Here is a 57,671-nt window from a genome sequence, read left to right as displayed (position 1 = left end):
TATGCTTGATAATGTTTGTTCGGGACGCTTCAAGTATTTATAATAGAAAGTAATAGCAAAGCGAAAGTGGGATTAGTTATGGAATATGTGCATCTTCGTGTCTACAGTGAATATAGTCTTCTCGACAGCCCTAGTCGAATTGAATCTCTAGTTAGGTCTGCGAAAGAGAAGGGGTATGAATCACTTGCTTTAACAGATAAAGGAACGATGTTTGGAACGATCCCTTTCTATAAAGCATGTAAAAAGCATGGGATAAAGCCGATTATTGGTCTGGATGTACGCGTAGGAACTGGCGATCTTGCTTTATATCAACAGGAGAGAAAATATGACAACCTTGTATTACTTGCTCAAAACAGTGAAGGATACGAGAATCTATTGAAAATAAGTACAAATATGCAGCATGCAGAAGGCCGAACGCCATACATAAAAGAAACAGAGTTATTGGAATTAACAAATGGGATAATTGCATTGTCGGGAACAGTGGATAGTAGAATTGGACAGCTTCTACTCAATGGAGAAGAAGCGATTGCACATCAAATTGCAACTAACTATCAAAATGCTTTCTCACAAGGATTCTATTTAGAGATGCAGGATCATTCCTTACGAGAAGAAAGACAGCTTAACCACTTAATCTCTAAATTCGCAGCTAAAGAGACTATCCCCCTTGCAGTGTCCAACGCCGTTCATTATATAAATAAATCAGATGGGGAGGCTCATGACTGCTTACGATGCATTGATGCAGGCCAGCGTTATGAGGAGAAAGACCAGGTTGCTCTTCCTAATCACGAATTTTATTTAACATCACAAGATGAAATGAAGAGTCGCTTTAAAGGATACGAAGTGGCGCTAGAAACCACTGTACATATCGCAGCGCAGTGTAAGTTGGATCTTGCATTTGGGGATACTCATTTGCCAGTTTACCCTGTTCCAATGGACTTAACTGCATTTGCCTATCTCGAAAAAATTTGTCGAGAGAATCTTTCACGCCGATATGAAATTCCTACTGCCCAAATCGTAAATCGATTGGAGTATGAACTCTCCATTATTAACGAAATGGGATTCAACGATTACTTTCTAATTGTTTGGGATTTTATGAAATATGCACACGACAATCAGATGATTACTGGTCCTGGGAGAGGGTCTGCTGCTGGTTCACTTGTCGCCTACCTACTGAACATTACGAACGTGGATCCGATTGAGCATAACCTTCTATTCGAGCGATTTTTAAACCCTGAACGTGTGACGATGCCTGATATTGATATTGATTTTCCAGACGTAAGACGTGATGAAGTTATCGATTACGTGCATAAGAAGTATGGTCACAATCGAGTGGCGCAAATTGTAACATTCGGAACACTTGCGGCGAAGGCGGCAATCCGGGATGTAGGGCGAGTATTAGAAGTAGATAATAAAGTTCTTGATACAATGTCTAAAGCAATTCCTTCAAGACCTGGGATGACACTACAGCAGGCATTAGAGGAGTCAAAAAATCTAGCGAACCTTCTATCCTCATCCGAGGAGGCCAAACGAGTTTTTGACATTGCTAGCACAATTGAAGGTTTGCCACGTCATACATCTACTCATGCAGCAGGTGTTGTAATTTCAGCAGAACCGCTGACGCAACATGTCCCATTACTCGGAGGACATTCGATAAGCTTGACGCAATTTCCGATGAACGATCTTGAAGAAATCGGCTTACTTAAAATGGATTTTCTTGGACTGAGAAATTTAACTTTAATTGAAGGCATTTTAAATGATATCGAAGAGCAAAGTGGGAAGCGGCCAACCCTCTCGGATATACCGATGGATGATGAAGTAACATTCCAAATTCTTCAGCAGGGTGATACTACAGGTGTTTTTCAACTAGAATCAGACGGCATGCGCCAGGTGCTACGCAGACTAAAGCCAACTGAATTTGAAGACATCGTAGCAGTCAATGCACTCTATCGTCCTGGTCCAATGGAGAATATCCCATTATTTATTTCTGGAAAGCATGGAGAGAGAGCTGTAGAATACCTTCACCCTGACCTTGAGCCGATTCTGAGATCAACATACGGTGTTATTGTATATCAAGAACAAATTATGCAAATTGCTTCGAAACTAGCGGGCTTTTCACTTGGAGAAGCAGATCTTTTAAGGCGCGCAGTTTCAAAGAAAAAGAGAGAGGTACTTGAATCAGAAAGGGAGCACTTCGTAAATGGCAGCATAGCAAAAGGGTATCCAAGGGAAACAGCTCTAAAAGTGTATGAGTATATCGTACGTTTTGCGGATTATGGATTTAACAGAAGTCATGCTGTTGCTTATAGTGTGATTGCTTATCAACTTGCGTATTTAAAAGCCAACTATTCACGCTACTTCTTCTCTAGTCTTTTAACTTCAGCGATTGGGAATCAAGACAAACTGGCGGTCTACTTAACTGAGTCAAGGCAGAAAGGAATTACTATCCTACCACCATCTATAAATCGAAGCTTCGAGACTTTTGCTGTTGAAGAAGATGGTCTACGTTTTGGATTGCTACCTATTAAAAACGTTGGCAGAAATGCTATTGAAGAAGTCGTTGCCAAACGGAGTGAATCTTCCTACAAAAGTTTATTTGATTTATGTGCAAGAATTTCATTGAAAATCGTCAACAAGCGAGCATTAGAATCTATGATTTTCGCCGGTTGTATGGATGAATTTAACGTAAGTCGCTCCTCAATGCTTGCATCGCTTGAAAGTGCAATGAACTATGGTGCTGAGCAGAATGAACAAGCTGGATTTTTTCTTGACCGGGAAGTTGAACCTGGATATGAAAGTGTTCCTCCCTTTGAAGAAAAGGAGATGCTTGCCTTTGAGCAAGAAGCCATTGGATTTTATTTAACAGCACACCCGATCGATCCTTATTTAGAAAACCTTAAAGGGTATCAACGAAACTTAATTGTAGATGCGTTAAAGACTCCAGATCGTGAACCATTAAGAATTGCAGCACAGGTACTGAAGGCTAGAAGTATTCGTACGAAAAACGGGCAAATGATGGCGTTCGTCACGTTTGGAGATGAAACAGAAGAAATTGAAGGTGTAGTGTTTCCAGATGTTTGGGAGAAAACGTCCAGTATTCTACTAAAAGGCGAGTTCGTTTACGTTGATGGTACGTCTCAAAAAAGAAATGATCAAACGAATATTATCGTTTTAAGGGCTATGAAATTAGAAGATATTTCACCGAAAGTAACGAAACAAACGCTATTTCTTAAAATAGAGCCAGAGCACCAAGAAAAAGGTATTCTGAACCATGTTAAACAACTGCTGAAGGAAACACCTGGTGATACGCCAGTCGTAATATATTACAGCGATTCTGAAAAAACAGTAAAGCTAGGCAAAGAGTGGCTTGTAGACGCTGATTATTCGTGCATATCCAAGTTGAAAGAGTTACTTGGTGAGGGGAATGTTGTAAAAAAGACGTCATGAAAATCTTTACAGCAAATGGTGGTTTGTTATAATGGTGAAAATAGAGTGGTCTGACCACTGCCCAAATGTGCTAGGGAAATTACCATAATCTAATAATGCTTCTGGAAAAAGGAGAGTGGGTTTATTGTCCATTACGAGAGAAGAAGCTCTACATATTCATCGCGTGAGACAGGGAAAGCTTGAATCAAAATCTAAGGTGCCAGTTCGAAATGCAACAGATTTATCCCTTGCTTATTCACCAGGAGTAGCAGAGCCGTGTAAAGAAATTTATGATGATAAGAACAAAGTATACGAATATACAATGAAAGGGAACATGGTGGCTGTCGTATCCGACGGTACAGCTGTTCTAGGACTTGGAAATATTGGCCCAGAGGCAGCACTCCCAGTAATGGAAGGAAAAGCAGTTCTTTTTAAAAGCTTTGCAGGTGTAGATGCATTTCCAATCTGCTTGAATACAACTGATGTTGATCAAATTGTTCAAACTGTTAAGTTGATGGAGCCTACTTTTGGTGGGATCAACCTTGAAGATATTGCTGCGCCAAATTGCTTTGTCATTGAGGAACGCCTTAAAAAAGAAACCAATATACCAATCTTCCACGATGATCAACATGGAACGGCAATTGTAACCGTTGCAGGTCTTGTTAATGCTCTTAAATTATCTGATAAAAAAATGAGCGAAATAAAGGTTGTTATTAACGGGGCAGGAGCTGCAGGTATTGCTATTATTAAACTATTGAATCGTTTTGGTGTGAAAGATATTATCATGTGCGATTCAAAGGGTGCTATTTATGAAGGTCGTTCTTACGGAATGAATGACGTAAAAGCTGAAGTTGCAAAGTATACAAACCGAGATAAAGCAGAGGGGTCATTAAAAGAAGTGATCGCTGACATGGATGTGTTTATTGGTGTTTCTGTTGAAGGAGCACTAACGAAGGAAATGGTCCAATCAATGAATGTGGAACCAATCATTTTCGCCATGGCAAATCCGAATCCTGAAATAATGCCTGATGATGCACGAGAAGCAGGTGCTAGAGTTATTGGAACAGGACGTTCCGACTTCCCGAACCAAATTAATAATGTTCTTGCATTCCCAGGTATATTCAGAGGTGCGCTAGATGTTCGTGCGACACATATTAATGAAGATATGAAAGTGGCTGCTGTACATGCTATCGCAGGATTAGTAGCAGAAGAAGACCTTAATGCGGATTATGTAATCCCTGCTCCATTTGATCCACGTGTAGCGCCTGCTGTTGCAGCGAGCGTAGCGAAGGCAGCAATGGAAACCGGAGTAGCACGTATAAACGTTGACCCTGAAGCTGTTAAAGAAAAAACGCGTTCTCTTGCTATCATTGAAGAAGATAACGAGTAAGTGGGGAAGAGTTTGACTTTCTCACTTTTTTCTTGCGGTTCAACCAACGCTAGCCCTGATCTAGAGCCAGCTAATAATCGAATAAAGGCTCTGTTAGGAATTAAGAAGGCAAATGATTGGTCAGGGTTAGGGAAGGGTGTTGATTTTCTATGACAACCCAAAGAAAAGTTTATCAGGATATCCTTCAGAAGATTAAAGCGATTATATACAATGATGGTTTGCAGACAGGTGATAAGCTCCCTTCAGAAAGGGAGCTTTCTGAGCGCTTAAATGCTGGAAGATCGTCTGTCAGGGAAGCATTGAGATCAATGGAAATGCTTGGCCTTATTGAGACAAGACGAGGTGAAGGAACATTTATAGCGAATGCAAAAGATCATCGATTAGTTGAAGTAATCGCTTCTTTTATTCTTAAAGACACAAAGTCTAGAGAGGATTTACTAGAAACTAGAAAACTAATCGAAAAAGATATTCTAAGAGTGGCGTGTGAACGGATATCCGATGAATATCTTTTGCGTTTAAGAACTATGATGGAACATAAGGACAACTCTTCAGAGGGAGATATTTTCTCTACTGAGTTTGATACAGCTTTCTTTCGAATCATTGTTTCATCAACAGGAAACTATTTGTTAATGAGATTATGGGGCGAGCTTGCAGACTATCACCAGACAATCTGGCATCATTTAACGTTTCGTCCCTCTGTATATTATGAAGAACTCATTGAAGCACTTTCTATGAAAGACCAGGAGAAAGCAATTCTGCTACTGGATCAATATGAAATGAAGAGAATGGAAGAATAAACAACTTGATTTATAAGGTGAAAGGGATGGTCAACATTGTTAAAGGATCTATTCAACAAGAAGAAAAAATATGCGACGGTTCCCTCAGATAAAATAAAACAGGATGTTCCTGAAGGTATTATGACGAAATGTCCTGGCTGTAAAAGTATTATTTATACAAAGGAACTGGAGAAATCACATAAAGTATGTGTGAGGTGTGGGTATCATCACCAAATGTCCGCTCCTGAACGGCTAAAGAATACGCTTGATGAGGGATCGTTCAAGGAATTGGATGCTGATATGATATCTGAGAATCCACTTTCTTTTCCTGACTACGTCGAACGTCTTGAGAAAGATCAAAAGAAATCTTCCCTTAATGAAGCTGTTGTTACAGGTGAAGGAACGATCGACGGCCAGCGAACGGCAATCGCTGTGATGGATGCTCGCTTTCGGATGGGTAGTATGGGGTCAGTAGTTGGAGAGAAAATCACAAGAGCTATTGAACATGCGGATAAGGAAAAGATTCCTTTCATTATCTTTACTGCATCCGGAGGTGCTCGCATGCAGGAAGGTGTCTTAAGCCTAATGCAAATGGCAAAATCAAGTGTTGCCCTGAAACGATTTAGCGACCATGGAGGACTGTTCATTTCAATTATGACACATCCTACAACTGGGGGAGTTTCTGCTAGTTTTGCTTCAGTTGGTGATTTTAATTTTGCAGAGCCAAAAGCCTTAATTGGTTTTGCTGGTAGACGTATAATTGAGCAAACAATTCGAGAAGATCTCCCAGAGGATTTTCAAACGGCAGAATTTCTATTGCATCACGGACAACTTGATCGCGTCATTCACCGTGCTGATATGAGGAAGACGCTTAGTAAAGTATTAATGATTCACGGAAACAGGGGTGAGAGATAATGGCACAGCGCCTTGATTTTGAAAGACCACTTCAAGAGCTTGAAGACAAAATTACAGAACTGAATGCCTTTATGGAAGAGAAGAACGTTGATTTGACTGATGAGGTTTCGCGTTTACAGAAAAGACTTTCCAAAATGGAAGAAGAAATATATGAGAATCTCACGGCATGGAACCGTGTACAACTTGCTCGTCATCCAGAACGTCCGACTACCTATGACTATATTGACCGTGTTTTTCAAGACTTTCTTGAGCTCCACGGCGATCGTCTCTTCGGTGACGATGAAGCGATAGTTGGAGGTATTGCAACGTTTGAAGGAAAGCCTGTGACTGTGATTGGTCATCAGAGAGGTAAAGATACGAAGGAAAATTTACGAAGGAATTTTGGTATGCCTCACCCAGAAGGTTATCGTAAGGCACTGCGCCTTATGAAACAGGCGGAGAAATTCAATCGTCCAGTCGTATTCTTGTTAGATACGAAAGGAGCATTCCCCGGGAAAGCAGCAGAGGAAAGAGGACAAAGTGAAGCGATTGCACGCAATTTGATAGAAATGGCTGGATTAACTGTACCGATTATTTGCATCGTTATAGGAGAAGGTGCAAGTGGAGGGGCTCTAGCTATCGGTGTAGGGAATCACGTTCATATGCTTGAGAATTCTTGGTACTCTGTTATATCTCCAGAAGGAGCAGCAGCACTTTTATGGAAAGATTCAGGACTTGCACAGCAGGCTGCAGATACGATGAAAATTACAGCACCTGATTTGAAAGAGCTTAATGTAATCGATGAGATCATCCCTGAAGTAAAAGGCGGCGCGCACAGAAACATTGAAGAGCAAGCCACGTCGATCCACCAAGCACTTTCCAAATCCCTTGAAGAATTGACACAACTTACCAAAGAAGAACTTGTTGAGCATCGCTATGAAAAATACAGAAATATTGGACAATATACGTTTGTAACCGATACCATTGGCTTAAAATAAGGAAAGTGCTTTCTCAATAAAGAGAAAGCACTTTTTTACGAGCTAGCTTAGCTATTGTATTCAACGGTTGTATTTGATATTTTAGTAACACAAAGAATTAATGAGGTGAACAGGTATGAAACGTATTGGTGTTTTAACCAGCGGAGGAGACTCACCGGGAATGAACGCGGCCATCCGTGCTGTTGTTCGTAAGGCGATCTACCATGATATTGAAGTATACGGCATCTATCACGGGTACACCGGGTTGATGAATGGAAATATAAAGAAAATGGAAATCGGCTCTGTAGCTGATATTATTCACCGTGGCGGGACAATGCTTTATTCGGCCCGTTGTCCTGAATTTAAGACACTTGAAGGACAATTAAAAGGTGTAGAGAATCTGAAGAAATTCGGAATCGAAGGACTAGTAGTTATTGGAGGAGACGGTTCATACCGTGGAGCTCAGAAGCTAACTGGTCACGGCTTTCCAACTATCGGAATTCCTGGTACGATCGACAACGACATTCCAGGAACTGATTTTACTATTGGCTTTGATACAGCTCTAAACACTGTTATTCAAGCTATTGATAAAATTCGTGATACAGCGACCTCTCATGAGCGTACATATGTGATTGAAGTTATGGGTCGCGATGCAGGTGACATTGCTCTATGGTCGGGACTCGCTGACGGTGCAGAATCGATTCTAATCCCTGAAGAGAAGTTCGAAATGGCTGATATATTGAGCCGATTGAAGCGAGGACATGATCGTGGTAAACGCCACAGCATCATAGTAGTTGCTGAAGGTGTTGGAAGCGGAGTTGAAATTGGTAAACAAATTCAAGAAGAAATGAATATGGAGACCCGTGTAACTGTGCTTGGTCACGTACAACGTGGTGGTTCTCCGACAGCTGCTGACCGAGTGCTTGCAAGCCGCCTTGGTGCGAGAGCTGTGGAACTGCTTCTTGAAGGAGCAGAAGGTAGAACGGTTGGCATTCAGAACAATGAGATTGTTGATCTTGATATAAACGAAGCGCTTGCACTGCCACATGAAGTGAATCAAAAAATGTGTCAACTTGCGAAAGAATTATCTATTTAACATCTAGATGGTTGGTTCACCCCTTCATATAAGGGGTGTATCGTAATGTCTAAAATATAGTGCATAACAGTCAAGTATTGATGAAAACTAAGCGAAGAATAGCTTTTAGGAGGAGACAGGCCCATGCGTAAAACGAAAATTGTCTGTACGATAGGACCAGCAAGTGAGGACGAACAAACATTAGAAAAATTAATTCAAGCAGGTATGAACGTTGCTCGTCTTAATTTCTCACACGGTGATTTTGAAGAACACGGCGCACGTATTAAAACGATTCGCACTGTAGCTGAAAAGCTAGGTAAGAACGTTGCGATTCTTCTAGATACAAAAGGACCGGAAATCCGTACGAATAACATGGAAAATGGTGGAATTGATCTTGTAGCTGGTCAACAGCTAATTGTTTCTATGGAAGAAGTGCTTGGAACAACTGAAAAGATCTCTGTTACGTATCCAGACCTTGTTAACGATGTTCATGTAGGATCTAAGATTCTACTAGACGATGGTTTGATTGAGCTTGAAGTTAAGCAAGTAGAAAAGAATGAACTTTATACAGAAGTACTTAATAACGGTACTCTAAAAAACAAAAAAGGTGTTAACGTACCAAACGTGAGCGTTAATCTTCCTGGTATTACTGATAAAGATGCAGCTGATATTGAATTTGGGATTGAACAGGGTGTTGATTTCATTGCAGCATCTTTCGTTCGTCGCGTTTCAGATGTTCTTGATATTCGTAAGCTTTTAGAAAAGCATAAAGCAACTGACATCCAGATTGTTCCTAAGATCGAAAACCGTGAAGGTGTAGATAATATTGATTCAATCCTTGAAATTTCTGACGGATTGATGGTAGCTCGTGGAGACCTTGGTGTTGAGATTCCAGCTGAAGAAGTACCGCTTGTACAGAAGCAGCTTATTAAAAAATGTAATGCACTAGGTAAACCTGTTATCACAGCAACACAAATGCTTGATTCTATGCAGCGTAACCCACGCCCGACACGTGCAGAGGCGAGTGATGTGGCAAACGCTATTCTTGATGGCACAGATGCAATTATGCTTTCAGGTGAAACAGCAGCAGGTTCTTATCCTGTTGAAGCAGTTCAAACGATGCATAACATTGCTTCTTACACTGAAAAATCGCTTAACTTCCGTGAGCTTCTTTCTGTAAGAAGTAAGGAGACTGAAACAAACACAACAAACGCAATCAGTGAATCTGTAGCTCATACAGCTTACAACTTGAATGTACCAGCAATCATTACGGCTACTGAGAGCGGTCATACAGCTCGTATGATCTCTAAATACCGCCCGAAGGCACCGATTGTTGCTGTTACAAATACTGCTAGTGTATGCCGCAAGCTTGCTCTTGTGTGGGGTGTACATGCTCAAGAAGGTCACAAAGTGAAAACGACAGATGAGATGCTTGAAGTAGCAGTTGATGCTTCTATTCAATCTGGTATCGTAAACCACGGGGACACTGTTGTGATTACAGCAGGAGTACCGGTTGGAGAATCAGGTACAACAAACTTGATGAAAGTACATGTGATTGGTGACATTCTTGCAAAAGCACAGGGAATCGGTAGAACATCGACTTCTGGAAGAATTGCTATCGCAAGAACAGCTGAAGAAGCGATTGAAAAAGCAGACGCAGATACTATTCTTGTGACAATCGGTTCTGACAAAGATATGGTTCCTGCGCTAGAGAAAGCAGCTGGACTTATCACAGAAGAAGGCGGTCTTACTTGCCATGCAGCTGTTGTCGGTCTAAGCCTTGGTCTACCAGTTGTAGTTGGCCTTGAAAATGCAACTACTCTCTTTGAAGAAGGTCAGCAAGTTACACTGGATGCTTCAACAGGTATTATTTATAACGGCAAAACGAGTATTTTATAAAATAGAACTGCTTAAAAGGCTGTCGATTAATCGACAGTCTTTTGTATTAAAGAAATTCATAGGATAACCAACTAATATGTCTTATAATTGCCACTTAAAGCGTGATGGTTCGAAAAGGAGTATAAATCGCGTATAATAGATGTAACGGGAAGATGTCCCGATTATGATTGAGGGAGCTTTCATCATGTTTCGTATTTTATTACTATTTATTATTATAGTGCCAGCTTTAGAGATAGCACTTTTGCTGTTATCTGGGAGAACGCTGGGTCTTATTCCAACGGTTCTACTCATTATCAGCACCGGAGTACTTGGTGCTTGGCTTGCTCGAAGAGAAGGATCAGAAGCTATTCAGAAAGTGAATAGACAAATGCAAACGGGCCAGATGCCTGGTGATGCCATTCTTGATGGGTTATGTATCCTTATCGGTGGTGTTGTGTTACTAACTCCCGGCTTTATTACAGATGCAGTAGGCTTCTTGCTTCTCATTCCAGCTACTAGAAAACCATTTAAACGCTGGATGTTGACATTCATTGAACGCAAAATGAAGAATGGGCAGTTTATGTTTATAAAAAGATAGGGATTTTTACTATAGAAATAGTGGTTGATTTCCGCTCCATTCAGCTTTTAGTAGACCTGAATGTAGTTAATCATAGCTTCAAGTCGTATTAGTTGATCGTGTTTCAAATCTGTATTATATTAATTGACGAGTCAACTATTGACCCGTCAATTGATTTGAGGAGGAAAGTTTTTGTCGAATCTATTTTCAGATGAAGGTAAGATATTATATCAGTTGAATGAGATATTTAAGCAGATTAGTCCTAAATTCGAAAGATGCACTGGTATCAGCCAGTCTCGCTTAGATCTTCTTCATAAGCTGTTTGAAGTGGACGAAACTAGCCAGTCGGCGTTGCAGAAGGAAGTGAATATTGACTCTGCCGCTGTAACAAGACACATAAAGCAACTTGAGGGAAAAGGCATGGTGACTCGTAGGAAAAACCCGAATGATAATCGATTCACCTTTGTAAGCTTAACGGATGAAGGTCGTGAAAGGATTGTTTCATTTCGAAAAGAAAAAGAGCAGTTTATCACAAAAGTATTAAGAGACTTTAGTGAAGAAGAACAAACTTCACTATCAAATATGCTTTCTCGTATTCAAAAGAATGTAAAAGACATTCAATACTAACTAGAATTTTTCAGAAGGAGATTTTAAGAATGAATGCAACAAAAATTAATGATTTTAATGAAATTATCACTGGTCGCCGTTCAATCCGCCACTATGATCCATCAGTGAAAATTAGCAAAGATGAAATGACGGAAATATTAACAGAAGCTACTCTTGCTCCATCTTCAGTTAATCTTCAACCATGGCGTTTTGTGGTTATTGATAGTGACGAAGGGAAAGCTACATTAGCACCACTTGCTAAATTTAATCAGACTCAGGTCGAAACTTCTTCAGCAATGATTGCTGTTTTTGTTGACATGAATAGCTTGGACTACGCAGATGAGATCTACGATTCTGCTGTAGAAAAAGGGTACATGCCTGCAGAAGTAAGAGATCGACAGCTTCCTGCTATTAAAGGTTTATTAGAAACCATGTCACCAGACCAATTCAAAGAAATGAATGTAATTGATGGTGGTTTGGTTTCGATGCAATTAATGCTTGCAGCACGTGCACATGGTTATGATACAAATCCGATCGGTGGTTATGAAAAAGATCAAATTGCTGAAGCTTATGGTATGGACAAAGACCGCTATTATCCAGTTATGTTGATTTCGATTGGTAAAGCTGCAAATGAGGGTTATCAATCCGTTCGCTTACCAATTGAGTCTATTACAGAATGGAAATAAAACAATAGAATTGAGGAATGAAACGATGATTATTACACATGCAGGATTACAAATTAACAAAGCTAAAGAAGAAGCATTTCTTGAAGAAGTTCGCACTCTTGTTGAAGAGTCTAGAAAAGAAAAAGGTAACATCTCTTACACTCTTATGAAAGATGTTGAACAAGAAAATGCATATACTATGGTAGAAATTTGGGAGAGCCTTGATGCAGTAGAGGAACATGGTCAAAGCCAGCACTTCAGAGCTTTCGTTGAGAGAGCACCAGAATATTTGGTTGCTCCTTTAGAAGTGAAAAGCTATGATGGTAATGAAGTAAAAAGATAATGTTAAGTTAAAAAGCTTGTAGGTATAGTTTAGACATATACCTACAAGCTTTTTATTTTGTCTACCGCAACTTCATCTACTTCATAATAAACCGCCAAACATCTTTAAATACATTAGCGTGGTATAGGGTTTTAACAACTACGAGTAAAACAGGGCCAATGATTAAGCCGAGAAAACCCAAGACCTGAAACCCTACAAATAAAGCGATTAACGTAGCAAGAGGGTCTAGACCAATGTTAGATGACAGTACCTTTGGTTCCATTACTTGTCGTTGTATAACCACAACTCCGTATAAAATCGATAGGCCAATGGTTAATCCGTAATTTCCTGTAAGGAAAGAATAAATCATCCAGGGAACAAAAATTGCACCAGTTCCAAGATACGGAAGAAGATCCACGAAACCTATGATTATCGCAATAGTAATTGCGTAATCTACTCTTAATATAAGTAAACCAACGAGAACGATAACTGCTGTCATAGATATTAGCGTCAACTGGGCTTTAAGAAACCCGAATAATGCTCTTCTTAAATCGACATAAACAGTTCCTATGCTTTTCTGGACATCTGTTGATACTTTTTTCTTCACCCAATTTATAAATTTGTACCAGTCCTTACTGATGAAAAAAGTAGCAAGCATTGAAAAGACAAGGACTGTTAATATTGTTGGTAAGCTCACAATTAATGAACGAATTCCTTCTACAAGAGACTGGAGAGTGTTTGTAACGGTTGCTGTTACCGTCGTACCTATTGATTGAATATTATCAATAACGGTTGTTTGCTGGTCTTTGTTTAAATCCTTAAACAGGTCTTCAAGTTGATTGTAGAGCGGCATCACATGTGAAACAAACAGATCTTCAACGAATAAGACTATTTCTTGAAAGTTTCCTGGGAGTACATTTGCAATATATACAATACCCTGAACAATTTCGTTTACCAGAAGGGCAATGAACGCTGCAAGAACACCGATCAGAAACAGAATCGATAGCGCAACAGAAAATGGCCTTGGGATTTTTCCTCTTCTTTCTAGAAGATCAACCAACGGATTTATTAGAAATGCAAGGAAAAGCGCAATGACGAACGGAAATGCTAGGTGCCAGATATAATAACAGGCGATCAAGGTAAGAATAATGATAGCGATCACTAATAAGAAACGAAGAAATCTATGGACGTATTTCCAGTTCATCAGGAACCTCCTTCTATAGCTTTTCCTATATATTACACCTCACGATTCCATACAATCAATTGTATGTTTTCGGATTTCGTGCTTAATTCACTAAAGTTTGTTATGCTAAAGTAGTTCTGTTAATGTGAAAGAGGGAACAATATGACTATAATTTCTCAGTCCTCCATATTCCTGCTAATCTTAATGGGCATCGCACTTATTGCAAAGAATAGTTCGCTTATTATAGCGGTTGCTTTTCTACTTATTGTGAAAGTGATTGGACTTGGTGACAGGGTATTTCCTATCATTCAATCGAAAGGCATTTCCTGGGGAGTTACAATTATTACGATAGCGGTTCTTATACCAATTGCAACTGGTGAGATAGGTTTCAAGCAACTTGGTGAAGCTGTAAAGTCCTCATATGCTTGGATTGCAATGGCATCTGGGATTTTTGTTGCGGTAATCGCTTCAAAAGGGATTGTTTTACTCCAAAATGATCCTCACATTACTACGGCTCTTGTATTTGGTACAATACTTGCTGTAGCAGTCTTCCAGGGAATAGCTGTTGGACCGCTCATTGGTGCTGGTATCGCGTACATGGCTATGAAAATTGTCGAACTTTTCACCTGAACAACCGTTCAGACAAGTGATTTAGCGATCTAACACCTTTCGTGTTACCGCATAATTAGACAACCTGAGAAAAAAAGGAATGGACGAAATCATACATATTCATTCACAAATATCAGAGAATTGTTTATAATGAGAACTGACGCACCATCTTTGTACATAGGTTCTTATTTTTTTGGAGCGTTTTAAAAGCGTTATCAAAGCAGAATTTTTAGAAAATACTAGAGCCAATAATATGGAAAAGGAGAGGGAAACGTATGACGACTACTCGCGGTTTAGAAGGCGTAGTTGCAACAACATCATCGATTAGTTCCATTGTAAACGACGTTTTAACATATAGAGGATACAACATCGATGACCTCGCTACGAATGCTAGTTTTGAAGAGGTAATTTATTTATTATGGAATGATAAACTTCCAAATAAAGCAGAACTTGATGAGTTCACTGCTGAGCTCGCAGAAAATGCGACAATTCCTAAAGAAATTGTTAGTCAAATGAAAGCTTATCCCATTGATAAAGTACACCCGATGGCTGCTCTTCGTACAGCTGTGTCTACACTTGCACTTTATGATGAGGAAGCAGATGATATGAGTGAAGAAGCCAACTATCGTAAGGCGATTCGTTTACAGGCGAAAATCCCTACAGTTGTAACAGCTTTTTCACGTGTTCGTGAAGGAAAAGATCCTGTTGAGCCAAAGAAAAATCTAAGTTTTGCTGCTAACTTTTTGTATACACTAACTGGAGAATTACCAGAAGAGGTAGCTGTAACAGCAATTAATAAGGCTCTTGTTCTACACGCTGATCACGAGCTAAATGCGTCAACATTTACTGCTCGCGTATGTGTGGCTACGCTTTCAGATATGTATTCTGGTGTAACAGCTGCTATTGGTGCACTTAAAGGACCACTTCACGGTGGTGCTAACGAGCGCGTAATGGCTATGCTAAGTGAGATTGATAGCGTGGAAAACGTAGAATCTTATTTACAGAATGCTTTTGAGAATAAAGAAAAAATTATGGGCTTTGGACACCGCGTTTACAAAACGGGAGATCCTCGTGCGAAGCATTTAAGAGAAATGTCTCGTAAACTAACTGAACTAACTGGTGAAACAAAGTGGTACGAGATGTCAACTAAGATGGAAGAAGTCGTAACGAATGAAAAGGGACTTCCACCAAACGTAGATTTCTATTCTGCATCTGTTTATCATAGCCTCGGCATCGATCATGACTTGTTTACACCACTATTTGCTGTAAGCCGTGTATCAGGCTGGATTGGGCACATTCTTGAACAATACAGCAACAACCGCTTAATTCGTCCACGTGCCGAATATATTGGATCAACAAATCAGACTTATGTGAGTGTTGAAGATCGATAGAAAAGATAGGGGAAGAGATAATCTTCCCTTTTTTCAAAGATAAGTAAATTCAGTAGGAGGAATTAAAAATGGCAAATGGAGAGAAGATTACCGTAAATAATGGGGTACTAAACGTTCCAGATCATGCAATCATTCCATTTATCGAAGGAGACGGCACAGGTCCTGATATTTGGGCAGCTGCCTCTAAAGTTCTTGAAGGAGCAGTAGACAAGGCATACGGCGGTAAAAAGAAAATCGTATGGAAGGAAGTATACGCTGGTCAAAAGGCATTTGATAAAACAGGTGAATGGCTACCAGCCGATACCCTTGATGCAATTCGAGAATACATAATTGCGATTAAAGGACCTCTAACAACTCCAGTGGGAGGAGGCATCCGCTCTCTTAATGTTGCTCTTCGTCAGGAATTGGATTTGTTTACATGCCTTCGTCCTGTTCGCTATTTCAAAGGAGTTCCTTCACCAGTGAAGCGTCCTGAAGACACGGATATGGTCATTTTCCGTGAAAATACTGAAGACATCTATGCTGGAATTGAATTCCAAAAAGGCACGGATGAGGTTAAGAAAATTATCTCTTTCCTACAAGATGAAATGGGCTCGAAGAATATTCGTTTCCCTGAAACATCAGGTATCGGTATTAAACCTGTATCTGAAGAAGGAACAAAGCGTCTAGTACGTGCAGCAATTCAATATGCTCTTGATGAAGGCCGTAAAAATGTAACACTTGTTCATAAAGGTAATATTATGAAATTTACAGAAGGTGCATTCAAAAACTGGGGCTATGAAGTTGCTGAGCAAGAATTCGGTGATAAAGTCTTCACTTGGGCAGAGTACGACCGCCTTGTTGAAGAAAAAGGCAAGGAAGCTGCGAATGAAGCACAGTCAAAAGCAGAAGCAGAAGGCAAGCTGATTGTGAAAGATTCCATTGCGGATATCTTCTTGCAACAGATCCTTACTCGTCCAGCAGAATTTGATGTAGTAGCAACAATGAATTTGAACGGTGATTATGTTTCTGATGCTCTTGCAGCGCAGGTTGGCGGAATTGGTATTGCTCCTGGAGCAAATATTAACTATGAAACTGGACATGCTATTTTCGAAGCTACTCATGGTACTGCTCCGAAATATGCTGGTCTTGATAAAGTGAACCCTTCATCTGTCATCCTTTCTGGTGTTCTAATGCTTGAACACATTGGATGGGGCGAAGCAGCGAAGCTTGTTCTCGATTCAATGGAGAAAACAATCGCTAATAAGGTTGTAACGTATGACTTTGCTCGTCTTATGGATGGAGCAACAGAAGTGAAAACTTCGGAGTTTGGTGACGAACTCATCAACAACATGGACTAAGTTTATAAACTTAAGAACTGGATTAAAGGAGTGGCTTACAAATGACAATGAAACGCAAAAAAGTTTCCGTTATTGGTGCTGGTTTTACTGGAGCAACTACAGCTTTTTTACTAGCTCAAAAAGAGCTTGCTGATGTCGTTCTTGTAGACATTCCAAATCAAGAAGGTCCTACAAAGGGTAAGGCACTCGATATGTTTGAAGCGAGCCCTGTACAAGGATTTGATTCTAAAATCTCAGGTACTTCAAACTACGAGGATACAGCTAATTCAGACATTGTTGTAATTACCGCAGGTATCGCTAGAAAACCTGGAATGAGCCGAGATGATCTGGTTAATACTAATGCTAAAATAATGAAAAGCGTAACGAAGGAAATTGTGAGATATTCGCCGGACACCATAATTGTTGTTCTAACAAATCCGGTTGATGCAATGACTTACACGGTATACAAGGAGTCTGGTCTTCCGAAAAACCGTGTCATTGGTCAATCAGGAATTCTTGATTCTGCGCGATTCCGTTCGTTCATTGCTGAAGAACTTAACTTATCAGTTAAAGATATTACTGGTTTCGTTCTTGGTGGTCATGGAGATGATATGGTACCACTTGTACGCTATTCGTTTGCAGGAGGTATTCCACTTCAAAGCCTTATTTCTGAAGAACGCCTCGCGGAAATTGTGGAACGAACGCGTAAAGGTGGCGGAGAAATCGTTAGTCTGTTAGGAAATGGTAGTGCCTACTATGCGCCAGCCGCTTCTCTTGTAGAAATGGCTGAGGCAATCTTGAAGGATCAGCGACGTGTTCTTCCTACAATTGCCTATCTTGAGGGCGAGTATGGTTATGATGGACTATATCTTGGCGTACCAACAATCCTTGGTGGAAGTGGGATTGAAGAAATTATCGAATTAGATTTAACTGCTGATGAGAAGAAAGAGCTAGACAAGTCAGCTGACTCTGTTCGTAAAGTGATGACAGTATTAAATTAAATAAGAAGATCCGGTGCAAGCCGGATCTCTTTTTACACAACAATAGAAAGCGCTTTCTTATGCGGAAGGGGAGTAGCTATGCTTTTAGGTAAAAAACGAAAAATAGGTCGTATGATTGAAGAAATAACTGCAGGGGAAAAGCTTGAAGTAACAGAGAAGATAGAAGATCGTGATTTACTTTTATATCTTGGGCTTTCAAATGATAACAATCCTCTTTTCATTCAACATGATTATGCATCTATGACACCATTCAAAAAACCTATCGTCCCTCAAATCATGCTTCTGGCGATTGTAACTGGTGCGATTTCTAAATACCTGCCTGGGCCAGGTAGTAGTATTAAAAAGAATGAAGTGACATATAACAATCCTGTTTATCACTATGAAACTGTACACTTCCAGTTTGAAGTGATTGAGGTTTCAAGGGAAGCTCATGAAGTTCTTATTCGTGTAGAAGGTACAAATGAAGCGGGTGATTCGGTTCTTGAAGGTAGGTTTACAGTGTGTCCACCTTATCCTGCTAAGCCTTTAACAAAAACAACATCATTTGATAATTTTTAAGAGCCTACATACGGCTCTTTTTGTTTTGTCGCTATTAAGAGAAAGCGCTTTTAATCAAGCGTAAAACAAGTTCTTCTTTTGCCTTACCAAAAAAAATAGTATGATGAGAGTATTCAGGCTAAAATAAACACAAATGCCTGACTTTCGGTATCGGCATTGATGAATGGGGAAATTCGTTAGGGGGATTTTACAATGAGTCAAAAAATTCTAGTTGTCGATGATGAAATGTCAATTTTGACATTGCTGCAATTTAATCTTGAACAAGCAGGTTATGAGGTTGTAACAGCTGAAAATGGAGCTGAAGCTCTTGAAGTTGTTTTGGCTGAAAAGCCTAACTGCATCATTCTTGATCTGATGTTGCCTGAGATGGATGGATTAGAAGTATGTAAAGAATTAAGGCAACGTCATATTCACACACCTGTTCTTATGCTTACCGCGAAGGACGACGAATTTGATAAGGTACTCGGTCTCGAACTCGGAGCTGATGATTATATGACAAAACCATTTAGTCCAAGAGAAGTAGTTGCTCGTGTGAAAGCAATTCTAAGACGAGTAAAGCAGCTTGAAGAATCAAAAACGGCTTCTGAAATGGAAGAAGAAGAGAAGATTCAAGTTGGCCAATTAGACGTTTTCCCAAATAACTATGAAGCATATTTCCAGGGACAGATAATGGAAGTGACGCCAAAAGAGTTTGAATTATTGGTATACCTTGTTCGTCACAAGGGACGTGTTCTTACTAGAGAGCAGCTTCTAAGTGCAGTTTGGGATTATGATTTCGTTGGTGATACGAGAATTGTTGATGTTCATGTTAGTCATCTACGGGAGAAGATTGAACAAAACACCCGTAAACCTGAATATATTAAGACGATACGAGGACTCGGTTATAAGTTAGAGGAGCCCTCAATTTAATGAAAAAGTTTCGCTCTCGGTTTCTTAATGCCCAATTTGTTATCCTCTTTTTTGTATTTTTAATTATGATTGTCTTTCTAGGAAATTTATTTGAAGGAATCTTATTCGAGGGTGCAAGTCAAGAAGCATTGTCAAATATGTGGCTTATATTAATTATTTCATTTGCAACGGCTTTTTTCATTATTATATACATAAGCCTGCGCATCTCTAATCAGTTAACCAAGCCTCTTGAAGGTGCATTGAAAGTTGCGAACGAGCTTGCTTCTGGAAATTTTCAGGCAAGGACTTACGAGTACAAACTTGATGAAACTGGCCAATTAAGTCATGCATTAAATATTCTAGCTCGCAATTTACAAAATATGACATCTTCGTATGAGATTCAACAAAATCGATTAATGACGTTAATCGAGAACATGGATAGCGGGTTAATTCTGATTGATACAAAGGGTTATATTAACCTTGTGAATCGTTTTTATAAAGAAACCTTTGGTATCCATTCTAAAGAATATATTGATTCTCTTTATTATGAGGCAATCCCATATCGGGAAATTATACGCCTTGTAGAGGAAACGCTTTTGGTAGAGAAAACAGTGAGGAAACAGGTTGAGCTTCAAGTAGGCATCGAAATTCGTCACTTTGATGTTTCGGGCGCGCCAATTCTTGATCATGATGATAAATTAAAAGGTGTCGTACTTGTATTTCACGATATTACTGAATTGAAAAAACTTGAACAAATGCGTAAAGATTTTGTTGCGAATGTTTCGCATGAATTGAAAACACCAGTTACTTCATTAAAAGGATTTGCTGAGACATTATTGGATGGTGCAATGGAGAACAAAGCGTTTCGTACAAGGTTTCTTACAATCATTCTCAATGAAAGTGATCGTCTTCAAAGTCTCATTCAAGATTTATTAGATTTATCTAAAATGGAACAAAAGCATTTTTCATTAAACTGGCAAGATGCAGATTTACAAGAAATTATAGATGATTGTCTGCTCATGACTAAGAGTAAGGCAGATAAAAAGAAAATAGAATTATCTGTAGAGTATGAAGGTAACCTTAGTATTAAAGGGGATGTTCACAGGTTAAAACAGGTTTTTCTTAATTTAATTGCAAATAGCCTTACCTATACACAAGAAAATGGCAAGGTTGATATTTCAGTTAAAGAAGCCAGTGAAACCGTTGACTTTATGATATCTGATAACGGCATAGGTATAAGTAAAGAGGAAATACCTCGGATATTTGAACGTTTCTATCGTGTTGATCGGGCAAGAAGCAGAAATTCAGGTGGAACAGGGCTTGGCCTTGCGATTGTAAAACACCTCATTGAGGCACATAACGGAAAGATTCGAGTGGATAGTGATCCTGGGAAGGGAACAACATTCCTGATTTCGCTATTAAAGAAACGTAAATTTTAATATTTACGTTTTCTTTACATTTTGTTTATATGTCCTTTAAACTCTTTCTGTAAAGTAACAATTGACCCCTTCATCATGACGAGAGCATTTTTTGAGACGAGTTTATCTCGTCTCCTTTTTTTATGGTTTGTGAAAGTTATGGCCGTTATTCTTATTTAAAACGTGTTTCCATGTTAACTGTTACCTCATCGCTTGTTTTTCTTTCTTTTTGCCAACGTGGTAAAATGGAGAAAGCAGGCGTTTTTATATGCTTTTAAGAGACGTCGATTGCATTAGAATGGGAGGCTTTCTATTGAAGAATAAACTTGTACTAATTGATGGAAACAGCATAGCGTACCGTGCGTTTTTTGCACTACCACTGTTAAATAACGATAAAGGCGTTTACACCAATGCTGTACTTGGTTTTACAACGATGCTTCTAAAAATTATTGAAAATGAGTCGCCAACACATATGCTTGTTGCATTTGATGCTGGTAAAACAACTTTTCGGCACAAAACCTATACCGAGTATAAGGGTGGTCGTCAGAAGACCCCTTCTGAATTAAGTGAACAATTCCCTGTTATTCGTGAAGTTCTTGATGCATTTGATATTAAGCGGTATGAGATTAAGGATTATGAAGCCGATGATATTATTGGTACAGTGTCGCTACTTGCAGACAAAGAAGATTGGGATGTCAAAATTTATTCAGGAGATAAAGACCTCCTTCAACTTGTTTCTAACAATGTTCATGTTGCTTTAACCCGTAAAGGAATCACTGATATTGATACATATGATCCGGCGTTTTTAAATGAAAAATATGGACTTACACCAGATCAGATAATCGATATGAAAGCTTTGATGGGGGATAATTCCGATAACATTCCTGGCGTACCAGGTGTAGGAGAGAAAACTGCGCTTAAACTATTAAAACAGTTTGGAACGGTAGAAGCAGTATATGAATCAATCGATGAGGTTTCAGGTAAGAAATTAAAAGAAAAGCTAGAAGAGAATCAAGATAAAGCGATGATGAGCAAAGAGCTCGTTACCATTTTTAAAGAAACTCCTCTTGATTTAGAGATGAAAGATTTGGCGTACAGCGGGTTTGATCGTGACGCTGTTGCAGCATTATTTAGTGATCTTGGCTTTAAGTCTCTGCTTAGCCGCATTGGAGCTGAAGAAGTCGTTGAAGAAACCGAAATCGATGATTTGAATTTTGAAACACTACAACAAATTGAAGAACATCATTTAGTCAGTCCTTCAGCAATGATTGTCGAAGTGATGGAAGAAAATTATCATAACGCAGAAATTCAAGGATTCTCAATTATTAATGAGAACGGGAATTTCTATCTTCCTACTGATCTCGCTATGTCTTCAGACTTGTTCAGAACATTTCTAGAAGACCAATCTCAGAAAAAATGGGTGTTTGATGCAAAACGCGCTGTTGTTGCCCTAGGTTGGAAGGGAATTGCATTAAAAGGTATTACGTTCGATTTAGTCATTGCCTCGTACCTGCTCAACCCATCTGAATCCACTCATGACTTATCAGCCATTTCAAGACGTGAAGGTTTTTCCATTGTTTCATCTGATGAAACAATTTATGGAAAAGGCGCTAAGCGGAAGATACCTGAAGAAAACGAACTAGCTGATCATCTTGTTAGAAAAGCCTATGCAGTCTTTCAGTTGAAGGAAACGCTTGAAGAGCAGCTTAGAAAGAATGAACAATATGAACTTTTTCAAGATCTTGAAATGCCATTAACCCTAGTGCTTGGAGAAATGGAAACAAAAGGTGTATCTGTAGATACAAAGTTCCTTGAGAAAATGGGCGGAGAGTTAAACAAAAAGCTTAGTGCTATTGAAGCTCGAATTTTCGAACTAGCTGGCACTGAATTCAATATCAATTCTCCTAAGCAATTAGGTGAGGTTCTATTTGATAAACTGGAACTTCCGGTTATTAAGAAAACGAAGACGGGATATTCTACTTCAGCTGATGTACTTGAAAAGCTTGAGAGCAAGCATGACGTTATACCAGAGATTCTTCTATATCGCCAGCTTGGAAAGTTGAACTCAACGTACGTTGAGGGACTCCTCAAAGTTATTTATTCTGATACTGGCAAAATCCATACGCGATTTAATCAGGCATTAACACAAACAGGACGATTAAGTTCAACAGATCCTAATCTACAAAACATTCCGATTCGTCTTGAAGAAGGTCGCAAAATAAGAAAAGCTTTTGTTCCTTCAACGAGCAATTGGGTCATGTTTGCAGCTGATTATTCTCAAATTGAATTACGAGTTCTTGCTCACATTGCTAAAGATGAGAATTTAATTGAGGCATTCCAAAATGGTGAAGATATTCATACAAAAACCGCCATGAATGTTTTCGACGTTGAGAAAGACGATGTCACATCAGACATGAGGAGACATGCAAAAGCTGTAAACTTTGGTATTGTTTACGGAATAAGTGACTATGGACTTTCGCAAAGCATTGGGATATCAAGGAAAGAAGCAGGAGAATTTATAGACCGTTATCTTGAGAGTTTTCCTGGTGTAAAAAGGTATATGGAAGATGTTGTTTCAGAAGCTAAGCAAGATGGCTTTGTTTCGACATTAATGCAAAGAAGAAGATATCTTCCTGAAATTAATTCAAGAAACTTTAATCAGCGAGGATTCGCTGAGCGTACAGCGATGAACACACCGATTCAGGGAACAGCTGCAGATATTATTAAGTTAGCTATGGTTCAAATGGATACACGTCTTAAAGAAGAGAATCTTCAGGCGCGTATGCTACTTCAAGTACACGATGAACTCATTTTTGAAGCACCTGAGGAAGAGATTGAAACGTTAAAACGTATCGTACCTGAAGTGATGGAATCTGCAATCAAACTGGATGTACCTTTGAAGGTTGATTATGAGTATGGCTCCACTTGGTATGATGCGAAGTAGGCATCAAAGGAGAGGGAGATATGCCTGAGTTACCAGAAGTAGAAACAGTTAAGCGAACGCTAGAAGAATTAATTGTAGGTAAGAAAATTACCGATATTATTGTGAAATGGCCCAAAATTATTAAGAGGCCAGATGATGTTGAGGAATTCAAATTAAAAGTGATTGGACAGTCGTTTAAAGGCGTTGAGCGAAGAGGAAAGTTCCTAAAGCTCTTCCTTGAAGAAGATGTGATTGTTTCGCACCTTCGGATGGAGGGCAAATATCGAATGAGTCAGTCTGATGAAGAAGCTGATCATCATACACATGTATTTTTTATTTTTGATGATGGAACAGAGCTTCGTTACCACGATGTGCGAAAGTTTGGCACTATGCATTTGTTCCCAATCGGAACAGAAGAATCAGTATTACCACTTGCACAGCTAGGTCACGAGCCTTTTTCTCCACAATTTACTGTAGATGTCTTAAAAGAGGGGTTTAAGAAAACGACTCGGAAAGTAAAAACAGTGCTACTTGATCAAACACTAGTCGTTGGACTAGGCAATATTTATGTAGACGAGGCACTATTTAAGGCAGGAATTCACCCTGAGCGAATTGCTTCAACGCTTAATGAATGTGAAATAGAGCGTCTCCAGCTTGAAATCGTAGACACACTAAGTGAAGCTGTAAACAAAGGGGGCAGTACTATTCGTTCCTATGTAAACAGCCAGGGGAAAATAGGTACGTATCAGGACAATCTGTTTGTTTACGGACGATCTGGACTGGAATGTAAGAATTGTAACCATTTACTTGAAAAGATTGTGGTTGGTGGACGAGGCACTACTTATTGTCCAATATGCCAGGTGAATGAGTAACTCGTAGCGTTGGATGGGCTCCTTTCATATACTATTTAAGATTTCAGTATGGAAGGAGTTCGCCAATGTACTGGGTTTCTCTTTTTTTCTTAGCATTTGCTGTTAGTGTTGACGGTTTTGGAGTTGGCTTAACATATGGCTTACGAAGGATGAAAATTCCTTTCAAGTCGATTCTAATCATTTCAATTTGCTCGGCGGTCTCCATGTTGATCGCAATGGGGTTTGGGTCCATTCTACAGTTATGGATATCAGATATTGCGGCTCAGCGTGTAGGAGGGTTTATTCTTATTGCTTTGGGTGCCTGGGTACTGTACCAAATGTTCCGTAATACTAAAGATGAAGAAAGGACGGTTTCAGAGCGTATTCTTCTTCATTTTGAAATTCGTTCCCTAGGCGTTGTTATCAGTATATTACGAAAACCGACGACAGCCGATTTTGATGATTCAGGAACAATAACTGGAATTGAGGCGATTATGCTTGGTGCTGCTCTTTCGTTAGATGCGTTTGGAGCAGGGGTAGGAGCCTCTATGATTGGTTATTCTCCTATTGAAACATCAATACTAATCGCATGTATGAGTTCGTTTTTTGTTCTACTTGGACTAAAGTTTGGAAATGTTGCGTCTTCTATTAAGTGGATGGATAAATTATCGTACTTACCTGGTTGTTTATTAATAATTCTGGGCTTCATGAGGATGTAGCCCTCGAGGAGGAAACGATGGATATAGGACTTACCGGTGGAATTGCTAGTGGAAAAAGTACTGTAGCAGATATGATCAGAAACCATAACATACCAATTGTTGATGCAGATGTTATTGCTAGGCAGGTTGTAGAACCGGGTGAGTCCGCATTAGAAGAGATCTTTCTGTCATTTGGTTCAGAAATGAAAGCAGAAGATGGAGGTCTTGATCGAAAAAAGCTCGGTTCTGTTATTTTCAACAATGAGGATAAGCGTAAACTCCTCAATAGCATCCTACATCCAGCTATTCGAAAACGTATGCTTGAAGAGGTAGCTTCTTATAAAAAACAAGGAGAACCTCATGTTGTGCTTGATATTCCTCTTCTATATGAAAGTGAATTGAATCATTTGGTCGAACGAACGCTTCTTGTATACGTTGACCCTTCAACACAGTTGAAGAGATTAATGGAACGAGACGGAAGTACTGAACAAGAAGCTACCGAGAGAATTCAATCACAAATGCCAATAGAAAAGAAGAAAGAACTAGCGGATGCAATAATTGATAACACAGGATCACTAAAAGAATCTGAAGATCAGCTAGTTCATGTTCTAAGAAAGTGGCAAATTATCTAGAGAAGGTTCTTTCGAAATGATTAAGGTTTATGTTTTAGAAATTCACATATCGAAGTTGATTGGAGCGGAAGGAGGCTCACCGCCCGCCCCACGGAAAGCGAGCATCCTGGAGCTCAAATCAACCGCTCTCCTAAGGCAACAATGTTTCTGTAAAAAATGTAGAAAAAAACACGTCATTTGACGTGTTTTTTTGTTTCTTCTTAACCTGTTTTGTAGACGATAAACCAGATAAGCACTTTTATACGTAAATAGTGTAAATTTATCTTTTCATTCGCATATTATATGTTATACTAATTTTGTGATAGGGGATTAAGTATAACACATATATGGCAGGAGGAACGCTGGATGAACACAAGAATAGCGATTAATGGCTTTGGAAGAATTGGGCGTATGGTTTTTAGAAAGGCAATTATGGATGAGGATTTGGAAGTAGTAGCAATTAACGCTAGCTATCCGCCGGAAACGCTCAGCCATTTAATTAAATATGATAGCATTCATGGTACGTTTGATGGAGAGGTTACTCCTTTTGAGAACGGTATCAAGATTAATAATAAAAAAGTAGTGGTGTTAAACAACCGCGATCCGAAAAATCTCCCTTGGAAAGAAATGGGTATTGATATTGTTATTGAAGCAACAGGTAAATTTCGCACACGAGAAGAAGCAGCTTACCATCTCGATGCTGGTGCAACGAAAGTAATCATTACAGCACCAGGGAAAAATGAAGATCTAACGATTGTGATGGGCATAAATGAAAGCGAATACAATAACGAAGAACATCATGTATTGTCAAATGCTTCGTGTACAACAAACTGTCTTGCGCCAGTTGTGCAAGTACTTGATAAATCGTTTGGGATTGTTTCGGGCATGATGACGACTGTCCATGCTTATACAAATGATCAGAAGAACATTGATAATCCACATAAAGATTTAAGAAGGGCTCGAGCATGTGGACAGTCTATTATTCCTACCTCTACAGGAGCAGCGAAGGCAATATCGAAAGTTCTTCCACACCTTGAAGGGAAATTGAACGGTATGTCTTTACGTGTACCTACGCCAAATGTGTCACTTGTTGATCTTGTTGTTGATTTGGAGAAGGAAGTAACAATTGATCAGGTTAATGATGCTTTAAAGGCGGCATCAGAAGGACCATTACGTGGTATTCTCGCTTATTCTGACGAACCACTTGTGTCAATTGACTATAATGGAAATGAACATTCTTCCATCATTGACGGACTTTCAACTATGGTCGTTGAGAACAAGAAAGTTAAAGTCCTAGCATGGTACGATAACGAGTGGGGATATTCATGTCGAGTGGTCGATATGGCAAAATATGTCGGGGAAAAGATACCCGGGAGGCTGAAAGTAAGCGTATAACAGAATGAATTTGAAGAGCGGGAGTGAGACACTTCCGCTTTTTATATTGTTAATTAGAAAATAAGCGTTAAAAGTTGAATTTGCGGATATACTCTATATGTAGCTAGCCATATACTCTTCTGAGGTTCTTGCTTCTATTCCATTAGATACAAGAAGGAAGATATATTTTTTTGTTGCAAATCTATTTTAAAAGCCTTATACTATTTTTCGTGAACTTCTTTTATAGCAATTTGGCATTGGAAACTACTTAAAGGGTTAGGACCTCATCGGACTAACTTTCCCCCGTGGTGGATTTTCAATACCGCATGCTGACGCATGAGTAAACTTAAAGGGGGAATTTTGCTATGGATACAATGGGACGTCACGTTATTGCCGAACTATGGGGCTGTGACATTGAAAAACTTAACAACATGAAATTAATTGAAGAAACGTTTGTAGAAGCTGCTCTAAAGTCTGGTGCAGAGGTTCGTGAGGTAGCATTTCATAAATTTGCACCACAGGGTGTTAGTGGTGTTGTCATTATTTCTGAATCGCATTTAACGATCCACAGTTTTCCTGAACATGGCTACGCAAGCATCGATGTTTACACATGTGGTGATCTTGATCCTAACGTTGCAGCTAATTATATTGCTGATGCACTTGGTGCAGATACACGTGAGAATATTGAGCTTCCGAGAGGCATGGGTCCAGTTAAACCGAAAGTTAGAGAAGAGCAATCAGCGTTTACTTCATAATTATACAGTTACTAAAAGGAGTGCATTAGCACTCCTTTTTTGTTTCGTTTCATCCTTTGTCAACATTCTCTTGCAATTGATTTATTAATCAATTATTGCTATTCTTAAAAAAAATAGAGGAGGACAAGGGTGGGAATTAAAGACTTTTTTAGCAATCGTTCTGAGACAAGTGAAAGGCATCCCAGTGATGCATTGAAGACTCATTATTTTAAAGCTACGAAGGAACAGGCTTTTACAGAAGCAAAAGCCGTTCTTCAAAAACATTATAAAGGTGAAATAGTTACGAATTCTCCAGAGCGCGGAGAATTCGTCTTTCAAGTTAAATCACCTAAGAAAGCATTAATTGTTGTCACGGTAGTATCAGTTCGTGCATACAAAACAGCAGTTGATTTTTCAGTATCAACTGAGACGCCTCTACCAGTTGATTTCGGATATAGCAAGAAAGTAATTGGTACAGTATACAATGATCTACAAAAGAAGTTAACGTTAATCGGTACTGGTATTTCTGAACAATTTTAGAGATAGATGTGTAGCAGCGCATTGTATGCTAAAATAGAAGGTAGAAATCTTGTTCGTTTAGTGGAGATGATCTAATGCGTTGTCCCAACTGCAATCAGAATGGTACAAGAGTGCTTGATTCTAGGCCGGTTCATGAAGGTCGGTCGATCCGCAGACGTCGGGAATGTGAATCATGTACGTACCGGTTTACAACATTTGAAACAGTTGAAGAAATACCGCTTATTGTTGTTAAAAAAGAAGGAACTAGAGAAGAGTTTAGCAGGGATAAAATTCTAAGAGGTTTAATAAAAGCCTGTGAGAAACGACCTGTACCACTTGAGACTCTTGAAACAATTGTCAATGAAATTGAACGAGATCTTCGCAATCAAGGAGCATCAGAAATTAGCAGTGATGTCGTTGGTGAGCTCGTTATGGATCAATTGGCAAAAGTGGATGAAGTTGCCTACGTTCGATTTGCTTCCGTCTATCGTCAATTCAAGGACATTAATGTATTTATTCGGGAGTTAAAAGATTTAATTAACAGAGCAGAGTAACGAAGGGGGAGCTTAATGTAAGCTCTTTTTTTGTACGAAAAAGATTAAGCTTTAAAATTCACGAGAGAATAAAAAGGTGAAGCATATGCATTGGAAAGAACTACTACCTGTCGATACACTTCAAGTTGAAGCGGCAGGGCTCTTACATGAATATGACAGACGAGTACTTACTCTTTTATATCAACCTCTAATTGGAGCAGGTGCATACAGTCTTTATATGACCCTTTGGAGTGCCCATGAGCAGAAAGATGCACTTGTTACAACAATGACTCATCACAATTTATTACTCATGATGAGGTGGGATTTAAAGAGAATACTTGAAGAACGTAGAAAGTTAGAAGGAATTGGATTATTGAAAACCTATTTGAAATCGGGTGACGATCCAAGGCACTTCACATATGAACTTCAACCACCTCTTACGCCAGAACGGTTCTTTAATGATGGCGTTCTTAACATCTATTTGTTTAACAGACTTGGTAGAAACAAGTACAATGACCTGAAACAATACTTTACGGTTGATAAATTAAATCCCAATGAGTACAGTGATATTACAGCGTCATTCAATGAGGTATATGACTCTCTACACCCCTCTGAAATGACATCTTTAAATGATGTGGAAGAAGAGGAGCATCAAGCTATTGAGAAGCGAAACGAGAATAAAGGACTTGTATTCACTTCGTCTCAATTTGACTTTGAGGTGATGAAACAGCATATCTCTGATATGATTGTATCAGATCGAATGTTAACAGATAATGTTAAAAAGACAATAGAGCGACTTGCTTTCGTATATAAAATAGAACCCTATGAAATGGGTCGAATTGTCGAACAAGCGGCCATTCACCACGAAGAATTGTCCGATGACCTTTTACGTAAAGAAGTTAGTAGTTGGTTTGCTCTTGAAAATCGTGGTAAAGTGCCAGCTCTTCAATATAGACGTCAGCCCGCTTCATTACAAGAATTCCATACAAAAGAGCCTGTTACAGAAGAGGAGAAAGCTGCTCAGCGATATGAGCAAATGACACCTTATGACATTTTACAACGTGCTGCGGAAGGCGGAAAACCATCTGAAGCTGATATGAAATTGGTGGAGCGTATTATGGATGAGCAAAAGCTAACCCCAGGCGTTATGAATGTTCTTCTTGACTTTATTCTTGAAACTCAAGACAAGAAATTGTCCAAAAACTATGTTGAAAAGTTTGCGAGTCATTGGGCTCGAGCGAGGGTAAAGACAGTTAGAGAAGCGATGAACCTTGCTATTAAAGAACTTCAGCAGCCTGCTAAGACAAAGGGCAAGGCTGGAAACTCTAATAATCGAGGAAAATCTACAGCTAGGAAAGATAAAGTACCGGAATGGATTTCAGATCAGAAGGAACCGGATATGTCTCAGGAAGAACGATCTGAAAAACAGGACCAGCTTAAGAAGATGTTGAGTAAATACAAAAAATAAGTCGTTTAAAGCGGGGTGAAGTGGGATGGAATCCATCCAGGAATCATTTAACAAAATGCCTGGTAATAAAAAATTCCAACAGCAATATCAAGAAATGAAAAAGGCAATTATGGCAGACGCTGATATTCGTTCCTTCATCGAGGAGCATGATGAGGTTGATGATAAAATGGTTGATCGAAGCCTAGCAAGGCTTTATGAATATACAACTCAGGCGAAACGGTGTGAAGGTTGTCCGGGCCTTACAAACTGTATCAATATGATGCAAGGATATGAGCCTGAGTTATTTATCAATCGTTCAGTGATCGATATACGTTACAATCGTTGCCCCACTAGAATTGAAGAAGAGAAGAACAAGAAGCGGAATGAGATGATTCAAAGTTATTACATTCCAAAGGAAATTCTCCAAGCTACATTCGCTGACTTAGACGATGAAGATCCTGTGCGTGTTGAAGCGATAGGCACGGCGATTCAGTATGTAGAAGACTTTGTCCCTGGCGAAACATCGAAAGGTCTTTATATACACGGTGGATTTGGAGTAGGAAAAACGTTTATCCTAGGAGCAATCGCGAATCAACTTGCAAAAGATAAAGGTGTACGTTCGCAGTTTATCTATACGCCTGACTTTTTCCGTCAAATGAAGAGTGCGATACAAGATCAGTCTATTGATGCAAAACTTGATTATCTGAAAGAAACACCGCTATTAATTCTTGACGACATCGGAGCAGAGAATATTTCTAGCTGGGTTCGTGATGATATTTTGGGTGCTCTACTTCAATACCGAATGACAGAAGGTCTTCCAACCCTCTATTCTTCCAATTTAGATTATAGTTTGCTTGAGGAGCACCTTGCATATTCTCACAAGAGTGGAATAGAAGAAACGAAAGCAAAACGAATTATGGAACGAATTAAACACTTTACAACACCCGTTTTTCTTGAAGGGAAAAACAGAAGAATTTAAAGTCCTCCTTATGGAGGGCTTTTTTTTACACTTCTATACATGATTTCCTAACAATGACCATATAGATTCTAATGAGAAGATGGACAGGGGGGAAAGCATTGGTTTCGATAACATTTAGTGAAATAGAAGACTTTCAATTTATGACTGCAGAATTAAACAAGGTTGCGGGTCCTAAGCGTATGAAATGTGATATAGAAGCTATGAAAGTATCCATTGCCATAGAGCCATTCGATACAAAAATGTGTTATCGTATTTCCCAATGCCTTGCCCGATGTGTGAGCATCACCTATGAGAAGCGATGGATGGAGCAACTTCTTAAGTCCACTTATTACTTTCAAGATCAAGATGAAATTGCAGAGATTTCTGGGATTGCTAGAAGCATTGGTGACGGTAATAAAGATGATATACCAGGTGCTTCACGTTATTCGAATCGAGGAGAATTGTTGCTAGAAGCAGCTATATCTTGTATTGAGCAGGGTGGTACCATCTCATTCGATTCTTTCTTAAGATTTCGCACTGGCCCCTATCGTACTCTTCTAGCTACACTTATTGGAGAGGCGATTGATGAGTATAAATTAGAACAGGAATATCAAAATTTTGTTCAGGCATTAAGACTCCTTCTTAAATCTAGAGAGTCGGTTACGAAACGTGTTATTCTTGTTTTTGATGGAAACTATTGTTTGTACAATACGAATGGAAATGCCTTAACTTTCAAAGAGGATTTACAGTCTGAGGACCTTCCGAAAGGTCTAAGTGTGGATGATATTGATCCTGAAATTCTATTGCCATTACTTGTAACTGCTCCAGAAGAAATATACTTATATACTGATCATAACGAAGAGGGTCTAGCTCAAACCATTCAGAATGTATTTGAAGAGCGGTTATATTTTTTTCCGTATCGTATGTCTAAAATACTTTTTTCAGGCAATCATTAAAATAGGCTTGATTTTCATAAGTACACTACTTATAATACCTACATACACGCATATACGTTATTGTTACGATAAGGACATGAGATGTTCTGTCTGCTTTCAGAGAGGGAAGGAACGGTGTGAACTTCCCAGCGAGACAAACGATCTTACCACCTTTGAACTCTGCCCTGGAAATAGGGTAGCGTTTCTGCTACGTTACAGCAGTCTGAGCCGTATAGGATGTTCTCTATGCGGGAAGCAGGGTGGAACCACGAGATTAACACTCGTCCCTTTTGGGATGAGTGTTTTTTATATGCAAAAAAGGAGTGAAGAAGCATGGCTGAAATGGTTGAAATTACGTTTCCTGACGGTTCTGTAAAGGAATTTAATAAAGGAACAACAACTGAAGATATTGCAAGTTCAATTAGCCCAGGATTGAAGAAAAAAGCACTTGCTGGGAAGGTGAACGGAGTATTAGTTGATTTGCGTCGTGGAATTGAAGAAGACGCTCAAATCGAGATTGTTACACAAGAAAGCGAAGATGGTCTTGAAGTACTTCGTCATAGTACAGCGCACCTTATGGCACAGGCAATTAAACGACTCTACAGTGATGTGAAACTAGGCGTAGGCCCTGTAATTGATAGTGGTTTCTACTACGATATTGATTGCCCTGTTTCTATTACACCTGAGGATCTTCCTAAGATTGAGAAGGAAATGAAGAAAATCATTAATGAAAATCTTGAAGTAAAGCGTATAGTGGTGAGCCGAGAAGAAGCTGAAAAAATGTTTAAAGAAATCGGTGATGACCTTAAACTGGAGTTACTTGAAGCGATTCCAGCTGATGAACAAGTAACAATTTATGAGCAAGGCGAATTCTTTGATCTTTGCCGTGGACCACACGTACCATCTACTAGTAAAATTAAAGCCTTTAAATTACTATCCATAGCTGGAGCTTACTGGCGCGGAGATAGTGATAATCAAATGCTCCAACGTATTTACGGAACTGCATTTCCTAAACAAGCCCAAGTTGAAGAATATCTTCACCTCTTAGAAGAAGCAAAGGAACGCGATCACCGTAAACTCGGTAAAGAATTAAAGCTTTTCACTATTTCTCAAGAAGTAGGACAGGGACTTCCGATTTGGTTACCAAGAGGGGCAACGATTCGCCGTACAATCGAACGGTATATTGTTGATCTTGAAGAACGTCTTGGTTACAACCATGTTTACACTCCGCACCTTGCGAATGTAGAACTTTACAAAACAAGCGGTCATTGGGAGCACTATCAAGACGATATGTATCCTCCAATGAAAATGGATGAAACAGAAGAGTTAGTACTTCGTCCGATGAATTGCCCGCATCATATGATGATTTACAAAAACGATCTAAAAAGCTATCGAGGCCTTCCATACCGTGTAGCAGAGCTTGGAACGATGCATCGTTATGAAATGTCAGGCGCACTTGCAGGTCTTCAGCGTGTCCGTTCTATGACGTTAAATGATGCGCATATCTTCTGTCGTCCGGACCAGATTAAGCAAGAGTTTATTGAAGTTGTTGAACTCATTCAAGAAGTATACAAAGACTTTAGGATCAATGATTACTCATTCCGTCTTTCTTACCGCGATCCAGAAGATAAAAAGAAATATATCGATAATGACGAGATGTGGGAAAAAGCCCAGAGAATGCTTAAAGAAGCAATGGACGACCTTAATGTCGAGTACGTTGAAGCAGAAGGGGAAGCAGCGTTCTACGGCCCTAAATTGGATGTTCAAGTGAAAACGGCTCTAGGAAAAGAAGAAACACTTTCCACTGTGCAACTTGATTTCTTACTCCCTGAACGTTTCGATCTATCTTACATTGGTGAGGATGGTAACCATCACCGTCCAGTTGTTATTCACCGTGGTGTTGTTTCAACAATGGAACGATTTGTTGCATTCTTAATTGAAGAATACAAAGGTGCATTCCCAACATGGCTTTCACCAGTACAGGCTGAAATCATTCCTGTATCAGAAGTACACCTTGACTATGCGAAATCAGTTCAAAAGAAACTTCAACGTGCAGGAATTCGCGTAGAAGTGGATGAGCGTAATGAGAAGATTGGTTACAAAATCCGTGAAGCACAAATGCAAAAAATTCCTTACATGTTAGTAGTAGGGGATAAAGAGGTTGAAGGTGAAGCTGTTAACGTTCGCCGCTACAGCCAGCAAGATTCAGAGACTGTTTCTCTAAACGATTTTACTGCTAGAATTGAAGAGGAAATTAAAGACAAGAAGTAATGGAAAGCCGGCGAAGGTGCCGGCTTTTTAATTTAAGATCAAACAAATTTGTAAAAAACACTTGTCACAAGAGAAAAGATTCGTTATGATAATCAAGTGCACTTCGAAAGAATCTTATCACCTTGACATAGATTTGGTCAGCATGGTATACTGTCTTAGGTAATTAAATATCGGAAACAAAGCAAGCAGAAGCGCCCGCTTCTCACCTGATTGACGCCGTAATTGGTAGTTTGCAGGTACACTGTTTTTATAATTGTGTAATGTGTGGGTGCCGTATGCGCCGACGCTTTTTTTATGCTTTGAACCGAATATAAACCATTTAATGACATCATGTTAGATGATCATCATCGAACAATAACCATGGAGGTGGCTGATTATTAGTAGAGATATGAACGTCAATGAGGGCATTCGTGCTCGGGAAGTACGTCTTGTTGGTGCAGACGGAAACCAAATTGGTGTGAAATCCAAAAATGAGGCATTAGATATGGCTCGAAACGCAAATCTTGATCTTGTAATGGTTGCTCCAAACGCGAAACCTCCAGTTTGTCGCATTATGGACTACGGAAAGTTCCGCTATGAGCAGCAGAAGAAAGAGAAAGAAGCGCGTAAGAAACAAAAGATCATTACCGTTAAAGAAGTTCGCTTGAGCCCGAATATTGAAGAACATGACTTCAATACGAAGCTTCGTAATGCACGTAAGTTTCTTGAAAAAGGCGATAAAGTTAAAGCATCGATCCGCTTCCGCGGTCGTATGATTACGCACTCTGAAATCGGTAAAAAGGTGCTTGAGCATCTTGCAGAAGATTGCAAAGATATATCAACTGTTGAGTCCAAACCCAAAATGGAAGGGCGCAGCATGTTCCTTATCTTGGCACCTATCGCAGAAAAGTAATTCTTGAAGGAGGAACTCACTCATGCCAAAAATGAAATCTCACCGTGGAGCTTCAAAACGGTTTAAGAAAACTGGATCAGGTAAACTTAAGCGCAGCCGTGCTTACACTAGCCATATGTTCGGTAACAAGTCTCAAAAGCAGAAGCGTAAGCTTCGTAAAGCTTCTCTTGTTTCCGCAGGTGACTTCAAGCGCATTAAGACTTTAATCTACAACAAGAAGTAATCGGTTTTTATATTATTTAGACACAGAAATAGGAGGGGTTTAGTATGCCAAGAGTAAAAGGTGGCTACGTAACACGTCGCAGACGTAAAAGAACGTTAAAACTCGCAAAAGGATATTACGGATCTAAGTCTTTGCTTTTCAAAGTTGCTAATCAGCAAGTTATGAAATCAAACATGTACGCTTATCGTGACCGTCGCCAGAAAAAGCGCGACTTCCGTAAGCTTTGGATCACTCGTATCAACGCGGCAGCTCGTATGAACGGACTTTCTTACAGCCGTTTGATGTTTGGTCTTAAAACAGCTGGTATCGACATCAACCGTAAAATGCTTGCTGAGCTTGCAGTTAACGACGAAAAAGCGTTCACTGAACTAGCATCAAAAGCAAAAGAAAACTTGAAGTAAGTTTTTTAAAACCATTCTCACTCGTTGAGGATGGTTTTTTTGTAGAAAATGTTATGCAAGGAGGCAAAGCGTCGTGAGTGGCCTTATTTTATTTTCCATTTATTTGGTTGTGATTAATAGTTGGAGTTTCACGATTATGGGATTAGACAAACGTAGAGCTAAACAGAAGGGTCAAAGGATTTCAGAGAAGACGTTATGGCTTTTTATCGTTATTGGAGGCAGTCTGGGTAGTTATTTCGGCATGAAGCAGTTTAGACATAAAACAAAGCATACCCAATTTGTTTATGGTATTCCAGCTATGATCGTTGTACACTTCGTGCTTGGATGCTATGTCTACTTAACGAGATAAGAATTAAAAAACGCAGCATATGCTGCGTTTTTTAATTGCCGCTAAAGAGCGAAGTCACGATTCGTTTTGCTTAAGGTATCTTTTATCTTTAAGAAAAAGTCGCCAAAAGTAAATAAATCCAGGTGTTAGGATAAAGAAAGCGACAATATACGTTACGATTAATGCGCGAAAAGTAGCCGGGTCTGTGAATCCAGTTTCAATCGTAACATTTGGATAAACAATATAAGGTAGATGCGCAGAACCGTAAGCGTAGCTTGCAAGCAGATACTGCGTTACCACGCTAATCATTGCAAGTCTTGGGATACCGACTCCGGTTTTTCTAGGGATAAAGAGAGAAGCATAACCAAGAGCAAATGTAGCAACAGATCCAATAAGCCACGGAGTGTAGGTCAATAGGTTTTCATATAGCCACAAAGCTTCATTACGTATTGTGAGAACGAGCAGTCCCGCCATCGCTAGTGAAATTGGACCAACGAGAATGGCGTCTCTTCTATACGTTTGATAAGCCTCTTGATCACCAGATACGTTAGAGTAATCAGAAAGCAACAGGGATGATAGAAAGAGCGTACTTGATATCGCAAAAGCCATAAACGCATATACGCTTGGACTCGCTAATAACTGACTTAATAGTAGACGTTCTGCTCCATTAGTCGTTTCAATAAAATTGCCATGCGTGATTGGCAGAACACAAATCAAGAGGGCGGGAATAAGGAAACCAGTTATTCCTGAAATAATTGTTAAGATGCGTTTGTAATTTGATGACGCTGAATGTGAAAATACAAGAAACGCACTTCGCAAGGCTAGTAAAAGAATAATAATGCTACCTGGAATGAGAAGAACAGTACCAAGTGTAAAGGTTGCTCCAGGGAAAAAGCTGAAAAGAGCAACCACAATAGCCACAATGAATACATTTGTTACTTCCCATGAAGGAGATAGATAGCGGTTCGCTATATTCGTTGCCTTTGTGTTGTTTCTATTTAGATAAATCATAGACCAGAATCCTGCACCGAAATCAATTGTAGCCATAACTGCGTAAATGAAAACCAGTCCCCAAATTAATGTAATGGCGTAGGCTGCTTCTGACATATTGTCACCTCTTATCTTTTTTAGTCCAGGGGATATGTACATCTCCCTGTTGAGAAATTATTGGTCTAATTCATGTGCAATTGGGTTACGGTTAAAATAATAACGAAGAACAAGCACTGTCGAGATCATTAGAATGATATAGACAATTAGGAAGAAAACGAAAAGCAGACCGATATTACCTGAAGTCGTGACCGCTTCCTCTGTCTTCATTACGTGATAAATAATCCATGGTTGCCTTCCTGTACAGGCGAAGATCCAACCGAATTCAATTGCAGTCATTGCAAGAGGTCCAGCGGCTATAAACCCCCACATGAGGGGGCGTGGGAACTCTTTACGCTTAAGAATTTTGTACCACGTAAAACCTACGATAGATAATAGAAGTAACAAAGAGCCGATTCCTACCATAGAGTTAAATAGGGTATGGACAAATAGGGGTGGCCATTCATCCTCTGGCCATTCTTCAAGTCCAAGAACTTCGGTATCAAAGGAGTCATCTGAAAGGAAACTAAGCGCCCATGGTACTTCAATTGCCCACTTTACCTCTCGCTCTTCCTTATCTGTATAACCTCCAATAGCAAGTGGGGCATACGTCTGTGTTTCGAATAATCCTTCTGCAGCGGCAAGCTTTTCTGGTTGATATTGATAGAGCTGTTGAGCAGATTCATGTCCATTCAATGATGTTAAGACTGAAAAAATACCTCCGATTACGAGTCCCATCATTAATGCTTTATGATGAAACTTATATTCTCTCGTATTTCCTCGTTGACGGATCATCTTATAAGCAGCAATGGAAGCGATCACAAACGCACCTGTCATTAAAGCCGAAACCGTTACATGTCCAGCTGTAACGAAAAAGGAAGGGTTAAAAAATGCTTCCCATGGATCAACGTTTACAAACTTACCATCTACAATCTCAAACCCAGCTGGAGTTCCTTCGAAGGCGTGAACGTTTGTGATTAAGATAGCGGACGCGCTAGCACCGAATGCAACGAGTGTTACGCTAACAATACGCATGATAGGAGAAAGACGATCTGCTGCATAAACATAAATAGACATAAAGAGAGCTTCTAGGAAAAAAGCATAAATCTCTATTTGGAAGGGTAGTGCGATGACTCGCCCTACTACTTCCATAAATCCAGGCCATAGGAGAGATAGCTGAACCCCTGCTATCGTTCCAGTGGGAATGGCTACGCCCAGTAAGACAGCAAATCCCTTCGTCCAACGGTTAGCCATTAAAGCATAGTCTTTGTCCTTTGTTTTCTGATACATTAGCTCAGCAATAAGAACCATGAAGGGTAACCCTACACCAAGCGTTGCATAAATAATATGTACACCCATTGTCATACCAAATAACGAGCGGGCAATAACGAGTTCATCCAAAGCAATCTCCTCCATTTACCGTTCTGTTCAAATCTCCCCTTATTGTCCACGTATTACCAGAAAATATTCTAATTGATCACTCATTTTTTGACATAACAACTCGTCTTCTGTCATACACGTTAATGGAAGGGGGGAACATCATGAGTGAGCTCGTCCTACCGCTTGTCGAAGTTGTGTCGAATAGCGGAATATACGCCCCGTTCTATTTTATTGTTCTTCATTTTATTCGTCAGTTTGTATTTGTGCCGGTGAGTGTTGTATGTATTGCTGGAGGAGTTATGTTCGGAGCGCTTTACGGTACGATCTATTCGGTTATTGGCATTACGGTTGTAAGCACTGTTTTCTATTTATTTGTTAAGCGAGTACCGGCATTGTTTAAGAAAATAACTCGGATGAAAGAAAAATGGATGCGTAAACGAATGCCGATGTCTGTTGGTCAAATTGCAATTTTAAGATTAGTTCCTTTCGTTCATTTTCATTTTATATCGCTTTGTTTAATTGAGGTTTCAAAAGATTTTCCGGGTTACTTACGATCATCAATAATATCAAATTTACCACTTGCGTTGTTGTATTCCTTTTTCGGAACTGCTATACGGGGCTTTGATCCTGTCCTTATTGTCTTAATTCTGTCAGGTCTTGCTATCCTTTTCTATTTATTAAGAAGAAGAGAGTGGATTATGAAATGGGATGAATTCTTTCAGCCGGCAAGATGAGAACAATAAACGAAGAAATCCCCCTGATCTCAGGGGGATTTCTTCGTTTATGAGTTTTCTCTGTGACGGAGAAATTCTTTCACTGGGCTTTTCCATTCGATTTGAGCACTTGGATAGCGTAGATCCATCTCTTTCTCAAGGAAATAGAAATCTTCTTTCTCGAGTAAATAAAGCTCTGAAGCATTCTTCACACCTACAGATATTGTAATGATATCGAATGAATGATCTGTCGTTCCAAGGTATTTCTCACCCTCAAATAGGGCTCCCTTATACGTGACAAGAAAGTTCTTTCTAACGTTGGACGAGTCATCAAAAAAATAGTAATCTTTATGGTCATAGGCCTTCTCGAGCTTGCGTTTTGGATCGATAAAAAAGCGGATGACAGAATAAGCAATCAAGACCATTGCAGCAAGAATGACAAGACGAAAAAGAATAATAATCATTAGTCAGCACCTCATTTTCACTATGCTTCTATTCTTTATACGTTTATGATAAAGAAAGGTTTCATAAAAAGAAATGTTTTAGAAAGGACGATTAGGTTGAATTTCGAAAAACTATTTGCACTACAAAAACAACTAGATGATCGAATTGTGCGAGAACATGGTCTTGAAGAAGAAGATCTATTTGAAAATAAGCTGCTTGCTTTAAAAGTAGAAGTGGGTGAGCTTGCGAATGAAACGCGGTGCTTTAAATATTGGAGCAAGAAAGCCCCTTCTTCTAAAGAAACAGTTCTGGAGGAGTATGTTGATGGGATTCACTTTATTCTGTCACTAGGACTTGAGCTTGGTTTTACTCATGGCGTTATTCCAAGCGAATCTGACGAACGACTTACAGCGGTTCAAGCTTTTCACGATGTTTACAGGGCGATTGAGCGAGTTGCTAATGAAAAAGCAGAAGCTGCCTATCTTCAGCTTATTGAACATTACCTAGTACTTGGCGATCGAATTGGTTTAAAATTGGATGAAATTGATCAAGCCTACTTAAAAAAGAATGAAGTGAATCATAACAGGCAGGATGACGGATATTAGAAGTGTGAAGCGCTCTCAATTGTGAAAAATTTCGGAAACCGTTATAATAAACAGAGAATACATATCAAGGAGGCAATACATATGGCGAAAGATGAAACATTGCAGATGCTTAAGGAATTAACAGATGCGAATGGTGTACCGGGCAATGAACGTGAACCCCGCGATGTTATGAGAAAGTACATCGAACCTCTTGCTGATGAGTTAATGTATGATAACTTGGGTAGTTTAATTGCTGTTAAAAAAGGTAAATCAGAAGGCCCGAAAATCATGGTAGCTGGTCACCTTGATGAAATCGGCTTTATGGTTACACGAATTGATGATAAAGGATTTCTTTGGTTCCAAACGGTTGGAGGCTGGTGGGAGCAGGTAATGCTTGCTCAGCGTGTTAACGTTATGACACGTAAAGGCAATATTATGGGCGTTATTGGTTCAAAACCTCCTCATATTCTTCCTGCAGAACAGCGTAAGAAATCAGTCGATAAGAAAGATATGTTTATCGATATTGGTGCTTCAAGTAAAGAAGAAGCTATGGAGTGGGGAGTTAAACCGGGTGACTCTGTTGTGCCAGTTTGTGAATTCACGGTCATGAATAACGAGAAGATGCTTATGGCTAAAGCATGGGATAACCGCATCGGTTGTGCGATTGCAATCGAAGTTCTTCGAAAGCTTAAGGATGGCGACCACCCGAACACGGTATACGGCGTGGGAACGGTTCAAGAAGAAGTAGGTCTTCGAGGCGCTACAACAGCTGCCAATATGATTAAGCCGGATATCGGTTTTGCAGTGGATGTTGGTATTGCTGGAGATACGCCTGGAGTTAGTGATAAGGATGCTCAATCCAAAATGGGTAAAGGTCCACAAATCATTATGTATGATGCGTCAATGGTTAGTCATAAAGGCCTTCGTGACCTTGTTACTGACACAGCTGACGAGAAGGACATTCCTTATCAATTTGATGCGATCGCAGGTGGTGGGACAGATTCAGGTAAAATTCACCTTACTGCAAATGGAGTGCCTGCATTATCCATCACAATTGCGACACGTTATATTCACACTCACGCAGCGATTCTACATCGCGATGACTTCGAAAATGCTGTTAAATTAATTGTTGAAGTCATTAAAAAGCTAGACGCTGATACAGTTAAAGAAATTACATTCAATTAAACACAAAATCCGGTGGCACTCTTGCCACCGGATTTTGCTCGTTAATTTACGCCTTGTGCCATGTAAGATAGCATTTGCTCACGTTCATTCTCTGGAGCTTCTTTCCAAAGAATTTCGAAAAGAACGCCGAGTCCTGGAAGCATCTTCTCTTCTCCGCTTTGCATAGCGTCAAGGATTGTAGCTTCAAGCTGCTCCTCGTTATTTCCATCAATGTTAGCGAGGATCGCTTTTCGTAAGTTAAGGTCCATGCTTTACACCTCACCTTTCTCATTCGCTTGTTAGAACAAGCACCATTAGTATGAGCGTTTAAGTCTAATTTCATGAGTTTTGTTGGAATCTTCCGTTCTGACCCTTTATAATGAAAACATTGAGAACCAAAGGAGAGCATAATGATTATAGAATCCGTAAAGAATCAAAAAGTGAAAGATTGGAAAAAGCTACAAACAAGAAAAGGAAGAGAGAAAGCAGAGGCTTATCTTATTGAAGGGCCACATATTATTGAAGAAGCTGCAAAAGCAGAAGCCCCTATTGTAGAAGTCATTCTCACAGAAGGTATGGATATATCTTCCTATCCGTTTAAAGAAAGTCCTGTTGTCTATACTGTTACAGAGAAAGTGATGCTCGAACTAACCGGTACGGAAACACCACAGGGCATAATGGCTGTTTGTCAAATGGTCGAGCCTGCATCCCCTCAAAATGGCAAGCTTCTTCTTCTAGATGCCATTCAGGATCCTGGAAATTTAGGTACGATTATTCGTACTGCAGATAGTGCAGGATATGATGGTATTTTATTAGGAGAAGGGACAGTAGATCCTTACAATAGTAAAGTGCTTCGTTCTACACAAGGCTCTATTTTCCATTTGCCAGTAAAAAAAGCGAATTTAGTTGAAGAAGTTAAATCTCTCAAGCAATCAGGAATGCACATATATGCAACAGAAGTGAGCGGGGGCACGCCCTATCAAGAGCTTGAACGCCAATCAAACTTTGCCGTTATTCTTGGTAACGAAGCAAATGGAGTATCAGATGAACTTCAAACGCTGGCAGATGTAAATGTCTATATCCCTATATTTGGCGATGCCGAGTCATTAAATGTAGCTGTAGCCGCTGGAATTCTTATGTATGGTTTACTCCCTTCATAATCGGGCTTGCAGAGTGATGGTTTTTTTTCTATAATTAGAATCAACTTATATATGTTAAAAACAATGATAGAGAGTAGTAAGCTGCCACTGCCTTTGCAGGGAGGAAATGCCGTGACTGGAAGCATTTCTATAGGGAAGCCGCCGAATTCGCTCTGGAGTTGCCGCTTAGTTCGTATACAAAAGCGGATCGGTTACAAACCGTTATTCTTTGCTTAAGGCTGATAGAGTCATTCTATCAGTGAATTAGGGTGGTACCGCGAAATCAAATCTTCGCCCCTTTACTGGGAGCGAGGATTTTTTTATTGCTTAAAAAAGCTTTACTTGAAAGAAAAGTATGAAGTGGAGGTTAAAACGATGCAGGAACGTTTACAAACGTTAAAAGAGGAAGCCCTGTCACAAATTGAGAAAGCTTCTTCAATGAAAGAAGTACAGGATATTCGGGTTGCGTACCTTGGAAAAAAAGGACCAATTACAGAAATTTCGAAAGGAATGGGCAAGCTGTCGGCAGAAGAGCGCCCTAAGATGGGACAGCTGGTGAATGAAATTCGTACAGCTATCTCAGACCAACTTGAAGAAAAAGTGAATGGTTTAGAGAAGGCGGCTGTTGAAGAAAGGCTCAAGAAAGAAACAATTGATATCTCTCTTCCAGGTCGTCCAATAAAGAGAGGCAATCATCATCCGCTAACGAGGGTTATTGAAGAAATTGAAGATCTCTTTCTTGGAATGGGCTTTTCAATCGCTGAAGGACCCGAAGTTGAAACAGATTATTATAATTTTGAAGCACTAAATCTTCCTAAAGATCATCCAGCTCGTGATATGCAAGATTCATTCTATATTACTGAGGAAACATTACTTCGTACACATACGTCTCCTATGCAGGCAAGAACGATGGAGAAACTTAACGGTGAAGGCCCAGTTAAAATCATTGTTCCGGGTAAGGTTTATCGTCGTGATACAGATGATGCAACGCACTCTCATCAATTCATGCAAATTGAAGGATTAATGGTTGGAGAAAATGTTCGAATGAGTGATTTGAAGGGCGTATTGCAATCATTTGCAAAGAAAATGTTCGGCGACGAGCGTGAAATTCGCCTCCGCCCGAGCTTCTTCCCATTCACAGAACCTTCAGTTGAAATGGATATTTCATGCTTCATATGCGGTGGTAACGGTTGTTCTGTATGTAAAGGGACTGGATGGATTGAGATTCTTGGTGGGGGAATGGTTCATCCGAACGTTCTCCGTATGTCAGGATTTGACCCTGATAAAGTAACTGGCTTTGCATTTGGAATGGGACCTGAACGAATTGCAATGCTTAAATATGGCATTGATGATATTCGTCATTTCTACACAAATGACAGTCGATTTATTAAACAATTTAACACACTATAGACGATAGTGAGGAGGAGAAAAGAATGCTCGTATCAATGAACTGGCTTCAACAATATGTAGATCTAGATAGTTATTCAGCTGATGAACTTGCTGACCTTATTACTAAGGGAGGTATTGAAGTTGAGACAGTTGAAAAGCTTAATAAAGGAATTAGTGGCGTGGTAATTGGACATGTTCTATCATGTGAACAACATCCTGATGCGGATAAGTTAAATATTTGCCGTGTGGACATTGGTGAAGAAGAACCTGTCCAAATTATCTGTGGAGCTGCGAATATAGCAGAAGGCCAACACGTAGCAGTTGCGAAGGTTGGTGCTGTTCTTCCAGGAAACTTCAAGATTAAGAAAGCAAAACTTCGTGGTGAAGCATCACATGGTATGATCTGCTCGCTACAAGAGCTTGGTATTGAAAGCAAGCTTGTTCAAAAAGAATTTGCTGATGGTATTTTTGTATTTAGTGATGATGTAACACCAGGTGAAGATGCGCTTCATTACCTTAATTTAAACGATGAAATTCTTGAATTAGGTTTAACGCCAAACCGTGCAGATGCGATGAATATGATCGGTGTTGCATATGAAGTTGGGGCAGTCCTAAATCGATCAATTGAACTACCATCACCTGAGCTTGTCCGTACAGAGGAAAGCGCAGAAGATTATGTGTCTCTTCATGTGGAGAATGAAGATGACAATCCTTATTACGGTGCAACTGTTATTAAAGACGTAACAATCGCCTCATCTCCGCAATGGCTTGTAAACAGACTCGTCTCTGCAGGGATTCGTCCAATTAATAATGTAGTTGATATTACAAACTATGTCCTCCTTGAATACGGACAGCCGCTACACGCTTTCGATTATGACCGTTTTGGATCGAAAGAGGTTGTCATTCGTCGTGCAACAGATGGAGAGAAACTCGTCACGCTTGATGATACGGAGCGCACGCTTTCAAGTGATCACCTTGTGATAACGAATGGTTCTAAGCCAGTTGCTGTAGCAGGTGTAATGGGTGGAGCAGATTCTGAAGTTCAACAAGATACAACTACGATCTTGCTCGAAGCAGCTTATTTTAATAGTAAGCTTGTTCGTAAAGCATCGAAAGATCTAGGGTTAAGAAGTGACTCTAGCGCACGTTTTGAAAAAGGTATTGATCGTAATCGCGTAGTTGGCGCAAGCGAACGTGCTGCTCAGCTTATTCAAGAGATTGCCGGTGGAACGGTTCTTAACGGAATAGTGGAACAAGGCGCACGAACAGTTGAAGCGAAAGATGTAAGTATCGAAGTAACGAGAATTAATCAGGTGCTCGGTACTGAAATTTCTGAAACAGAAGTTGCGGCTATTTTTGAGCGTCTTCAATTCTCATATCAGAATTTTGGTGGAACGTTTACTGTTCAGGTTCCTCCTCGTCGTCCAGACATCACGATTTCAGAGGACTTGATTGAGGAAGTTGGCCGTCTTTATGGTTATGATAATGTCCCTGCAACGTTACCAATTACAGAAAGTACGCCAGGTCAACTTTCTGACTACCAGAAGAAACGTCGTCGTGTTCGCCGCGCGTTAGAAGGAGCGGGACTTGACCAGACTGTTACTTATTCACTCACTAGCCCATCAAAGCGTATATTCTTCTCTGATGAGACAACAGATGCCATTCGTCTCGCAATGCCGATGAGTGAAGAGCGAAGTGAACTTAGAACTAGTCTGTTGCCTCATCTTCTTGAGGTAGCGCAGTATAACAAGAACCGTCAGTTAGAGAACCTTGCTTTCTACGAAACAGCTTCTGTTTTCTTACCAAGTGGAGAGCTCCCTCAGGAACAGGAACATCTTGCGGGTGTGGTATCTGGCCAATGGCAAGAGCATTTATGGCAGAAAGAAAAGAAACCAGTTGATTTCTTCGTTGTCAAAGGTATTCTTGAAGAGCTTGCCGTAGAGTTCGGTGTGGAAGAGCGTCTTACATTTGCTCGAGCAGATGAACCAAAACTTCATCCTGGTAGAACGGCAGCAGTTCATCTTGATAATGAATTGATCGGTTACATTGGTCAACTACATCCTGAAGTTGAGAAAGAACTCGATTTAAGTGAAACGTATGTTTTCGAAATTAATCTTGAAGCATTGTTGAAAGCAAATGTTGATCATCTTCAGTATAAGAAGCTTCCTCGCTTCCCTTCTGTCACCCGTGACGTTGCACTCGTTGTAAATGAGTCGCTTGAAGCGGGACAAGTGAAACGTGTCATCGAAGAAGCCGGTGGAACAAAGCTTGTAGAAATTAATCTATTTGATGTCTATCAGGGCGAGCATCTAGAAGAAGGTAAGAAATCTCTTGCTTTCTCCTTGCGTTATTACAACCCTGAACAAACATTAACAGAAGAAGAAGTAAAGAAGGCGCATGATCGTGTGCTTACAGCTGTCGAAGAACAATTCGGTGCTGCGCTTCGTAGGTAATAGAAAAGACTTCCTTCTTATATAAGAAGGAAGTCTTTTTTTTATGACATATTCTAAAAACTAATTGGAGCGGAAGTTAACCCACGCTTATAGCAACAATGTCTACGAAAAGAGTTTTTTTTACATAAACATACCAACAAAAATAGCCGTAATAAACGAAGCGAGCGTTCCGCCAATAATCGCTTTGAATCCAAGACGTGATACCTGAGAACGCTTAGAAGGCTCAAGTGAGCCAAGTCCAATAATCAATTGACCAATAGACGAGAAGTTCGCAAAGTTACAAAGAGCAACTGAAAGAATCGCTATTGTTTTCTCAGATAATCCATCCTGTATAGAAGTTAAATTCTGATAAGCAACAAATTCATTTATCGACATTTTGGTACCAATGATTGAAGCAGCACGGAAGGCTTCATCTAGTGGAATACCGACAAGTAAAGCAAACGGATAGAAAATATACCCTAGAATCGAGCCAAGATCAGTTCCAACTACACCAAGCATACCGTTTACAACAGCAAGAATACTAATGAATGCTATTAAAAGACCACCAATATTTAATGCAAGTGTAACACCACTAACTGTACCGTCTGCGATTGCTTCGAAAATGTTAGCATGTTCCGACTTCTTCATCCTTACGTTTTCATTCGTTTGAGATACTTCGGTTTCAGGTTCCATGATTTTTGAAATAATAAGGGATACGAATGGGACACTGAAAACGGAAATTAATAAGTACTTTAGATCAATTCCCATTAGTGAGTAACCAACTAGGATAGCACCACTAGCGGAAGCTGTACCACCAACCATAATCGCGAATATTTCAGATCTCGTTAATAATTTCAGATATGGTTTAACGAGGAGAGGTGCTTCCGCAAGGCCTAGAAAAGAGTTACCTACTGCATTAAATGTTTCAACCTTTGTTGTTCCCATAATTTTGCCTATTGTTACCCCAATTACTTGAACGACGAGTGGAATGATACGTAAATAATAAAGAGCAGAGACGAGCGCAGAAATGAAAATAATAACAGCAAGTACATTAATAGCAAAAACAAACGTTAAATCTGTTTGTTCATATAATCCACCGAATACAAATTGAATTCCTTCATTACTGTAATTAATGACATTTTGTACTCCTGTAGATGCTTTTTCCAGTAACAGCTTTCCTGCATTTACTTTAAGGACAAACAGAACGAATAGTCCTTCAATAAGTAAACCTATTCCGATCGTTTTCCATTTAACTGATGTTTTCCTGTTGCTTAGCAACCAGGCAATCGCAAGTACGCCTGCAATTGATAAAAATCCTGTGATAATATTCATGATGACTGAATCCCCCTGTTAAATAAGTGTTGCTCCACAAATAATCTATGAAAATATAAAAACCCTAACTTTTAATGAAGTTCGGGTTAACAGGAAGAATAGTCGCAACGTTAAATACACCACATGTGTAGTAACTAACAATGCGTACCTTCCCTATAGTCCAGCAATTAACGGTTGCCGGGTAGAAACTTATTGGACCCTATTTCCAAAATTATATAGAGATAAATGTGAAGTTGTATTAATCAATCTAGCAGATGAAATAGTAGGTAGCAAGACCTATTAAGATAGTAGGAATCTTTCAAAAATTCAACCTCAAAATGTAAGCGTTCGACAAAATACGACGTATTGTTTCTCTTCCTAAGCTTTGATAGAGTACAAAGTGAAAAGTTGAAATTTCAGTCAGACGAGTATTTTTAGTTTAAGGAGATGACATATGAGTAAAAAACGAGTGTATTTTAACCATGATGGTGGAGTTGATGATTTAGCATCATTGTTTCTCTTGCTTACAATGGAGGAAGTAGAGCTAGTAGGTGTATCTGTTATTCCGGCAGATTGCTATTTAGAACCCGCTGTATCAGCAAGTAGAAAAATAATCGATCGATTTGGTAAGAGTGAAGGTCTTAACGTTGCTGCTTCAACTTCACGTGGTATCAATCCATTCCCGAAAGAATGGCGTATGCACGCATTTTACGTAGATGCCTTACCTTTATTGAATGAGGCAAACGTCATCAACACCCCAAAGTCAGAATTACCCTCACACTTGCATCTAATTCAAACACTTGAACAAAGCAACGAACCACTTACACTTCTTTTTACAGGGCCATTAACAGATCTTGCAAGAGCTTTAGAAATCTCACCTGAAATTGAGAAGAAGATCGATAAGTTAGTTTGGATGGGAGGAACATTTCTCGATGAAGGAAATGTCGAAGAGCCTGAACATGACGGGACCGCAGAATGGAATGCTTTCTGGGATCCGGAGGCAGTCGCAACTGTTTTTGATACTAACATTACAATAGAAATGGTTGCTCTTGAAAGTACGAATCAAGTTCCGTTAACGAACGAAGTACGCAATATGTGGGCATCCGAACGAAAGCAAATAGGCGTTGATTTTATTGGGCAATGCTATGCAATGTGCCCACCACTTGTTCATATCGAAACAAACTCTACTTACTATCTTTGGGATGTGTTAACAACGGTATCTGTAACGTCTCAATCGTTTATCCATTCGAAGGTGGTTAAGTGTAGCGTTGAAAAAGATGGGGTAAGTCAGGGAAGAACAGTTCTAGATGAAAAGGGACGAGAAGTTAGGGTCGTCAATGATGTTAATCGTGATATGTTCTTTCAATATATTACAGCACTCATGCATCATGCAGAAGATCAATTAGAGGCTCCACAATTATACTTATAGTCTTGAAGATTAAAAAGCTGGCTCAACTGAGCCAGCTTTTATCTATAGTGTAAGAGATCGATTAGGATCGATCAGCTTTCTCAGCAATTTTCTTTGCTTTTAAGCTGTTAGCAAAATGTAGTTTAGCGAGTTTATTAAGTACGTCTTCACCATGTTTTTGAATTAACTTGGCCGCTGCAAGATCTACACCTGCCCCCGCTCCTTTTGGTAATTTAACGTTATTTTCTTTTCCAAGTTTATCGATTTCCATGACGAAAGAATACCTTGCAATGATAGAAGCGGCTGCAACTGCTAGATGAATCTCTTCTGCCTTAGTTGCGAAATACACTTTATCTTTCACAATTGTCGATTGACCCTTCAAATAGTTAAAATAAATTTCTGGTTTAGCGAATTGGTCAATTAAAATAGCGTCATATGAAGGGATTTTGCGTTGTACATTTTGAATGGCCTGATTATGTAATAAAGCCTTCATTTTCCCCTGATTCATTCCTTTTTTCTGCATTGCATTATACTTTTCGTTTGGTAATACCATAAGACTATATGGAATTGTTTTAATCAGGTTCCTTGCGATCTCAATGATTTCAGGATCTTTCATTCCTTTAGAATCTCTTACACCAAGCTCTTTTAAGAGTGGAATCTGTTTTTGGTCAACGAAGGCAGCTGCTACTGTAATAGGTCCAAAGAAGTCTCCTGTTCCTACTTCATCACTTCCAATAGCTGATAGAGTAGAAATATGAGTAGGTGGTGCAAATCGATGATCGCCCACTTTTTTCTTTGCAGGTGATTTACCCGAAGTAGGAGTACTAGAAGACTGCCATGGTTTTGCCTCTACATCTGCTCCTGAACCTTGGAACATAATTTTCCCAGACCTGTATCCTGTAATAGTACAAGAGGGTGTCTTTGCTACGAAAATGCTTCCTGGTGGCTGTTTATCGCTTAAGTGGCTGTTGTATTTCTGTTTAATTTCATTCATAATGGATGGTGATACAGTTAGAACTACCTGTGACATAACAAAACTCCCTTTGTGAACTGTGCTTACATCCTATTATATCAGACTGTGTTTGTGAATCGGAACGGTTCAAGAGCACTGTATTTCAATACCACAATAATCATGCTATGATATACGTTAGGATTCTCTCTCATGATAGGAGGCTTATTGGGTGACAGACAGTCATGGAAAAATACGTACAACCGTGGAAATATATGGAGAACAATATACGATCGTCGGCGATAAAAGTCATCAACATATTCGTGAAGTCTCAAATTTAGTCGATGAGAAGATGAGTGAGATTAAAGGATTAAATCCATATTTAGATACAAAGCGTCTCGCTGTATTAACAGCAGTAAATATAGTAAATGAATACGTTATGATTAAAAAAGAACTTGAAGAAATGAAGAAAAAACTGAGAGAAGAGGAATAACGTAAGATGGTTGATCTAATTCTTTTGATTATACTGGTTGGAGGTTTCCTTGTAGGACTTCGAAGAGGACTAATTCTACAGGTTGTCCATTTAACCGGATTTATTGTCTCGTTTATTGTAGCTTATATGTACTTTAAAGATCTTGCTCCGCATCTAAAACTTTGGATCCCATATCCATCTTTTGGTAACGAAGCAGCATCAACAGCCATGGTTTTTGATGCTATTAATCTTGAAGCTACATATTATAGTGGAATTGCATTTGCACTTCTGTTTTTTGGTACAAAAATCATTATGCAAATAATTGGGTCCATGCTTGATTTTCTTGCGGATCTTCCAATTTTGAGAACTATGAATGGTTGGCTTGGTGGTGTACTTGGGTTCGTAGAAGTGTATATTGTCGTATTTCTGTTTCTATTTATTGCTGCCCTTGTTCCAAATGAAACGGTGCAAACCGCCATATCGAATTCAATTCTTGCAGAGAGTATTGTGAAGCACACTCCTGTGCTGACAGAACAAATTAAAGATCTCTGGAGTACGCATGTAGCATAACCCTTCGCATAGAAGGGTTATTTGTTTGTTATAAGCTCTTTTCTAAAGGCTCTTTTCATAGAAAATATTGCTATAAGAGAGGTTAATTTCCGCTCCAGGATGCTCGCTTTCCGCGGGGCGGGCGGTGAGCCTCCTTCCGCTTCAATTAGCGAAGTGTGGCTCTTATACAAAAATTTTTTTGAAAGCAACAATCTGTTAGTAAAGAGACTTTCTAACAGATTGAGTGGAAAACTGCACTTAGCAAATTGGCCACTACTTTTAAGCAACAAAGTTTACAATAACAGCTTTATAATAAATAAGATTAAATAATTGGATTTAGCTGTAAATATGGATACGATAGAGGTAATGATTTCATTAAGAAGGGTGAGAAGACAATGAATAAAAAGAACGTCATTCAATACCTTGAAGAGATTGCAGTGTACATGGAACTAAAAGGCGAGAACCCTTTTAAAATATCAGCATTTCGTAAAGCTGCTCGTGCTCTAGAAACAGATGATCGAAGCATGGATCAAATCGAAGATCCTGCTGAACTAACAGGCATAGGTAAAGGAACCGCAGCTGTTATAAATGAGATTATAGAAAACGGAGAATCTGAAACACTTGAGTCTTTAAAGAAAGAAGTGCCAGAAGGACTTGTTCCACTACTTAAATTGCCCGGCCTTGGTGGTAAAAAGCTTGCCAAACTATATAAGGAGCTCGGAGTTGTAGATCTAGCTTCACTTAAAAAAGCATGCGAAGCAGAGCAGATTCAGGAACTTCCAGGCTTCGGTAAGAAAAGTGAAGAAAAGATACTCGCCGCGATTGAGGAAGTTGGGAAAAGACCAGATCGTCTATCGATTGCATACATGCTCCCGCTTGCTGAGAAGATTGAGAAGCAATTGAATGAGATTGAGAGTATCGAAAAATTTGCAAGGGCAGGTAGCCTTCGAAGAGTTCGTGAAACGATTAAAGACCTTGATTTTATTATTTCGACTACAACAGCTGCAGACGTTTCAGAGAAGTTGCTAGAGCTTCACGGCATTTCTAAAATTGTCGTAAAAGGGGAAACGAAGATTACGCTAGAATTAGACGATGAGTATGGCGTATCAGTTGATTTTCGAATAGTAAAACCCGAAGAATTTGCAACAACTCTCCACCATTTTACAGGTTCAAAAGCACACAATGTAAAGATGAGGCAGATTGCGAAAAAGCATGGTGAGAGAATTAGTGAATACGGAGTTGAATCCTTAGAAAATGGAGAAGTTCTAACCTTTAAGAATGAGGAAGACTTCTATCTCCATTTTGGTCTTTCTTTTATTCCACCAGAAATCCGTGAAGATAATGGAGAGATTGAAGAAGCACAGGAAAAGAATTTGGAGCTAGTCCAATTAGAGGACATTAAAGGTGACCTGCATATGCACTCTACTTGGAGTGACGGGGCTTATACAATAGAAGAGATGGCCGAGCGCGCAAGAGAAAAAGGTTACTCTTATATCGCAATAACCGATCATTCACAGTACTTGAAGGTAGCGAATGGATTGACTGCAGAGAGACTACGCGAACAAAGAATGGAAATCAATCGCTTAAATAAAAAATGGACTGATTTCAAGGTTTTTGCAGGTGTCGAGATGGATATATTACCGGATGGTACCCTGGATTATGATGACAAGCTACTTGCTGAGATGGATTTTGTTATTGCGTCGATTCACTCATCATTCACTCAAGATGAAGATACAATCATGAGACGTCTTGAAACAGCGCTACGGAGTCATCACGTCGATTTAATTGCCCATCCATCTGGAAGACTTCTTGGCAGAAGAAAAGGCTATGCACTTAATCATGAAAAGTTAATCCAACTTGCAAAAGAAACGAATACGGCCCTTGAGTTAAATGCCAATCCAAATCGATTGGATCTTGCTGCCGAATGGCTTCGTAAAGCACAGGATGAAGAGGTTAAAATAATGATTAATACAGATGCCCATCACATGGACATGCTTGAACATATGGAAATTGGCGTAGCTGCTGGACGAAGAGGTTGGCTACGAAAAGAGAGCGTCTTAAACACATACACGGTGGAAGAACTTGAAACATTCTTTAACCGTCATCGTTAACTAAATCATAGCTTCTAGGAGGAACGACCATTGCAAAAAAGAGTGTTGCGACTACTCGAATACGACAAAGTTAAAGAACGACTCAGTAAACATGTATCGTCTTCATTAGGAAAGCAAAAAGTGGAACAGCTAGTTCCGTTGTTCTCCCTTACAGATGTGAAGCATCAGCTAGATGGAACTGAAGAAGGAAGAAAAGTGATCCGTCTTCGTGGTCAGGCACCATTAGGCGGAATTCGAGATATACGTCAGAGTGTTAAGAGAGCCGAAATAGGTGGAATGCTTAACCCATCTGAGTTATTGGATATTTCAAGTACGATATATGGAGGAAGACGATTCAAAACATTCCTCGAGAATATGATTGAAGATGGAGTAGAGCTTCCGCTTCTTGGAGATCTTGTAAGTCAAATTATGCATGAAACAGAGCTCGAACAGGAAATTAATGCATGCATTGATCAGGATGGAGACTTACTGGATTCAGCAAGCGATGATTTACGTCGTCTACGAACACAGTTAAGAAGCTTTGAGTCTCGTGTAAGAGAAAAGCTTGAGAGTTTAATTCGATCATCAAGCACGAGAAAAATGCTTTCAGATGCTCTAATTACAATTCGAAATGAGCGATATGTTATCCCTGTAAAGCAAGAATACCGCGGTTCATTTGGAGGTATGGTTCATGATCAATCATCCTCAGGAGCGACGTTGTTTATTGAGCCGCAATCGGTTGTATCCATCAACAATCAACTGAAAGAAGTGAAAGTGAAGGAAAAGCTTGAAATTGAGCGTATTCTAACTGAATTGACTGGACGTGTTGCAGAGTCTTCAGAAACGTTACGTCATAACGTCGATACGCTTGCGGACATCGACTTTATTTTCGCGCGAGCTTTATATGCGAATGAGCTGAAGGCAACCCATCCATCAATGAATGATGAAGGTGAACTTGAAATTAGAAATGGTCGACATCCACTTCTTCCTCAGGATGAAGTCGTACCGTCTTCTCTTTATCTTGGACGTGATTATTCATCACTTGTTATTACAGGTCCAAATACAGGAGGGAAAACTGTTACACTTAAGACAGCTGGTCTTTTAACCCTTATGGCACAGTCGGGTTTACATATTCCAGCTGATGAGGGCTCTACGATGTCCGTTTTCCAACAAATATTTGCTGATATTGGCGATGAACAGTCGATTGAACAAAGTTTAAGTACATTCTCTTCTCACATGACGAATATCGTTACGATTCTAGAGAACATTGATCACAAAAGTCTTGTCCTGTTTGATGAGCTTGGTGCTGGTACGGATCCTCAAGAAGGTGCAGCGCTTGCCATCTCAATCCTTGACTATGTCTATAATCGTGGTTCTAGAGTCATTGCCACTACTCACTACAGTGAATTAAAGGCATATGCGTATAATCGTGAAGGGGTTATGAATGCTAGTGTAGAATTTGATGTGGAGACCCTTCGTCCCACTTATCGTCTATTAATTGGTGTTCCTGGCCGAAGTAATGCATTTGAAATTTCAAGACGCCTCGGTTTAATGGATGATATCATTGATGATGCACGATCACAGATCTCAAGTGAAAGCAACAAAGTAGATCGAATGATCTCTTCCTTAGAAGATAGCCAAAAGCAAGCCGAGTTAGATCGACAGAGTGCATCGGATCTCCGAAAAGAAGCTGAATCACTGAAAAAGGATTTGGAAACTCAGTTAGAGAAATTCGAAAAGCAACGTGAACGAATGTTTGAAGAAGCAGAGCAGAAGGCTGCTGAAGAAGTTGAGAAAGCACAGGAGCAGGCTAAAAGGATTATTCATGACTTACGTACTTTCCAAAAAGGATCTGTTAAAGAACATCAGTTAATTGATGCACAGAAACAGCTCGAGGATGCGAAGCCTGAACTGCGAAGCGAAAAGCCTGCACAAAAGAAAGCAAAAGTTAGATCCTACCAACCTGGCGATGAAGTTAAAGTAATTAGCTTCAATCAAAAGGGACATATTGTCGAACAAGTCGGAAAGAACGAATACCAGGTTCAACTTGGTATTATGAAAATGAACGTGAAATCAAATGATCTTGAAGCGATTAAGTCAAAACCAGTTGTTGAACGTAAGCCTCTAGTAACTGTTAGGGGTAGCGATAGCAGAGTAAAGACAGAGCTTGATTTGAGAGGAAAAAGATACGAAGATGCTCAAATGGAAGTAGAACGTTATATAGACGATGCGCTTCTTGCGGGGTATAGTCAGGTTTCCATTATTCATGGTAAAGGTACTGGTGCGCTTAGAAAAGGTGTTCATGAATGGTTGAAACGTCACTCCCGTGTGAAAAACCTTCGTATGGGCGGAATGAATGAAGGTGGCGGTGGAGTAACCGTTGTGGAACTGAAGTAGAGAAAGGAATTATCATAATGGATCAATTATGGGAGAGTGTAGCATTTCAGACTGCCGCTAATTATAGTGTTGTCATTGTTTGTATGATTGTTTTTCTCGCGGTCTTTGAATTTGTCACATCCTATCGTAACTGGGAGGAAATCCAAAAAGGGAATCTTGCTGTAGCAATGGCGACCGGAGGTAAGATATTCGGAATAGCCAATATCTTTCGTTTTTCAATTGAACACAATGATTCGCTTGTTACGATGATGGGCTGGGGTGTATTCGGTTTTTTTCTTTTATTAATTGGATACTTTACCTTTGAATTTCTAACACCTAAATTTAAGATTGATAAAGAAATTACAGCTGACAATCGAGCGGTAGGTTTTATCTCGATGGTGATATCGATTGGCCTGTCTTTCGTTATTGGAGCAGGGATTTCATAAGAGGAGCAAGTTATGGAGACGTTATGGAAAGTTCTTATAGTCGTATCTGGGGTGTTCTTTATTGCCGGTATTGTCTATTTAATTTATTTTGTATAAGAGGGGAAGAAACAGGCGAATTGCCTGTTTCTTTTTCATTTGCTAAGGCTATTCTATAAAAGATTGTTGCTTGAAACAAATATTTTTAAAACCAAACTTCATGATTGGAGCGGAACCACTCATATAGCAACAATGTTTACGAAAAGGCCCTTTGCTAAAGAAAGATAAGAGTGACGCTCGTCTACCTTTTCCGACTTTAATTGCCAATGTATTCAAAAAAATCAAAAAAAGATAGGATATTTTAAGCGTTTTCATTATAATTATCTTATAGAGAGAATTATTGGTTTGGAAGGAGTCGAAAAGGGAGGTTGACGATATATGACGAACAACGTTGAAAAAGAGTGGTTTAACTATTATCAAGAAGGGGTTCCTACCTCAATTGAATACGAGAATAAACCACTTCAGGCTTATTTAATTGATGCTGCTACAAAGCATCCTAACAAAACAGCAGTCCATTTCCTAGGGAAAGAGCTAACGTTTCAAGAACTACTTAGTCGAGCAAAGCGGCTAGCAAATTCATTACGAGAGAATGGGCTTGTAAAGGGTGAGCGTGTTTCAATTATGCTTCCCAATTGTCCACAAGCAGTCATAAGTTATTATGCTGTACTTATGGCAGGAGGAGTAGTTGTTCAAACGAATCCTCTTTATATGGAAAGAGAACTTGAGCATCAGCTTACTGATTCAGAAGCGAATATGATGATTTGTCTTGATCTTGTTCTACCAAAAGTACTGAAAGTAAAGAGTAAGACAATGCTCCAGCACATCGTTGTAACAAAGATTCAGGACTACTTACCATTTCCTAAAAACCTTCTTTTTCCGCTTATTCAAAAGCAAAAGAAGCAAGGACTTCTTGTTGAAATGCCATCTACAGAAGAAATTCATACATTCAAAAACTGGGTAGCAAATGGTAGTGAGGATGACATTGAAATGGAGATCAACCCGAAAGAAGATCTTGCCCTTCTTCAATATACCGGCGGAACAACAGGTCTTGCAAA

General features: G+C 39.5%; 54 protein-coding genes, 1 riboswitch and 2 other annotated features (1 of these 57 running past the window's edge). Of the genes, 47 read left to right on the top strand and 7 right to left on the bottom strand.

All coding sequences use genetic code 11. The features are described 5' to 3' along the window. Nucleotides 1-78 precede the first annotated feature (78 nt). The 11 genes from JI666_RS07520 (at nucleotide 79) to JI666_RS07470 (ending at nucleotide 12,604) form a co-directional block, all read left to right on the top strand. A complete protein-coding gene (locus JI666_RS07520) occupies nucleotides 79-3,444 on the top strand; it encodes a DNA polymerase III subunit alpha (protein ID WP_206890298.1) in 3,366 nt (1,121 codons plus the stop codon). A gap of 130 nt (nucleotides 3,445-3,574) precedes the next feature. Then, nucleotides 3,575-4,813 carry an NADP-dependent malic enzyme gene (ystJ, locus tag JI666_RS07515; protein ID WP_414635133.1) on the top strand — a complete coding sequence of 413 codons (1,239 nt, stop codon included), beginning with the start codon at nucleotides 3,575-3,577 and terminating at the stop codon, nucleotides 4,811-4,813. Nucleotides 4,814-4,962: 149 nt separating this feature from the next. Next, the gene (locus tag JI666_RS07510; RefSeq protein ID WP_206890295.1) at nucleotides 4,963-5,610 is read left to right on the top strand and encodes a FadR/GntR family transcriptional regulator; all 648 of its coding nucleotides are present in this window, start codon (nucleotides 4,963-4,965) and stop codon (nucleotides 5,608-5,610) included. 36 nt (nucleotides 5,611-5,646) lie between these two features. Further along, nucleotides 5,647-6,504, top strand: a complete 858-nt coding sequence (gene accD, locus JI666_RS07505; RefSeq protein ID WP_206890293.1) for an acetyl-CoA carboxylase, carboxyltransferase subunit beta — start codon at nucleotides 5,647-5,649, stop codon at nucleotides 6,502-6,504. After that, nucleotides 6,504-7,481 carry an acetyl-CoA carboxylase carboxyl transferase subunit alpha gene (gene accA, locus JI666_RS07500; RefSeq protein ID WP_206890291.1) on the top strand — a complete coding sequence of 326 codons (978 nt, stop codon included), beginning with the start codon at nucleotides 6,504-6,506 and terminating at the stop codon, nucleotides 7,479-7,481. Before accD ends, accA begins: the two co-directional genes overlap by 1 nt. Before the next feature lie 115 nt (nucleotides 7,482-7,596). Further along, on the top strand, nucleotides 7,597-8,556 hold the full coding sequence (gene pfkA / locus JI666_RS07495; protein ID WP_206890288.1) for a 6-phosphofructokinase: 960 nt from the start codon (nucleotides 7,597-7,599) through the stop codon (nucleotides 8,554-8,556). 123 nt (nucleotides 8,557-8,679) lie between these two features. Beyond that, on the top strand, nucleotides 8,680-10,434 hold the full coding sequence (gene pyk / locus JI666_RS07490; protein WP_206890285.1) for a pyruvate kinase: 1,755 nt from the start codon (nucleotides 8,680-8,682) through the stop codon (nucleotides 10,432-10,434). A gap of 184 nt (nucleotides 10,435-10,618) precedes the next feature. Continuing rightward, the gene (locus JI666_RS07485) at nucleotides 10,619-11,011 is read left to right on the top strand and encodes an FxsA family protein (protein ID WP_206890282.1); all 393 of its coding nucleotides are present in this window, start codon (nucleotides 10,619-10,621) and stop codon (nucleotides 11,009-11,011) included. A 171-nt stretch (nucleotides 11,012-11,182) separates the two neighbouring features. Next, nucleotides 11,183-11,617 carry a MarR family winged helix-turn-helix transcriptional regulator gene (locus tag JI666_RS07480; RefSeq protein ID WP_206890279.1) on the top strand — a complete coding sequence of 145 codons (435 nt, stop codon included), beginning with the start codon at nucleotides 11,183-11,185 and terminating at the stop codon, nucleotides 11,615-11,617. A 29-nt stretch (nucleotides 11,618-11,646) separates the two neighbouring features. Beyond that, complete coding sequence (locus tag JI666_RS07475) at nucleotides 11,647-12,282, top strand: nitroreductase family protein (RefSeq protein WP_206890276.1); 636 nt, start codon at nucleotides 11,647-11,649, stop codon at nucleotides 12,280-12,282. 25 nt (nucleotides 12,283-12,307) lie between these two features. Beyond that, nucleotides 12,308-12,604 (top strand): putative quinol monooxygenase, encoded by a 297-nt coding sequence (locus JI666_RS07470; protein WP_206890273.1) that lies wholly within the window; start codon nucleotides 12,308-12,310, stop codon nucleotides 12,602-12,604. Nucleotides 12,605-12,680: 76 nt separating this feature from the next. Here the strand turns inward: JI666_RS07470 and ytvI are convergent, their stop codons facing one another. Further along, entirely contained in the window at nucleotides 12,681-13,787 is a 1,107-nt protein-coding gene (ytvI, locus tag JI666_RS07465) for a sporulation integral membrane protein YtvI (RefSeq protein WP_206890271.1), read from the bottom strand. 147 nt (nucleotides 13,788-13,934) lie between these two features. Here ytvI and JI666_RS07460 point away from each other — a divergent pair, with 147 nt between their 5' ends. From JI666_RS07460 to JI666_RS07350, 23 genes are all read left to right on the top strand, one after another. Next, a complete protein-coding gene (locus tag JI666_RS07460) occupies nucleotides 13,935-14,396 on the top strand; it encodes a DUF441 domain-containing protein (RefSeq protein ID WP_206890414.1) in 462 nt (153 codons plus the stop codon). Nucleotides 14,397-14,650: 254 nt separating this feature from the next. Then, nucleotides 14,651-15,766 (top strand): citrate synthase, encoded by a 1,116-nt coding sequence (gene citZ / locus JI666_RS07455; RefSeq protein WP_206890269.1) that lies wholly within the window; start codon nucleotides 14,651-14,653, stop codon nucleotides 15,764-15,766. A gap of 68 nt (nucleotides 15,767-15,834) precedes the next feature. Then, a complete protein-coding gene (icd, locus tag JI666_RS07450; protein ID WP_206890268.1) occupies nucleotides 15,835-17,106 on the top strand; it encodes an NADP-dependent isocitrate dehydrogenase in 1,272 nt (423 codons plus the stop codon). A 41-nt stretch (nucleotides 17,107-17,147) separates the two neighbouring features. Beyond that, the gene (gene mdh, locus JI666_RS07445) at nucleotides 17,148-18,086 is read left to right on the top strand and encodes a malate dehydrogenase (protein WP_206890267.1); all 939 of its coding nucleotides are present in this window, start codon (nucleotides 17,148-17,150) and stop codon (nucleotides 18,084-18,086) included. Between the two features lie 78 nt (nucleotides 18,087-18,164). Further along, nucleotides 18,165-18,644: a MaoC family dehydratase gene (locus tag JI666_RS07440; RefSeq protein WP_206890266.1), complete on the top strand. Its 480-nt coding sequence runs from the start codon at nucleotides 18,165-18,167 to the stop codon at nucleotides 18,642-18,644. A 192-nt stretch (nucleotides 18,645-18,836) separates the two neighbouring features. Next, on the top strand, nucleotides 18,837-19,553 hold the full coding sequence (locus tag JI666_RS07435; protein WP_206890265.1) for a response regulator transcription factor: 717 nt from the start codon (nucleotides 18,837-18,839) through the stop codon (nucleotides 19,551-19,553). Next, nucleotides 19,553-20,971, top strand: coding sequence for a two-component system histidine kinase PnpS (pnpS, locus tag JI666_RS07430; protein WP_206890263.1), 1,419 nt, complete (start codon nucleotides 19,553-19,555; stop codon nucleotides 20,969-20,971). Before JI666_RS07435 ends, pnpS begins: the two co-directional genes overlap by 1 nt. 292 nt (nucleotides 20,972-21,263) lie before the next feature. Then, nucleotides 21,264-23,894, top strand: a complete 2,631-nt coding sequence (polA, locus tag JI666_RS07425) for a DNA polymerase I (protein WP_206890261.1) — start codon at nucleotides 21,264-21,266, stop codon at nucleotides 23,892-23,894. Between the two features lie 20 nt (nucleotides 23,895-23,914). Next, nucleotides 23,915-24,745: a DNA-formamidopyrimidine glycosylase gene (gene mutM, locus JI666_RS07420; RefSeq protein WP_206890259.1), complete on the top strand. Its 831-nt coding sequence runs from the start codon at nucleotides 23,915-23,917 to the stop codon at nucleotides 24,743-24,745. 65 nt (nucleotides 24,746-24,810) lie between these two features. Continuing rightward, nucleotides 24,811-25,443, top strand: coding sequence for a sporulation membrane protein YtaF (gene ytaF, locus JI666_RS07415; protein ID WP_206890257.1), 633 nt, complete (start codon nucleotides 24,811-24,813; stop codon nucleotides 25,441-25,443). A gap of 17 nt (nucleotides 25,444-25,460) precedes the next feature. Beyond that, nucleotides 25,461-26,054, top strand: coding sequence for a dephospho-CoA kinase (coaE, locus tag JI666_RS07410; RefSeq protein WP_206890254.1), 594 nt, complete (start codon nucleotides 25,461-25,463; stop codon nucleotides 26,052-26,054). Nucleotides 26,055-26,399: 345 nt separating this feature from the next. Then, nucleotides 26,400-27,428, top strand: a complete 1,029-nt coding sequence (locus JI666_RS07405; protein ID WP_206890253.1) for a glyceraldehyde-3-phosphate dehydrogenase — start codon at nucleotides 26,400-26,402, stop codon at nucleotides 27,426-27,428. 344 nt (nucleotides 27,429-27,772) lie between these two features. Continuing rightward, nucleotides 27,773-28,162 (top strand): adenosylmethionine decarboxylase, encoded by a 390-nt coding sequence (speD, locus tag JI666_RS07400; RefSeq protein WP_136948489.1) that lies wholly within the window; start codon nucleotides 27,773-27,775, stop codon nucleotides 28,160-28,162. Nucleotides 28,163-28,291: 129 nt separating this feature from the next. Continuing rightward, a complete protein-coding gene (locus tag JI666_RS07395; protein WP_206890252.1) occupies nucleotides 28,292-28,681 on the top strand; it encodes a cytosolic protein in 390 nt (129 codons plus the stop codon). 74 nt (nucleotides 28,682-28,755) lie between these two features. Further along, nucleotides 28,756-29,214: a transcriptional regulator NrdR gene (nrdR, locus tag JI666_RS07390; RefSeq protein WP_048312389.1), complete on the top strand. Its 459-nt coding sequence runs from the start codon at nucleotides 28,756-28,758 to the stop codon at nucleotides 29,212-29,214. A gap of 85 nt (nucleotides 29,215-29,299) precedes the next feature. Then, a complete protein-coding gene (locus JI666_RS07385) occupies nucleotides 29,300-30,661 on the top strand; it encodes a replication initiation and membrane attachment family protein (RefSeq protein WP_206890251.1) in 1,362 nt (453 codons plus the stop codon). Nucleotides 30,662-30,686: 25 nt separating this feature from the next. Next, entirely contained in the window at nucleotides 30,687-31,619 is a 933-nt protein-coding gene (dnaI, locus tag JI666_RS07380) for a primosomal protein DnaI (RefSeq protein ID WP_206890250.1), read from the top strand. Nucleotides 31,620-31,717: 98 nt separating this feature from the next. Further along, nucleotides 31,718-32,554 (top strand): sporulation protein YtxC, encoded by an 837-nt coding sequence (gene ytxC, locus JI666_RS07375; RefSeq protein ID WP_206890249.1) that lies wholly within the window; start codon nucleotides 31,718-31,720, stop codon nucleotides 32,552-32,554. Nucleotides 32,555-32,866: 312 nt separating this feature from the next. Continuing rightward, nucleotides 32,867-34,804 carry a threonine--tRNA ligase gene (thrS, locus tag JI666_RS07370; protein WP_206890246.1) on the top strand — a complete coding sequence of 646 codons (1,938 nt, stop codon included), beginning with the start codon at nucleotides 32,867-32,869 and terminating at the stop codon, nucleotides 34,802-34,804. 177 nt (nucleotides 34,805-34,981) lie between these two features. Next, nucleotides 34,982-35,103: a sequence feature (ribosomal protein L20 leader region), on the top strand. Nucleotides 35,104-35,177: 74 nt separating this feature from the next. Then, a complete protein-coding gene (gene infC / locus JI666_RS07365; RefSeq protein WP_414635132.1) occupies nucleotides 35,178-35,696 on the top strand; it encodes a translation initiation factor IF-3 in 519 nt (172 codons plus the stop codon). A gap of 22 nt (nucleotides 35,697-35,718) precedes the next feature. Beyond that, entirely contained in the window at nucleotides 35,719-35,919 is a 201-nt protein-coding gene (gene rpmI, locus JI666_RS07360; protein WP_048312400.1) for a 50S ribosomal protein L35, read from the top strand. A 44-nt stretch (nucleotides 35,920-35,963) separates the two neighbouring features. After that, nucleotides 35,964-36,320: a 50S ribosomal protein L20 gene (rplT, locus tag JI666_RS07355; RefSeq protein ID WP_206890241.1), complete on the top strand. Its 357-nt coding sequence runs from the start codon at nucleotides 35,964-35,966 to the stop codon at nucleotides 36,318-36,320. Nucleotides 36,321-36,393: 73 nt separating this feature from the next. Further along, complete coding sequence (locus JI666_RS07350) at nucleotides 36,394-36,669, top strand: DUF1294 domain-containing protein (RefSeq protein ID WP_349769308.1); 276 nt, start codon at nucleotides 36,394-36,396, stop codon at nucleotides 36,667-36,669. A gap of 54 nt (nucleotides 36,670-36,723) precedes the next feature. Here the strand turns inward: JI666_RS07350 and JI666_RS07345 are convergent, their stop codons facing one another. Then, the gene (locus JI666_RS07345) at nucleotides 36,724-37,755 is read right to left on the bottom strand and encodes a cytochrome d ubiquinol oxidase subunit II (protein WP_206890238.1); all 1,032 of its coding nucleotides are present in this window, start codon (nucleotides 37,753-37,755) and stop codon (nucleotides 36,724-36,726) included. 57 nt (nucleotides 37,756-37,812) lie between these two features. Continuing rightward, nucleotides 37,813-39,135, bottom strand: a complete 1,323-nt coding sequence (locus JI666_RS07340; protein ID WP_206890235.1) for a cytochrome ubiquinol oxidase subunit I — start codon at nucleotides 39,133-39,135, stop codon at nucleotides 37,813-37,815. A 140-nt stretch (nucleotides 39,136-39,275) separates the two neighbouring features. Between JI666_RS07340 and JI666_RS07335 the strand changes: the two genes are divergently transcribed. Further along, nucleotides 39,276-39,848, top strand: coding sequence for a TVP38/TMEM64 family protein (locus tag JI666_RS07335; protein ID WP_169525470.1), 573 nt, complete (start codon nucleotides 39,276-39,278; stop codon nucleotides 39,846-39,848). A gap of 47 nt (nucleotides 39,849-39,895) precedes the next feature. On the opposite strand, the gene JI666_RS07330 is transcribed toward JI666_RS07335, so the two are convergent. Beyond that, a complete protein-coding gene (locus JI666_RS07330) occupies nucleotides 39,896-40,291 on the bottom strand; it encodes a sigma-w pathway protein ysdB (protein ID WP_206890233.1) in 396 nt (131 codons plus the stop codon). A gap of 96 nt (nucleotides 40,292-40,387) precedes the next feature. On the opposite strand from JI666_RS07330, the gene JI666_RS07325 reads away from it, so the two are divergent. Together JI666_RS07325 and JI666_RS07320 are read left to right on the top strand one after the other, a co-directional pair. Continuing rightward, on the top strand, nucleotides 40,388-40,876 hold the full coding sequence (locus JI666_RS07325) for a dUTP diphosphatase (protein WP_206890231.1): 489 nt from the start codon (nucleotides 40,388-40,390) through the stop codon (nucleotides 40,874-40,876). Between the two features lie 81 nt (nucleotides 40,877-40,957). Next, complete coding sequence (locus tag JI666_RS07320) at nucleotides 40,958-42,040, top strand: M42 family metallopeptidase (protein ID WP_206890229.1); 1,083 nt, start codon at nucleotides 40,958-40,960, stop codon at nucleotides 42,038-42,040. Between the two features lie 41 nt (nucleotides 42,041-42,081). Here JI666_RS07320 and sspI read toward each other — a convergent pair whose 3' ends face one another. After that, a complete protein-coding gene (gene sspI, locus JI666_RS07315) occupies nucleotides 42,082-42,288 on the bottom strand; it encodes a small acid-soluble spore protein SspI (protein ID WP_048312427.1) in 207 nt (68 codons plus the stop codon). Nucleotides 42,289-42,426: 138 nt separating this feature from the next. Between sspI and JI666_RS07310 the strand changes: the two genes are divergently transcribed. From JI666_RS07310 to pheT, 3 genes are all read left to right on the top strand, one after another. Next, nucleotides 42,427-43,179, top strand: coding sequence for a TrmH family RNA methyltransferase (locus JI666_RS07310; RefSeq protein WP_206890412.1), 753 nt, complete (start codon nucleotides 42,427-42,429; stop codon nucleotides 43,177-43,179). A gap of 54 nt (nucleotides 43,180-43,233) precedes the next feature. After that, nucleotides 43,234-43,460: a binding site (T-box leader), on the top strand. A gap of 73 nt (nucleotides 43,461-43,533) precedes the next feature. Beyond that, complete coding sequence (gene pheS / locus JI666_RS07305; protein ID WP_206890227.1) at nucleotides 43,534-44,568, top strand: phenylalanine--tRNA ligase subunit alpha; 1,035 nt, start codon at nucleotides 43,534-43,536, stop codon at nucleotides 44,566-44,568. Nucleotides 44,569-44,591: 23 nt separating this feature from the next. Continuing rightward, nucleotides 44,592-47,000, top strand: a complete 2,409-nt coding sequence (gene pheT / locus JI666_RS07300) for a phenylalanine--tRNA ligase subunit beta (protein ID WP_206890225.1) — start codon at nucleotides 44,592-44,594, stop codon at nucleotides 46,998-47,000. Between the two features lie 120 nt (nucleotides 47,001-47,120). On the opposite strand, the gene JI666_RS07295 is transcribed toward pheT, so the two are convergent. Then, a complete protein-coding gene (locus JI666_RS07295) occupies nucleotides 47,121-48,311 on the bottom strand; it encodes a NupC/NupG family nucleoside CNT transporter (protein ID WP_206890223.1) in 1,191 nt (396 codons plus the stop codon). A 136-nt stretch (nucleotides 48,312-48,447) separates the two neighbouring features. After that, nucleotides 48,448-48,550, bottom strand: a riboswitch (purine riboswitch). 194 nt (nucleotides 48,551-48,744) lie between these two features. On the opposite strand from JI666_RS07295, the gene JI666_RS07290 reads away from it, so the two are divergent. Beyond that, nucleotides 48,745-49,719 (top strand): nucleoside hydrolase, encoded by a 975-nt coding sequence (locus JI666_RS07290; RefSeq protein WP_206890221.1) that lies wholly within the window; start codon nucleotides 48,745-48,747, stop codon nucleotides 49,717-49,719. 61 nt (nucleotides 49,720-49,780) lie between these two features. On the opposite strand, the gene rnhC is transcribed toward JI666_RS07290, so the two are convergent. After that, a complete protein-coding gene (gene rnhC, locus JI666_RS07285; protein WP_206890219.1) occupies nucleotides 49,781-50,728 on the bottom strand; it encodes a ribonuclease HIII in 948 nt (315 codons plus the stop codon). Nucleotides 50,729-50,879: 151 nt separating this feature from the next. On the opposite strand from rnhC, the gene zapA reads away from it, so the two are divergent. From zapA to JI666_RS07255, 6 genes are all read left to right on the top strand, one after another. Then, the gene (gene zapA, locus JI666_RS07280; protein ID WP_206890217.1) at nucleotides 50,880-51,140 is read left to right on the top strand and encodes a cell division protein ZapA; all 261 of its coding nucleotides are present in this window, start codon (nucleotides 50,880-50,882) and stop codon (nucleotides 51,138-51,140) included. A gap of 6 nt (nucleotides 51,141-51,146) precedes the next feature. Then, entirely contained in the window at nucleotides 51,147-51,689 is a 543-nt protein-coding gene (locus JI666_RS07275) for a CvpA family protein (protein WP_206890215.1), read from the top strand. A gap of 374 nt (nucleotides 51,690-52,063) precedes the next feature. Then, nucleotides 52,064-53,779, top strand: coding sequence for a DNA polymerase/3'-5' exonuclease PolX (polX, locus tag JI666_RS07270; RefSeq protein ID WP_206890214.1), 1,716 nt, complete (start codon nucleotides 52,064-52,066; stop codon nucleotides 53,777-53,779). Nucleotides 53,780-53,809: 30 nt separating this feature from the next. Continuing rightward, nucleotides 53,810-56,155 carry an endonuclease MutS2 gene (locus JI666_RS07265; protein WP_206890213.1) on the top strand — a complete coding sequence of 782 codons (2,346 nt, stop codon included), beginning with the start codon at nucleotides 53,810-53,812 and terminating at the stop codon, nucleotides 56,153-56,155. 17 nt (nucleotides 56,156-56,172) lie between these two features. Beyond that, nucleotides 56,173-56,580, top strand: a complete 408-nt coding sequence (locus tag JI666_RS07260; RefSeq protein ID WP_206890211.1) for a DUF350 domain-containing protein — start codon at nucleotides 56,173-56,175, stop codon at nucleotides 56,578-56,580. A gap of 414 nt (nucleotides 56,581-56,994) precedes the next feature. Continuing rightward, nucleotides 56,995-57,671, top strand: partial view of an AMP-binding protein gene (locus JI666_RS07255; protein ID WP_206890209.1) — the 5' end (the start) only. The gene runs 1,018 nt beyond the window's last position; only the first 677 of its 1,695 coding nucleotides appear in the window; the start codon lies at nucleotides 56,995-56,997; its stop codon lies beyond the right edge, outside the window.

The organism is Bacillus sp. NTK071 (assembly GCF_017303315.1).
Taxonomy (GTDB): Bacteria; Bacillota; Bacilli; order Bacillales; family Guptibacillaceae; genus Guptibacillus.
This window is presented reverse-complemented; position numbering and strand designations above follow the sequence as displayed.

Coding starts and splice junctions, on each gene's coding strand:
- JI666_RS07290 (WP_206890221.1), top strand. CDS start 48,745: ATGAGTAAAAAACGAGTGTATTTTAACCATGATGGTGGAGTTGATGAT.
- JI666_RS07320 (WP_206890229.1), top strand. CDS start 40,958: ATGGCGAAAGATGAAACATTGCAGATGCTTAAGGAATTAACAGATGCG.
- ytvI (WP_206890271.1), bottom strand. CDS start 13,787: ATGAACTGGAAATACGTCCATAGATTTCTTCGTTTCTTATTAGTGATC.
- speD (WP_136948489.1), top strand. CDS start 27,773: ATGGATACAATGGGACGTCACGTTATTGCCGAACTATGGGGCTGTGAC.
- JI666_RS07295 (WP_206890223.1), bottom strand. CDS start 48,311: ATGAATATTATCACAGGATTTTTATCAATTGCAGGCGTACTTGCGATT.
- pfkA (WP_206890288.1), top strand. CDS start 7,597: ATGAAACGTATTGGTGTTTTAACCAGCGGAGGAGACTCACCGGGAATG.
- JI666_RS07345 (WP_206890238.1), bottom strand. CDS start 37,755: ATGTCAGAAGCAGCCTACGCCATTACATTAATTTGGGGACTGGTTTTC.
- JI666_RS07385 (WP_206890251.1), top strand. CDS start 29,300: ATGCATTGGAAAGAACTACTACCTGTCGATACACTTCAAGTTGAAGCG.
- pheT (WP_206890225.1), top strand. CDS start 44,592: ATGCTCGTATCAATGAACTGGCTTCAACAATATGTAGATCTAGATAGT.
- rpmI (WP_048312400.1), top strand. CDS start 35,719: ATGCCAAAAATGAAATCTCACCGTGGAGCTTCAAAACGGTTTAAGAAA.
- ytaF (WP_206890257.1), top strand. CDS start 24,811: ATGTACTGGGTTTCTCTTTTTTTCTTAGCATTTGCTGTTAGTGTTGAC.
- dnaI (WP_206890250.1), top strand. CDS start 30,687: ATGGAATCCATCCAGGAATCATTTAACAAAATGCCTGGTAATAAAAAA.
- polX (WP_206890214.1), top strand. CDS start 52,064: ATGAATAAAAAGAACGTCATTCAATACCTTGAAGAGATTGCAGTGTAC.
- JI666_RS07335 (WP_169525470.1), top strand. CDS start 39,276: ATGAGTGAGCTCGTCCTACCGCTTGTCGAAGTTGTGTCGAATAGCGGA.
- accA (WP_206890291.1), top strand. CDS start 6,504: ATGGCACAGCGCCTTGATTTTGAAAGACCACTTCAAGAGCTTGAAGAC.
- JI666_RS07440 (WP_206890266.1), top strand. CDS start 18,165: ATGCTTTTAGGTAAAAAACGAAAAATAGGTCGTATGATTGAAGAAATA.
- JI666_RS07470 (WP_206890273.1), top strand. CDS start 12,308: ATGATTATTACACATGCAGGATTACAAATTAACAAAGCTAAAGAAGAA.
- rplT (WP_206890241.1), top strand. CDS start 35,964: ATGCCAAGAGTAAAAGGTGGCTACGTAACACGTCGCAGACGTAAAAGA.
- pheS (WP_206890227.1), top strand. CDS start 43,534: ATGCAGGAACGTTTACAAACGTTAAAAGAGGAAGCCCTGTCACAAATT.
- JI666_RS07520 (WP_206890298.1), top strand. CDS start 79: ATGGAATATGTGCATCTTCGTGTCTACAGTGAATATAGTCTTCTCGAC.
- thrS (WP_206890246.1), top strand. CDS start 32,867: ATGGCTGAAATGGTTGAAATTACGTTTCCTGACGGTTCTGTAAAGGAA.
- JI666_RS07260 (WP_206890211.1), top strand. CDS start 56,173: ATGGATCAATTATGGGAGAGTGTAGCATTTCAGACTGCCGCTAATTAT.
- icd (WP_206890268.1), top strand. CDS start 15,835: ATGGCAAATGGAGAGAAGATTACCGTAAATAATGGGGTACTAAACGTT.
- coaE (WP_206890254.1), top strand. CDS start 25,461: ATGGATATAGGACTTACCGGTGGAATTGCTAGTGGAAAAAGTACTGTA.
- JI666_RS07435 (WP_206890265.1), top strand. CDS start 18,837: ATGAGTCAAAAAATTCTAGTTGTCGATGATGAAATGTCAATTTTGACA.
- citZ (WP_206890269.1), top strand. CDS start 14,651: ATGACGACTACTCGCGGTTTAGAAGGCGTAGTTGCAACAACATCATCG.
- rnhC (WP_206890219.1), bottom strand. CDS start 50,728: ATGTCACAGGTAGTTCTAACTGTATCACCATCCATTATGAATGAAATT.
- mutM (WP_206890259.1), top strand. CDS start 23,915: ATGCCTGAGTTACCAGAAGTAGAAACAGTTAAGCGAACGCTAGAAGAA.
- JI666_RS07405 (WP_206890253.1), top strand. CDS start 26,400: ATGAACACAAGAATAGCGATTAATGGCTTTGGAAGAATTGGGCGTATG.
- JI666_RS07330 (WP_206890233.1), bottom strand. CDS start 40,291: ATGATTATTATTCTTTTTCGTCTTGTCATTCTTGCTGCAATGGTCTTG.
- nrdR (WP_048312389.1), top strand. CDS start 28,756: ATGCGTTGTCCCAACTGCAATCAGAATGGTACAAGAGTGCTTGATTCT.
- JI666_RS07275 (WP_206890215.1), top strand. CDS start 51,147: ATGGTTGATCTAATTCTTTTGATTATACTGGTTGGAGGTTTCCTTGTA.
- JI666_RS07475 (WP_206890276.1), top strand. CDS start 11,647: ATGAATGCAACAAAAATTAATGATTTTAATGAAATTATCACTGGTCGC.
- sspI (WP_048312427.1), bottom strand. CDS start 42,288: ATGGACCTTAACTTACGAAAAGCGATCCTCGCTAACATTGATGGAAAT.
- JI666_RS07510 (WP_206890295.1), top strand. CDS start 4,963: ATGACAACCCAAAGAAAAGTTTATCAGGATATCCTTCAGAAGATTAAA.
- pyk (WP_206890285.1), top strand. CDS start 8,680: ATGCGTAAAACGAAAATTGTCTGTACGATAGGACCAGCAAGTGAGGAC.
- mdh (WP_206890267.1), top strand. CDS start 17,148: ATGACAATGAAACGCAAAAAAGTTTCCGTTATTGGTGCTGGTTTTACT.
- JI666_RS07485 (WP_206890282.1), top strand. CDS start 10,619: ATGTTTCGTATTTTATTACTATTTATTATTATAGTGCCAGCTTTAGAG.
- pnpS (WP_206890263.1), top strand. CDS start 19,553: ATGAAAAAGTTTCGCTCTCGGTTTCTTAATGCCCAATTTGTTATCCTC.